Here is a 56,555-nt window from a genome sequence, read left to right as displayed (position 1 = left end):
TGCAGCACATCACGGGCCATTGCCAACTGCCCTTTGCCGCCGTCCACTAACAGGATATCGGGCAGCTTGCCCTCGCCGTCCTTGATCTTGCTGAAACGTCGGGTCAACGCCTGGTGCATGGCCGCGTAGTCGTCACCGCCCGTAACGCCTTCAATGTTGTAGCGCCGGTAATCAGACTTGAGTGGCCCTTCCGGGCCGAACACTACGCACGACGCCACGGTCGCTTCACCGCTGGAATGGCTGATATCGAAACACTCCATGCGCTGCGGAATTTCATCCATGTTTAGCGCTTGCGCCAACGCTTCGAACCGCGCGGCAATGTGCTGACGATCAGCCAATCGCGACGCCAACGCCAACTCGGCATTCGTTACCGCCAATTGCTGCCAACGAGCCCGCGTGCCGCGCACTTTATAGCTGATGGAAAGCTCTCGACCGCGCAGCGAATGAATTGCCTCGATAAGTACCGGGAAGTCTTCGTGGTCAGTATTGACGATCAACTCGCTCGGCAGATCCCGCTCATGGCTGCCAAGGTAGTACTGAGCCAGAAACGCCGCCAGCACATCGCCAACGCCCTCTTCAATCGCCACCTGCGGATAGAAGTTTTTGCTACCCAGCACGCGGCCAGCGCGCACGCTAATAAGGTGTACGCAGGCGCCGCCCGGGTTGACCATGGCAGCAATGACATCCACATCGCCGTTGCCGCCTTCCATGCTTTGCTGATCCTGGACGCGCCGCAACAACGCAATCTGGTCGCGCAAATCTGCCGCCTGCTCAAACTGCAAATTCATGGCTGCCTGTTCCATACCGGCAGACAGCTCATCGGTGAGCGCATTGCTGCGTCCTTCCAGAAACATCACCGAGTGACGTACGTCTTCGGCGTACTCCTCGGCGGTAACCAGGTCGGGAACGCAGGGACCTTTGCAGCGTTTGATCTGGTATTGAAGGCACGGCCGAGTGCGATTCTTGAAATAACTGTCCTCGCACTGACGCACCAGAAAAGTCTTCTGCAGCAGACTCAGGCTTTCTCGAATCGCACCGGCACTGGGGTACGGGCCGAAATACCGACCTTTAAGTTTCTTTGCCCCACGGTGAATACTCAGACGGGGAAAGTCACCGTCGGAAAGAAACACATAGGGATAGGATTTATCGTCGCGTAACAGGATGTTGTACGGCGGCCGCCACTGCTTGATGAGCGTCTGCTCGAGCAGCAACGCTTCGGTTTCGTTGGCGGTGATGGTGGTTTCGATCTGCGCGATCTTGGCCACGAGGGCGGCGGTTTTCGGCGCCAGGCCGGTCTTGCGGAAATAACTGGCCAGGCGTTTTTTCAGGTTTTTGGCTTTGCCCACATACAGCAGCTTGGCCTCGGCATCGAACATACGATAGACGCCGGGGCGACCACTGCTGGTGGCCAGAAACGCGCTGGAATCAAACGGCTCGCTCATTTCAACTGGTGGCATCAACCATCCCGTGGCGCACAGCCAACAGGGCCAGCTCCACGTCGCTGGTGATTTCCAGCTTTTCAAAAATGCGGTAGCGGTAGGTGTTTACCGTCTTGGGCGACAGGCACAGCTTGTCCGAGATGGTCTGCACTTTCTGGCAACCAGCAATCATCAAGGCAATCTGGATTTCCCGCTCCGACAGCAGATCGAACGGCGAACCACTGGTTTGCGGCTGGAACGACTTCAACGCCAACTGCTGGGCGATTTGCGGGCTGATATAACGCTGCCCGCCAAACACCATGCGAATGGCCTGCACCATTTCTTCCAGCGCCGCGCCCTTGGTCAGATAGCCAGCGGCACCGGCCTGCAGGAGGCGAGTCGGAAACGGATCGTCCTCACACACGGTGACGGCAATCACTTTAAGGTCGGGATGACTGCGAAGAAGTTTGCGCGTGGCTTCAAGGCCACCAATGCCGGGCATCTTGATATCCATCAGGACGACGTCTGGCTTCACTTCTCGGGCTTTCTTCAACGACTCCTCGCCGGAGTCGGCCTGACCGACGACCTGAAGGCCATCGATGTCGGCGAGCATGCGCGTAATACCGGTTCGAACCAGATCGTGGTCATCGACCACCAGCACCCTAATCAAGCGACACCTCGTTGTGCGTCAAAGCCGCTTAACAAAGCGGTCTTATGGGATGGCCAACACCTTAACAAAAAGTCTTGGTATGGCCTAGCTTGGCGCATAACCGTCAAATAGCCAACGTCAGGATATTGAATATCGAGCTGTACTAAAGATAGGAAGCAGAGGCAGGAAAGTAGAGGAAATGCGGGGAGAGAAAATGGCGGAGGCGGTGAGATTCGAACTCACGGACCTGTTACAGTCGGCAGTTTTCAAGACTGCTGCCTTAAACCGCTCGGCCACACCTCCGAAGTGCGGGCGAATCATACCGGAAGGAAACACACTGTCAAACTCTGTAGGTTGGCAGTACCAAGTGCTCTGTTATGATCCAAGCGACTACGGTCACGGAACCCAACAAACCGTTTATTAGGAGTGTCGCCATGCACGAACAAGATTACGCACTCGGCCATGCGCAGGTCGAGCAGCAAGAAGTCAGCCGCGTACTGCGCAACACCTACGGGCTGCTGGCCCTCACCCTCGCCTTCAGCGGCGTGGTTGCTTACGTTGCCCAGCAGATGCGCGTTCCGTATCCAAACATCTTTGTCGTACTGATCGGGTTTTACGGTCTGTTCTTTCTTACCGTAAAACTGCGTGATTCCGCCTGGGGCCTGGTTTCCACCTTCGCCCTGACCGGCTTCATGGGTTACACCCTCGGCCCGATCCTTAACCGCTACCTGGGCATGCCCAACGGTGGTGAGGTTATTTCCTCGGCCTTCGCCATGACCGCGCTGGTGTTCTGCGGCTTGTCTGCCTATGTGCTGACCACCCGCAAAGACATGAGCTTCCTGGCCGGCTTCATCACCGCCGGTTTCTTCGTTCTGCTCGGCGCCACGTTGGCTAGCTTCTTCTTCCAGATCAGCGGCCTGCAGTTGGCGATCAGCGCCGGTTTCGTGCTGTTCTCGTCGGTGTGCATTCTGTTCCAGACCAGCCAGATCATTCATGGCGGCGAACGCAACTACATCATGGCGACCGTCAGCCTCTATATCTCGATCTACAATCTGTTCATCAGCCTGCTGCAAATCTTCGGCATCATGAGCAGCGACGACTAATCTCCAGCTGTATAAAAGCCCGCTTCGGCGGGCTTTTTTATGCCTGCCACGCGCAAACGCCGTATTATTCCGCCAGTTTTTTCAGATCGGTCTGTTCCATGAAATTCGCCATCGCTCTCTTCTCACCGCCCCACGCGCCCTCCTCACGCCGCGCACTGCGTTTTGCCGAAGCCGTGCTGGCCGGCGGGCATGAGATTGTGCGGGTGTTCTTCTATCAGGATGGCGTGTACAGCGCGGCCAACACGCCCGTTACACCGCAGGATGAATTAGACACCGCCGCCGCCTGGAGCGCCTTCATCAGCGCCAAACAGCTTGACGGCGTGGTCTGCATTGCCGCCGCCCTGCGCCGTGGCGTGTTTAATGAAGAAGAAGCGCAGCGCTATGAACGCGCGGCCGCAAGTTTGGCCAAGCCATGGGAACTGTCGGGCCTCGGTCAATTGCACGAGGCCACGCAACTGGCCGACCGCCTTGTCTGCTTTGGAGGGCCGTGAGTTGGCCAAGTCGCTACTGATCATTTGCCGCCAAGCGCCCTGGTCCGGCCCCGGCGCTCGCGAGGCATTGGATATTGCCCTGGCCGGCGGCGCCTTTGATTTACCGATAGCCATGCTGTTTCTCGACGACGGCGTGTTCCAGCTGCAACCCGCACAACAGGCCGCGCCAGTGCAGCAAAAAGATCTCACCGCCAACCTGCAGGCATTACCGCTGTTTGGCGTGGACGCACTCTACAGCTCCGCCCGCAGCCTCGAGGAACGCGGCCTCACCAACCAGCCACTGAGCCCCGCCACCGAACCATTGGATGACGCCGCGCTCACCGTTTTGCTAGCCCAATACGACCAGGTGATCACGCTCTAATGGCCACCCTGCACATGCTTTCCCACTCGCCCTTTAGCGACTCCCGCCTGGTGAGCTGCTTACGCCTGCTCGGCCCCGGCGATGGCCTGCTGTTAACCGGCGATGCCACCTACGCGCTGCAACCGGGCACCGCACAACTGCAAGCCCTCGGCCTGATGCCAGACACCATCGCGTTGTACGCCCTCGGCGAAGACCTGCAAGCCCGCGCCATCGACGCGCCGGCGCGCGTGCAAGTGGTGGACTACCCCGCCTTCGTCGAACTCTGCACCGCCTTTGCCAAGGTCAATAGCTGGCTATGACCCATCTGACCGTCGCCGACCGCACCATCTCTCTAGATAAAGACGGCTACCTCGCCGACCTCAATGACTGGTCGCCGGCCGCCGCCGAAGCCTTGGCTGCACAAGAAGAACTGCTGCTGAGCCCCGAGCATTGGGAAGTGCTGCACCTGCTGCGCGCCTTCTACGCCGAATTCCAGCTATCCCCTGCGACACGCCCACTGATCAAATACGCGGCGCTGAAACTAGGCGCCGACAAAGGCAACAGCCTGCACCTCAATCGCCTGTTCAAAGGCACCCCTGCCAAATTGGCCGCCAAACTGGCAGGCCTGCCGAAGCCGACCAATTGCCTATGACCGCCCTGCCGCTAACCCTTACTACCCCCGCCGAACACCCTTTCGCCCAATACGTGCGCATTCTCGGCAAGGGCAAGCGCGGCGCGCGCAATATGACCCAGGATGAAGCCCGCGCGGCCATGGGAATGCTGCTCGACGGCAAGGTGGAAGACACCCAGCTGGGCGCGTTCCTGATGCTGATGCGCCATAAGGAAGAAAGCCCGGAGGAGCTCGCCGGTTTCACCCAGGCCGTACGGGCGCGTCTGAATGCGCCGAGCGTACAAGTCGACCTCGACTGGCCTTCCTACGCCGGCAAGAAGCGCCATCTACCCTGGTACCTGCTGGCCGCCAAGTGCCTGGCCAACAATGGTGTGCGCATTCTGATGCACGGCGGTGGCGCCCACACCGCCGGCCGCCTGTATAGCGAACAGCTGCTCGACCTCGTGGGCATTCCGCTGTGCCGTGACTGGGCAGCCACCGAGAACGCGCTGACGGAACACAACCTGGCGTTCTTCCCGCTTCAGGACTGGATGCCCCAGTTGCAACGCATGATCGACCTGCGCAACACCCTCGGCTTGCGCTCACCTATTCACTCGCTGGCCCGCGTACTGAATCCACTCAACGCCCGCTGCGGCCTGCAAAGCATTTTCCACCCGGGCTACCAGGCTGCACACCGCGAGGCCAGCCAACTGTTGGGCGATAAGTCGATTGTCATCAAGGGCGACGGCGGCGAAATCGAGATGAACCCGGACGCCACATCGCACCTTTACGGTACCGAGGCCGGGCAGAGCTGGGATGAAGAGTGGCCGTCCTTGTCGCCGCAGCGCCATGTAAAACCCGAGCGTCTGGAGCCGGGCCACCTGACGGCGTTCTGGCGCGGCGAAGTGGAAGACAGCTACGGCCGTTTGGCCGTTATAGCGACCATCGCCCTGGCGCTGCGCGGTCTGGATACACCGCGCGAAACAGCCTTCGCCCAAGCAGAAACGTACTGGCAAAACCGCAACAAATCGATTTAACCGATCATTTTCAGGCGGATTTTGCGCCATTCGTTCGAACTGATCGGCATAGACTCCTCTCCAACGCTAAAGAGCAGAGGATTTGAGTCATGGGTTTATTAGTCGACGGCCAGTGGCAAGACCAGTGGTACAACACCGCCGATGGTGGTCGGTTCAAACGTGAGAACGCGCAACGCCGCAACTGGGTGACCGCCACCGGTGAAGCCGGCCCGAGCGGCGAAGGCGGCTTCAAGGCCGAGGCCGGTCGCTATCACCTGTACGTCTCGCTGGCCTGTCCATGGGCGCATCGCACCCTGATTTTCCGCAAACTCAAAGGCCTGGAAAGCCTGATCGACGTCTCCGTCGTCAGCTGGCTCATGCGCGAAAACGGCTGGACCTTCGACACCGCTCACGGCTCGACCGGCGACCAACTGGACGACCTCAACCTGATGTATCAACGCTACACCGCCGACGACGCCCATTACACCGGCCGCGTAACCGTGCCCGTGCTGTGGGACAAGAAGCTCAAGCGCATCGTCAGCAATGAGTCGTCAGAGATCATCCGCATGTTCAACTCGGCCTTTAACGAGTTGACCGGCAACCATCTGGACTTCTACCCCGAAGCCCTGCAAGGCGAAATCGACGCGCTGAACGAGCGCATCTATCCGAACGTGAACAACGGCGTTTACCGTGCCGGCTTTGCTACCACTCAGGAAGCCTACGAAGAAGCATTCGACGGTCTGTTCAACACCCTCGAATCTCTGGAAACGCTGCTGGATAAAAATCGCTACTTGGCCGGCAAACAAATCACTGAAGCCGACTGGCGCCTGTTCACGACACTGATTCGCTTTGATGCGGTGTACCACGGCCACTTCAAGTGCAACCTCAAGCGCATCGAGGATTATCCGAATCTATCGAATTGGCTGCGCGAGCTGTACCAATGGCCGGGCGTGGCGGAGACCGTGGATTTCGAGCACATCAAACACCACTACTACGCGAGTCATCTGACCATTAACCCGACTGGGGTCGTGCCGAAAGGGCCGAAGCAAGACTTCAACCGCTCGCACGATCGCGATCGTTTGCCGGGACGCTTTAGTTAAAGCCACCCCGTCGTCCCCGCGCAGGCGGGGATCCAGAATGTTGGATGGAACGAAAATCTTCGCCAACCGCGAAATTCTGGATTCCGAATCGTCGGACCGCCGCCTTCGCGGGAATGACCGTGAATTGGGAAGTTAGAGACCTGCCTGAGCGCCTTCAAACCACGCCAGTTTTTCGCGCAAGGTCACCACTTCGCCCACAATCACCAACGTCGGCGCATGCACTTCATGCTCCGCCACCAATTTCGGCAGATTGCCGAGTGTGCCGGTGAACACGCGCTGGTTGTGGGTGGTGCCTTGTTGGATCAATGCAGCCGGCGTATCGCTGCTACGGCCGTGTAAAACCAACTGCTCGCAGATCGACGGCAAGCCAACCAAGCCCATGTAGAACACCAACGTCTGCCCCGGAGCGACCAAGTCGGGCCACGGCAGATCGGTGCTGCCGTCTTTCAAGTGACCGGTTACAAAACGCACGGACTGCGCATAGTCGCGATGGGTCAGCGGAATACCGGCATACGCGGCGCAACCGCTGGCAGCGGTGATGCCCGGCACGACCTGGAATGGAATGCCGTGAGCGGCCAGCTCTTCAATCTCTTCGCCACCGCGGCCGAAGATAAACGGATCACCGCCCTTCAGCCGCAGCACCCGCTTGCCCTGCTTGGCCAACGTCACCAACTGCTGGTTAAGCTGCTCTTGCGGCACGGCGTGATCGGCGCGCTGTTTACCGACATAAATACGCTCGGCGTCGCGACGGCATAGCTCGACAATCGCCGGCGCCACGAGCCGGTCGTACAAGACCACATCGGCCTGCTGCATCAAGCGCAAAGCACGGAAGGTAAGCAAATCAGGGTCGCCCGGACCTGCACCCACCAGATACACCTCGCCTTTTACCGCACCGCTTTCGCCATCCAGCCGCGCCTGCAGCAGGCGCTCGGCCTCACTGCCCTGCCCGGCCAACATGCGCTCGGCTACCGGCCCTTGGAATACGTCCTCCCAGAACACGCGGCGCTGCTGCAAATCGGGAAAACGCTCTTTCACCTGCGCACGAAAGCGCTTGGCCAAGCCGGCAAGCTGACCGTACGCGGCGGGAATCCAGGTCTCGAGTTTGGCGCGAATCAGACGGGCCAAAACGGGCGCATCGCCGCCACTGGAAACAGCGACCAGCAGCGGCGAACGGTCAACAATGGCAGGAAAGATCACGCTGCACAGCGCCGGCGAATCCACCACATTGACTGGCACGCCGCGCGCGCGGGCATCTTGCGACACCTGGGCATTCAACGGCTCGTCATCGGTCGCGGCAATGGCCAGCACGCAGCCATTCAAATCCGCTTCGCCATAGCCGCGCAGCAACTGCTCGCCGCCCGTCGAGGCCACCAGCTCAGCCAACTGGCTATCGATGTGCGGCGCGACAACCCGCAGCACAGCGCCGGTATCGGCGACTAGCCGCGATTTGCGCAAGGCGATTTCGCCGCCGCCAACCACCAACACGCATTGCCCGCGCAGGTTATGAAACAGCGGCAAAAATTCCATTTAACCGATGACCTCAATGCCACCCATATACGGCTTGAGCACGTCCGGCACACGGATGGAGCCGTCGGCCTGCTGGTAGTTTTCCAGCACGGCAACCAGCGTACGGCCTACAGCCAGGCCGGAACCGTTGAGGGTGTGTACCAACTCCGGCTTGCCGGTTTCCGGATTGCGCCAGCGCGCTTGCATACGGCGCGCCTGGAAATCGCCGCAGTTGGAGCAGGACGAAATCTCGCGGAATTTATCCTGGCTCGGCACCCACACTTCGAGGTCGTAGGTTTTCACTGCGCCAAACCCCATATCGCCGGTGCACAGCGCCAGAACGCGGTATGGCAGGCCGAGCAGCTGCAGAACCTTCTCGGCGTTGGCGGTCAGCCCTTCCAACGCTTCGTTGGAGGTGCTCGGCTCAACGATCTGCACCATCTCGACCTTGTCGAACTGGTGCTGACGGATCATGCCGCGGGTATCGCGACCGGACGCACCGGCTTCACTGCGGAAGCACGGGGTGTGGGCCACGAATTTGAGCGGCAGTTGCTTGGCGTCGAGAATCTCGCCGTTGACGATATTGGTCAGCGACACCTCGGCAGTCGGAATCAGGTACAGATCGGCTTCGCCCTCGCGGCTGATCTTGAACAGGTCTTCCTCGAACTTCGGCAGCTGGCCAGTGCCTTGCAGCGCCGGCGCCTGCACCAGATAAGGGGTGTAGGCCTCCTCGTAGCCGTGCTCGCCGGTGTGCAGGTTGATCATGAATTGCGCCAGGGCGCGGTGCAGACGGGCAATCGGGCCGCGCAAAATGGCGAAGCGCGCACCAGACAACTTGGCCGCGCGCTCAAAGTCGAGCCAGCCGTGCAGCTCGCCAAGGGCGACGTGGTCTTGAATCGGGAAGTCGAAGGTGGTCGGCGTGCCCCAGGCGCGCACTTCCACGTTGTCGTCTTCATCTTTACCAACCGGTACGGATTCGTGCGGCAGGTTGGGGATGCCCAGCAGAATGCTATCCAGCTCGGCCTGAATGCCTTCGAGCTGTACTTTGCCGTCGGCCAGTTCAGTGGCCATACGATCAACGTCGGCCATCAACGGCGCGATATCTTCGCCACGGGCCTTGGCCTGGCCGATGGATTTCGAACGGGCGTTACGCTCGGCCTGCAACTGCTCGGTGTTGCTCTGCACGGTTTTGCGCTGCGCTTCGAGCGACTCGATGCGCGCGACATCCAGCTGATAGCCACGGGTGGCCAGGCGCTCGGCGATGGCGTGCAGTTCGCTACGGATCAGTTTCGGATCAAGCATGTTCGTCTCTCATCATCAGAGTTTGGTCAGGGACAAGCCCGCCCAGGTGGCGAGCAGGCCGCCGAACACACTGAGCGCCGCATAGCCAAGGGCCAGTGGCAACTGCCCGCTTTCCAGCAGGCGCAGTGTGTCGAGGGAAAAGGAAGAAAACGTTGTGAGGCCGCCAAGGAAGCCCACGATCAGACCTGCGCGCAATTCTATCGGCAGTTCCGGGCGCATCAAAAAGAAACCATACAACAAGCCAATCAGCAGGCAACCGACAATGTTGACCAGAAAGGTGCCCAGGCTGAAATGCTGCGGCCAGTTGGCGGCAATCCAGTTCGCTGTGCCAAAGCGCACCAGGGTGCCGACGGCGCCACCGAAGGCTACCGCGAGGATCAGACGAATCATGGTTTTCTCCGCTGCCGAGGGCTGGCCTGGTCTTGCGCCGCCAGGTGGTTGAGCTTGTCGCGAATCTTCAACTCCAGACCGCGTGGCACCGGCTGGTAATACCGCCGGGGCTCCAGGGCATCGGGGAAGTAGTCTTCGCCTGCGGCGTAGGCATCGGGCTCATCGTGGGCATAGCGGTATTCGTCGCCGTAGCCCAGCTCTTTCATCAATTTAGTCGGCGCGTTGCGCAGGTGCAGCGGCACCTCTTGCGAGCCATGCTCGGCGGCATCGCGCATAGCGGCCTTGAAGGCGTTGTACACCGCGTTGCTCTTCGGCGCGCAGGCCAGGTAGACGATGGCCTGGGCCACGGCCAACTCGCCTTCTGGGCTACCAAGCCGCTCCTGTACATCCCACGCGTTCAGGCACAGTGTCAGAGCACGCGGGTCGGCGTTGCCGATGTCTTCGCTGGCCATGCGCACCACCCGGCGGGCGATATACAAAGGGTCGCAGCCACCGTCGAGCATTCGCGCAAACCAGTACAGCGCACCGTCGGGGCTGGAGCCGCGTACGGATTTATGCAGCGCGGAAATCTGGTCGTAAAACGCTTCGCCGCCTTTATCGAACCGCCGGCGGCTATCACCCAGCAGGTTTTGCAGCAGGTCGACACTCAACTCGCCATCGTCTTCGGCGAGGTCGGCGGCGTTTTCGAGGAAGTTCAGCAGGCGACGACCATCGCCGTCGGCGGCGGCCATCAGAATTTTGAAGCTTTCATCCGGCAGCGTCAGGCGCCGATCACCCAAGCCTTTCGGATCAGTCAGTGCGCGGTGCACCAACTTGCGCAGCGCTTCCTCGTCGAGGCTTTTCAGCACATACACACGGGCGCGCGACAGCAACGCATTGTTCAGTTCGAACGAGGGGTTTTCCGTGGTGGCGCCGATAAAGATCAGCGTGCCGTCTTCCACATAGGGCAAAAACGCATCCTGCTGCGACTTGTTGAAGCGATGCACTTCGTCGACAAACAGAATGGTCCGGCGGCCATATTGCGCCGCGTGCTGCTGGGCGATTTCCACCGCCTGGCGAATTTCCTTGACCCCGGAAAGCACCGCCGACAGCGTTTCGAAATGGGCGTCGGAAACCTGGGCCAGCAAGCGCGCCAGGGTGGTTTTACCCACGCCCGGCGGGCCCCAGAAGATCATCGAATGCAGCGCGCCCTGCTCCAACGCTTCACGCAGCGGCTTGCCACGGGCCAGCAAATGTTCCTGACCGACGTACTCGTCCAGGCTGGCCGCACGCAAGCGGGCAGCCAGAGGTTGAGCGACGGGGGTATTGCGGAACAGGTCCATGGCTGGCAGAAGCGTCTCTTAAAAAGCGGTTTATTCCTGGATAACGTCGGCGCCGGCCGGCACCTCGAAGGTGAACTGCTTGGCGTCTACCGCCGGGTTCATCTTCACGCTCATAAACAGGATATTGGTGCGCTGGCCCACGCTGTCGATCAACTGCATATCGTTGATCACGCCCTTTTTGAACGACAGGCGCAGGTTATCGAACAGGGTGTCTTTGGCTTTGGGCTTCAAGGTGAAATCCACCACGTCGCCAGCTTCCTTGAAGCTGATATCGAAGTTCTGACGAATCTCCGACACATCGCCCGACAGCAGCAGCGCCGGCGTGTGGGTCAGGCGCTGATCAAGCTTCTGGATAGTGACCTGCTGCAGATCCGGGTCATACAGCCAGATTTGCTGACCGTTGGATACCAGCAGTTGCTCCTGCGGCTCGTCGGTGTGCCAGCGGAACAAGCCCGGGCGCTTCAAGGCCAGCTCGCCGGCGGTTTCCTGCAGGGACGTTGAGCCGCTGCCATCGACGGTAATCTGGGAGAAACGCGCGGTGATGGTCTGGGCCTGGTTAAGCAACTGGGTCAGCTTTTGCACAGCGGCGTCATCGTCGGCCTGTGCCGGGATCGCGGTAATAGCCATGGCAGCCAGCAACAGCAAGCGGATCAGGCGCATGTAAATCCTCGTCATTGGGTCACACATAAAAGGGGAAACGGGCGCCGTCAGTCGCGGATCGGCGCCGGGGCAATAACATCACGCGAGCCGTTGGTGTTCATGGCAGTGACCACACCGGCCATTTCCATCGCTTCGACCATACGGGCGGCGCGGTTGTAGCCGATTTTCAGCTTGCGTTGCACAGCGGAGATCGAGGCGCGACGACTTTCGGTGACAAAGCGTACGGCTTCGTCGTACAGCGGGTCGTCTTCACTGCCCTCGCTGCCTTCGCCACCACCACCGCCACCTTCAAAGCCGCTGCCGGCTTCTTCCACACCGTTGAGGATGTCGTCGATGTAATCTGGGGCGCCGCGCAGTTTCCAGGCCTCCACCACGCGGTGAACTTCTTCGTCAGACACGAAGGCGCCATGCACGCGAATCGGTAAACCAGTGCCCGGGGGCAGATACAGCATGTCACCGTGACCGAGCAGCTGTTCGGCGCCACCCTGGTCGAGGATGGTCCGTGAGTCGATCTTGCTCGACACCTGGAACGCCATGCGGGTCGGAATGTTGGCCTTGATCAGACCGGTGATCACGTCCACCGATGGGCGCTGGGTGGCGAGAATCAGGTGGATACCGGCAGCTCGGGCTTTCTGGGCAATACGGGCGATCAGCTCTTCAACCTTCTTGCCGACGATCATCATCATGTCGGCGAACTCGTCGACGACGACCACGATGGTGGGCAGGGTTTTCAGCAGCGGTGCTTCGTCGTGAATGCTTTCGCGCTTGTACAGCGGGTCGGCAAGCGGCTCGCCCGCCTCTTCGGCGTCTTTCACCTTGCGGTTGAAACCGGCGAGGTTACGCACACCCATTTTGGACATGAGCTTGTAGCGGCGCTCCATCTCGGCAACGCTCCAACGCAGAGCGTTGGCCGCTTCCTTCATGTCGGTGACCACCGGGCACAACAGGTGCGGAATGCCTTCGTAGATCGACAGCTCGAGCATTTTCGGGTCGATCATGATCAAGCGCGCGTCTTCCGGACCGGACTTGAACAGGATCGACAGGATCATGGCGTTTACGCCCACCGACTTACCGGAACCGGTGGTACCGGCCACCAGCAGGTGGGGCATGCGCGCCAGGTCGGTAATCACCGGACGGCCGCCAATGTCGTGGCCCAACGCCAGGGTAACCGGCGACTTGGCGTCGTCGTACTCCGGCGAGGACAGCACTTCGGAGAAGCGCACGATCTGGCGGTCTTCGTTGGGAATTTCGATACCGACGGTGGTTTTGCCGGGAATCACTTCCACCACGCGAACACTCATGACCGCCAGCGAACGTGCCAGGTCGCGAGCCAGGCCGGAAATACGGCTGACCTTGATGCCGGCGGCTGGCTGGATTTCAAAACGGGTAATGACCGGGCCCGGGTGTACGGACTCGACGATCACTTCGACGCCAAATTCCTTGAGCTTGATTTCCAGCAGGCGCGACATGGCCTCCAGAGATTCCGGGGAGAACTTCTTCTGCTTCTTCTCGGCCGGGTCGAGGATGGAAATCGGCGGCAAGGTGCCTTCCACCGCGCTGTCGACAAACAGGGACACCTGCTTCTCTTTCTGCACGCGCTTGCTTGGCTCGGCGGCCTTGGGCGGGGCTGGCGGGGTAATGATCGGCGCCGGGCGGCTTTCGCGCTCGGTCATGTGTTTGCTGAGGGCGTCATCGCGTTCGATGATCCGCTCTTTGACCTTGGCCTGTTCGCGGCGGTCGTGCACTACCGGGGCGGCGACTTCGCTGACGCGGTCGTCGACTTCACGCAATTGAGCGACAAGCTGTTTGCGCTCAACACGCGAGCTCCACCAGTTGTTGATCAAACTGTTGATCAACTCGAACAGGTCGAGGGTGATCTTGCCGGTGATGTCCATGACCTTGAACCACGACAAGTCGCTGAACACGGTCAGGCCAAACAGGAACAAGGCGATAAACAGCAGCGTGCTGCCCTGCACGTTCAACGCGGCAACGGCCAACTGGCCGAGACTTTCGCCCAGCGCGCCGCCAGCAGAGGCCGGCATGGTGCCGCCCGAGTGGAAATGGATATACGCGAGCGAAGCGCCGGAAAGCACCAGGAAAACCAGGCCAATCAGCCGCCAGGAAAACAGCCAGCCGTTCCACTGCCACGGCTCGTGACGATTGCGGAATACCTGCACGGTTTTGATGACGAGCAGGCCAGGAAAGAGGTAAGCGAAATAGCCGAGGGCCATAACAGGATGTCGGCAAACCAGGCGCCGGCGCGGCCCGCGGCGTTCTGCACTTGCACCACGTTGCTGGTGTGGGTCCAGCCCGGATCATTCTGGTCGTAGGTCAGCAATGCCATCCAGAGATAGAGGCAAAGCGCACCGAGGGCGATCAATGCACCTTCCTTGAGTCGGTAGTGCAATTGCTGACGCCAGACTGGTGCTTGAGCGGTGGTGGTGGAATTCTTCAAAACGCGTCTTTTCCTGCGCTTGTGGCGCGCGATTGGCGGCGAAAACTCGGCCATTGTACGGATTTACCCGCTTGTTGCCACGCGCCCAGGTTTGCCTGCGGTGCGTTTTTGCCGGCCTCTGCTGCTTCGGTGTAGCATAGCCGCCAACATCTTTCGTGCGGCCCAATTTGAGCACGCATTCTCTTTTGTGACAAAGGCTTATGGGTCTTTTTATGAGTGAAGTCAAGCATTCGCGCCTGATCATCCTGGGCTCTGGCCCTGCCGGCTATAGCGCTGCAGTGTATGCCGCACGAGCCAACCTCAAACCTTTGGTTATTACTGGTATCCAACCCGGCGGCCAACTGACCACCACCGTAGAAGTGGACAACTGGCCAGGCGACGTCGAAGGCCTGACTGGCCCGGCACTTATGGAACGCATGCAAAAGCACGCCGAGCGCTTCGATACCGAGATTGTCTACGACCACATTCACACCGCCGAGTTGCAGAGCAAGCCGTTCACCCTGAAAGGCGACAGCGGCACCTACACCTGCGACGCGCTGATCATTGCCACCGGCGCCTCCGCGCAGTACCTCGGCCTGCCTTCGGAAGAAAAGTTCGCCGGCCAGGGCGTTTCGGCTTGCGCTACGTGCGACGGCTTCTTCTATCGCAACCAGGTTGTAGCGGTCATCGGCGGCGGCAACACCGCTGTGGAAGAAGCGCTGTACCTGTCCAACATCGCCAAGGAAGTTCACCTGGTGCACCGTCGCGACAAGCTGCGCGCCGAGAAAATCCTCCAGGACAAGCTCTTCGAGAAAGCCGCCAACGGCAATATGCGCCTGCACTGGAACCAGAACCTCGACGAAGTGCTGGGCGACAACAAAGGCGTAACTGGCGTGCGTCTGCGCGACAGCAATAGCGGCGAGACCTCGGAGCTGGAATTGGCTGGCGTATTTATCGCCATCGGCCACAAGCCCAACACCGACCTGTTCACCGGCCAGCTGGAAATGCGTGACGGCTACCTGCTGATCAAAGGGGGCAGCGAAGGCAATGTGACTGCCACCAACATCGAAGGCGTGTTCGCGGCCGGCGACGTTGCTGACCACGTCTACCGTCAAGCCATCACCTCAGCCGGCGCCGGCTGCATGGCGGCACTGGATGCCGAGAAGTATCTCGACCTGTAATCCGCGCTACCTTGTTTGGCGGGCCCTTGAGGCCCGCCCTCCTCTCTTCGGCCGGGCCTGACCATGCTCACTTGGCTGCAACGTAACAACCTCGAATTTCCGCCGCTAGAGAAAGCCTTGCGCGATCCCGACGGGCTGCTGGCGGCTGGCGGCGACCTAAGCGCGGAACGACTGGTAGCGGCTTATCGGCACGGCTGCTTTCCGTGGTTTGCCGAAGGGCAGCCGATTCTGTGGTGGTCGCCTGACCCGCGCACCGTGCTGTTCCCGGAAGAGATCCATATTTCCCGCAGCCTGGCCAAAGTCATGCGCCAGGGGCGTTACCAAGTGACGTTCGATCAGGACTTCGCTGCTGTAATCGCCGCCTGCGCCGGCCCGCGCAGCTATGCCGATGGCACCTGGATTACCGACGCGATGCAGGCCGCTTATCTGAAGCTGCATAAACAGGGCTTTGCTCATTCGGTAGAAGTGCGCGAGAACGGCAAGCTGGTCGGCGGGCTTTATGGGTTGGCGATGGGCCAGCTGTTCTTTGGCGAGTCGATGTTCAACCATGCCGACAACGCGTCCAAAGTAGGCTTCGCCACGCTAGTCGAGCACCTCAGGGCCTGGGGATTCGTTTTGATCGACTGCCAGATGCCAACCCAGCACTTGCATAGCTTCGGCGCACGGCCGATTCCACGCGCCGAATTCGCAAGTTTTCTGGCCCAGCACCTGGACGAACCGAGCAGAGCCGACTGGGTCGCCTAGTCGAGTTCCGAACCCTGGCATACACTTAAGCCCAGGCTCTCAAGAGTGTTGACCATGACCGAGCTGGCGCGCCTTAAGTTCTATGCCACTCAACCCCATCCCTGCAGCTACCTGCCCGACGAACAAGCCACCACGCTGTTCCTCGATCCCAGCCAGCCGATGGATGTGGAGGTGTATGCCGAACTTTCGGAAATGGGTTTTCGCCGCAGCGGCGACCACCTGTATCGCCCCCACTGCCAAGGCTGCACCGCTTGCGTGCCGGCACGGATTCCGGCGGCGCTGTTCCAGCCCGACCGCCAGCAACGGCGCATCCTCAAACGCAATGAAAGCCTGCAAGTGCGCGCCGTAAGGCCGAACTTCAACGAAGAGTATTACGCCCTCTACGCCCGCTATATCGAACAGCGCCATGCCGATGGCGATATGTACCCGCCCAACCGCGATCAGTTCACCACCTTTCTGGTGCGCGATCTGCCCTTCTCGCGCTTCTACGAGTTCCGCCTTGACGGTCGCCTGGTCGCCATTGCGGTCACTGACGTGCTGCCCAACGGCCTTTCGGCGGTGTACACCTTCTATGATCCTGACGAGGAACGCCGCAGCCTGGGGCGCTATGCCATTCTCTGGCAAATCGCCGAAACCCGCCGGGTAGGGCTGCATGCGGTGTACCTGGGGTATTGGATCAAGAGCTGCCGGAAGATGAATTACAAGACCCAATACCGGCCCATTGAGCTGTTCGTGAATCAACGCTGGATCACCCTCACCTGAATACCTTGGCGGCGCGACCTGTTTTCGGGCACAATGCACGCCGCTTTTGCCTGGCGCCAGTTGCACCGGGCCATTCATTGGTAACCGAGGGCTTTACTGCATGTCGAAAGAAGACAGCTTCGAAATGGAAGGCACTGTCGTCGACACCCTGCCTAACACCATGTTTCGCGTGGAGTTGGAAAATGGGCACGTCGTAACCGCGCACATCTCCGGAAAGATGCGCAAGAACTACATCCGCATTCTTACCGGCGACAAAGTACGTGTTGAGTTGACGCCGTACGATTTGAGCAAAGGCCGCATTACTTACCGCGCGCGCTAAGCCAGTACGAATAAAAATGCCCAGCAATTGCTGGGCATTTTTGTTGGTGCGGTTTTAAGCCGCTGAGGGCGGAAATGGCCAGGCCATTTTCGCCTTACGCCATTTCTGCAGTGGTTTCGAAGTCGAACGTCATTTCGCCATCCTGCACATCGATGTGTACCACACCGCCGTGCTCGGCCAGCTCGCCAAACAGAATCTCTTCTGCCAGCGGACGCTTGATCTTGTCCTGGATCAGACGCGCCATTGGGCGTGCGCCCATTTGCGTGTCGTAACCACCGGTGGCCAGCCAATTGCGCGCCGCGTCGCTGACTTCCAGCGTGACGTGCTTGTCCTCGAGTTGCGCTTGTAGCTCGGTGAGGAACTTGTCGACCACGCTTTTGATCACTTCGTGGCTCAGGCGACCGAACTGGATAATGGTATCCAGACGGTTTCTGAACTCCGGCGTGAAGCTCTTCTTGATCACTTCCATCGCGTCGGTGGAGTGGTCCTGATGGGTAAACCCGATCGAGGCCCGTGCTGCCGTTTCGGCACCGGCGTTGGTGGTCATGATCAGAATCACGTTGCGGAAGTCCGCCTTGCGGCCGTTGTTGTCGGTCAGGGTGCCGTGGTCCATCACCTGCAGCAGCAGGTTGAAGACTTCCGGGTGCGCCTTCTCGATTTCATCAAGCAGCAAGACGCAGTGCGGCATCTTGGTGATCGCTTCGGTGAGCAGACCGCCCTGGTCGAAGCCAACGTAGCCCGGAGGCGCCCCTATCAAGCGGGAAACGGTGTGGCGCTCCATGTACTCGGACATGTCGAAACGCACCAGTTCGATACCCATGGCCTTGGCCAATTGCCGAGCTGCCTCGGTTTTACCCACACCGGTTGGCCCGGCGAACAGGAACGAACCAACAGGTTTATCCGGCGATTTGAGCCCGGCACGCGAGAGCTTGATGGCGGTAGCCAGCGAGTCGATGGCCGCATCTTGACCAAACACGGTCAGCTTCAGGTCACGCTCAAGGTTACGCAGCAGTTCTTTGTCGGAACTGGAGACATGTTTCGGGGGAATCCGCGCAATTTTCGCGACGATATCCTCGACGTGCTCCACTTCGATTCGCAACACGCGCTTCTCGACCGGCTGCAGGCGCTGATAGGCCCCTGCTTCGTCGATAACGTCGATAGCCTTGTCGGGCATATGGCGGTCGTTGATATAGCGCGAGGCGAGCTCAGCGGCGGCACGCAGCGACTCGTCGCTGTATTCCAGACCGTGGTGCTGCTCGAAACGCCCTTTAAGGCCACGCAGAATGCCAATGGTGTCTTCTACCGACGGTTCGGTTACGTCGACTTTCTGGAAGCGACGGGCCAATGCACGGTCTTTCTCGAAGATGCCGCGGAATTCCTGGAAGGTGGTCGAACCAATGCAACGAATCTCACCCGACGACAGCATCGGCTTGAGCAGATTCGAGGCATCCATCACGCCGCCAGACGCCGCGCCCGCACCAATGATGGTGTGGATTTCGTCGATAAACAGGATGGCGTGCGGACGTTTGCGCAGTTCGTTGAGCAACGCTTTCAGGCGCTTCTCGAAATCACCGCGGTATTTGGTACCGGCCAACAACGCGCCGAGATCCAGGGAATAAACCACGCTATCAGCCAGCAAGTCCGGCACCTGGCCGTCGACGATGCGCTTGGCCAAGCCTTCGGCGATGGCGGTTTTACCTACACCTGCCTCACCTACCAGCAACGGGTTGTTTTTGCGGCGACGGGCGAGAATCTGCGCGACGCGCTCGACTTCGCTCTCACGGCCCACCAACGGATCGATACGACCCAGGCGCGCAGCCTCGTTGAGGTTGCTTGCATAGGCGTCCAACGGATTGCTCGACGAGGAGGCTTCACCGCCCTCTTCGTCCTGCATTTCCTGGTCGTTATCCGTGTGATCAGCGTGGCCCGGAACTTTGGAAATGCCGTGAGCGATGAAGTTGACTACATCGATACGCGCGACACTTTGTTGTTTGAGCAGGAAGACCGCCTGGCTTTCCTGCTCACTGAAAATTGCCACCAGCACGTTCGCACCGGTCACCTCGCGCTTGCCCGAACTCTGCACGTGGAATACCGCGCGCTGCAGCACTCGCTGGAAGCCCAGGGTTGGCTGGGTTTCGCGCTCTTCATCGTGCTGAGGGATCAGGGGCGTGGTGGAGTCGATAAACTCCTGCAGATCATTGCGCAGCTTGTCCAGATTCGCTCCGCAGGCACGCAGGACCGAGGCCGCAGCCTCGTTATCCAATAGAGCCAGCAAGAGGTGCTCAACCGTCATGAACTCATGACGCTTGGTGCGGGCCTCCTTGAAGGCCAGATTGAGGGTGACTTCGAGCTCTCGATTCAACATAGCTTCACCTCATAACCAAGCAGTCGCAATTAACCGTCTTTCTCTATCTCACAGAGTAGCGGGTGTTGGCTTTCTCTCGCGTATTGGTTGACCTGCATTGCCTTGGTCTCCGCAACATCACGGGTGAACACGCCGCACACTGCCCGTCCCTCTGTATGAACGGTCAGCATGATTTTGGTTGCAACTTCGCGATTCAAACTGAAAAACACCTCAAGAATTTCGACAACAAAATCCATCGGGGTGTAATCGTCGTTGAATAAAACCACCTTATACATCGGTGGCGCCTGCAATGCGGGCTTGGCTTCCTGCACAGCCAAGCCAGAGGCGTCATCCTCATGCGGCTCGGGATGGTCCTGATTGAATGTTAGTCGAATCTGGCTACTTACACGCATGTGGGATGAAAGGTTCGTAATTGTAGGAGTGGGACGACAGACAAGTTTTTGACCGACTTCGCAGACGGTCGTGCCGTCGCCTTGACTATCAGTAAATCGGTGTTACAAACAGAGAATACCCAATCGAGGGTATCAGGGTCCGCGCGCTTACCAAAGCGGATGCTTCCAGCGCGGAGTCGTAACGGATAATACCCCAGTGGTGGGTGTATTTGCAGAGGGATATCAGCATGCTTAGCGGTAAGGTCAAGTGGTTCAACAACGCCAAGGGCTACGGGTTTATCCTGGCTGACGGCCGAGATGAGGACCTGTTCGCCCACTACTCGGCTATCCAGATGGACGGTTACAAAACCCTCAAAGCAGGCCAGCCGGTCAGCTTCGATATTATTCAAGGCCCCAAGGGTCTGCACGCCGTAAACATCAGCTCTGTCACGCAGACAGCTGACGCGCCACCAGTGACCGCCACGCAGCCGCAGGCAGTTACCTCTGATGCGTGATTTTTAGCCCTCTGGGCTAGATTGAATGCGCATAAAAAGGCCGGTCATTAGACCGGCCTTTTTTTATCGCTGCGCGATGATCACATATGCTTGATCATGGCGTCGCCGAACGCGGACGACGACAGGAGGGTTGCACCTTCCATCAGACGCTCGAAGTCGTAGGTAACGGTTTTAGCCGAGATGGCACCGTTAACGCCGTCGATGATCAGATCGGCCGCTTCGGTCCAGCCCATGTGACGCAGCATCATTTCAGCGGAAAGGATCAGCGAACCTGGGTTCACCTGATCTTTACCAGCGTACTTAGGCGCGGTGCCGTGGGTGGCTTCGAACATGGCAATGTTGTCGGACAGGTTAGCGCCCGGAGCAATACCGATACCGCCTACTTCGGCCGCCAGGGCGTCGGAGAGGTAGTCACCGTTCAGGTTCAGGGTAGCGATTACATCGTACTCGGCCGGGCGCAGCAGAATCTGCTGAAGCATGGCGTCGGCGATGGCGTCTTTAACTACAACCTTCTTGCCGGTGTTCGGGTTGGTGAATTGCATCCAAGGGCCGCCGTCCAGCAGCTCGGCACCGAATTCGTTTTTGGCGATTTCGTAGCCCCAATCTTTGAAGGCACCTTCGGTGAACTTCATGATGTTGCCTTTGTGCACAATGGTCAGCGAGTCGCGGTTGTTGTCGACCACGTACTGCAGTGCTTTACGCACCAGACGCTGAGTGCCTTGCTTGGACACCGGCTTGACGCCGATACCGCAGTCCTGGTCGAAACGGATTTTGGTAACACCCATTTCTTCTTTCAGGAACTTGATGACTTTTTCAGCTTCCGGCGAACCGGCTTTCCACTCGATACCGGCATAAATGTCTTCCGAGTTTTCACGGAAGATAGTCATGTCGACGTCTTGTGGCTTTTTAACCGGGCTAGGCACGCCGGTGAACCAACGCACTGGGCGCAGGCAAACGTACAGATCGAGCTCCTGACGCAGGGCCACGTTCAGGGAACGAATGCCGCCGCCTACTGGAGTGGTCAGAGGACCTTTGATCGATACAACGTAATCACGTACGGCTTCCAGGGTTTCTTTTGGCAGCCAGGTGTCCTGGTCGTAAACCTGAGTAGCTTTCTCGCCAGCGTAAACTTCCATCCAGGAGATCTTGCGCTCGCCGCCGTAGGCTTTGTTTACGGCAGCATCAACGACTTTGATCATCACTGGGCTGATATCTACCCCAATACCATCACCCTCGATGAAAGGGATGATTGGGTTGTTCGGTACATTCAGGGACATATCGGCATTGACGGTGATTTTGTCACCGGTTGCTGGCACCTGGATCTTTTGGTATCCCATGCTGGACTCCGTTGCTTTCGTGGTCTGACATCCCGTCGCGCGGTTGGCGCGGCGATATGGAACTTGAATTGGTCTCGGAAAGGCGGGCCATTCTTGTAGTATTTCTACAGAAAGTCACGCACTTTTCTCGATTTTGTAGGACTAAACACCCGCTGCAGGCCGCATGAATACGGCACCAAGCCTATCTCTGTAGTCAAACTACACACGCACTACATTTTGCGACGTATAGAGGCGCTTTTCAGCCTAGCAGCTTGACCCGATATTGCCTTTTTTGGCGCCGGCCTGAATACCTCACCGCGCGCTGATCGCACAGGAGTTACCCATGCGCTTCACCCCTCACGTGACCGTGGCCACCATCGTCGAAGACCAGGGCCGCTTCCTGCTCGTGGAAGAGACCGCCGGCGGGCGCGCTGTATTTAATCAGCCTGCCGGCCACTTGGAAGCCGACGAAAGTCTTATGCAGGCCGCCATTCGCGAGACGCTGGAGGAAACCGGCTGGGACGTGGAGCTGACTGCCGTCACCGGCATCTACCTTTATACGGCACCTAGCAACGGGGTTACTTACCAGCGCGTGTGCTTTGCCGCCAAGGCGCTACAGCAACGCGACAACTATCAATTGGACGACGGCATCATCGGCCCACAATGGCTGACCCGCGATGAACTAGCCACGCAGCCTGATCGCTGGCGCAGCGAGCTGGTATTGCGCTGCATCGACGACTACCTCGGCGGCGAACGCTTCCCCCTGGCCCTGCTGCGAAACTAACCGGCGTGACTAGTGCCGATCACCGTTTAGCCGGTACGCCTGATAGAATCGCGTTTTTCCGAAAAGCCCTGCATCCGAATCCCTATGCGTGACAACTCCTCTACCCGCGTGATCGTCGGCATGTCCGGCGGCGTCGACTCCTCCGTTTCTGCCGTTCTGCTCCTGGAGCAGGGTTACCAGGTGGAAGGCTTGTTCATGAAGAACTGGGAGGAAGACGACGGCACCGAATATTGCACCGCCATGGACGACATGGCCGATGCGCAGGCGGTTTGCGACAAGATTGGCATCAAGCTGCACACCGCCAACTTCGCCGCCGAATACTGGGACAACGTGTTCGAGCACTTCCTGGCTGAATATAAAGCCGGCCGCACGCCGAACCCGGACATCCTCTGCAACCGCGAAATCAAGTTCAAAGCCTTCCTTGATTACGCGCTGATGCTCGGCGCCGACCTTATCGCCACCGGTCACTATGTGCGCCGCCGCGATATCGATGGCCGTACCGAGCTGCTTAAAGGCCTGGACCCGAACAAGGACCAGAGCTATTTCCTGCACGCCGTCGGCGGCGAACAGCTGGCCAAAACGTTGTTCCCGGTCGGCGAACTGGAAAAGCCGGAAGTCCGCGCCATTGCCGAAAAGCACGAATTGGCCACGGCGAAGAAAAAAGACTCCACCGGCATCTGCTTTATTGGTGAACGCCGTTTCAGCGATTTCCTCAAGCAGTACCTACCTGCCCAGCCGGGCAATATCGAAACTACCGAAGGCGAAGTCATCGGCCGCCACCACGGCTTGATGTACCACACCATCGGCCAGCGCCAGGGCCTGGGCATCGGCGGCTTGAAAGATGCCGGCGAAGAGCCGTGGTACGTGCTGATCAAAGACCTCGAGCGCAATGTGCTAGTAGTCGGCCAGGGCAACGAACACCCCTGGCTGTTTTCCAGCGCCCTGCTCTGCTCGGAAATCTACTGGGTCAACCCGATCGATCTCAGCACCCCGCGCCAACTGACCGCCAAGGTGCGTTACCGCCAGGGCGACCAGGCCTGCACCCTGGAAAAAACCGCCACCGGCTACCGCGCCAGTTTTGCCATGCCGCAGCGCGCAGTCACGCCAGGCCAGTCAGTCGTGTTCTACGACGGCGAAATCTGCCTGGGCGGCGGTGTAATAGAAGTAGCGGAGCCCTGGAGCAGTAAGGAAAAGCGCGCATGACGCCCACCCAGGAACAACTGATTGCCCTCGGCGGCGTGTTTGAGGCGGCGTTTCTGGTGGACCAGGTCGCCCGTACCGGGCAAATCAGCGAAGGCGCCCTGGGCTGCATGCTCGGTAGCCTGATGGTGCGCGATCCGAAGACCACGCTGGACGTGTACGGCGGGGACGATATCAATCTACGTAACGGCTACCGGGCCCTGCTGAGCGCCCTGGAGCGCGACCCCACCACCCTGCAACGCGAGCCGCTGCGCTACGCCCTTGCCCTGCTGGGTCTGGAGCGCAAACTGGCCAAGCGCGACGACATGCTGGAAACCATCGGCAAACGTCTCGACCAGATCCAGCAACAGGTGCAGCACTTCGGCCTGGTGCACGAGAACGTGATCGCCGCCAGCGGCGGGCTGTACCAAGACACCCTCAGCACCTTCCGCCAACGCATTCAGGTGCACGGCGATATGCGCAACCTGCAGCAGCCGAGCAACGCGGCGAAAATTCGTGCGCTGTTGCTGGCCGGCATCCGCTCAGCGCGCCTCTGGCGTCAGCTGGGTGGTCATCGCTGGCAACTGGTGCTGAATCGTCGCAAGTTGCTTAAAGACCTGTACCCCCTGGTTCGCAACTAACCTCCTTGCGAAGATCAAAAAATCGAGGCTAAAGCCTCTCCCACAATGAACCGCAAACTACTGCGGGAGAGGCTTCCGCCTAGATTCTTGGAAACACAAACACGCCTGTGTGACCACAACGGTTCCGACACCACGCACTACGACATGGGAAAAACCCGACAGAGCCATCGCTCAGCGAGGGCCAGGCGAGTCTTTTCTATGTATAATTCGCGCCCCTTTTCGTCGCCCGACTGTCCGAGAACGCCCCATGCAGCTCTCCTCGCTCACCGCGGTATCCCCCGTTGATGGCCGTTACGCCAGCAAAACCAGCGCTCTGCGCCCAATCTTCAGCGAATACGGCCTGGTCCGTTTCCGCGTCATGGTCGAGGTTCGCTGGTTGCAGCGCCTGGCCGCCCACACCGGCATCCCGGAAGTTGCACCCTTCTCGGCAGAGGCCAACGCCCTGCTCAACACCCTGGCCGAAGACTTCCAGGTTGAACACGCCGAACGCGTGAAAGAAATCGAGCGCACCACCAACCACGACGTAAAAGCCGTGGAATACCTGCTCAAAGAACAAGCCGCCAAGCTGCCTGAACTGGCCGCCGTCAGCGAGTTCATCCACTTCGCCTGCACCAGTGAGGACATCAACAACCTGTCCCACGCCCTGATGCTGCGCGAAGGCCGCGACACCGTGCTGTTGCCGCTAATGCAGCAACTGGCCGACGCCATTCGCGAGCTGGCCCACCGTTTTGCCGACGTACCCATGCTGTCGCGCACCCACGGCCAACCGGCGTCGCCGACCACCTTGGGTAAAGAGCTGGCCAACGTCGTGTACCGCCTGGAGCGCCAGATCGCTCAAGTAGCCGCAGTGCCGCTGCTGGGCAAAATCAACGGCGCCGTGGGCAACTACAACGCCCACCTGTCGGCCTACCCGGATGTTGATTGGGAAGCCAACGCCAAGGAATTCATCGAGACCGAATTAGGTCTGAGCTTCAACCCCTACACCACCCAGATCGAGCCGCACGACTACATCGCCGAGCTGTTCGACGCCGTGGCGCGCTTCAACACCATCCTGATCGACTTCGATCGCGATATCTGGGGCTATATCTCGCTCGGCTACTTCAAGCAGCGCACCATCGCCGGCGAAATCGGTTCGTCGACCATGCCGCACAAGGTCAACCCGATTGACTTCGAAAACTCCGAAGGCAACCTGGGCATCGCCAACGCGCTGCTGCAACACCTGGCCAGCAAGTTGCCGATTTCGCGCTGGCAGCGCGACCTGACCGACTCCACCGTGCTGCGCAACCTCGGTGTCGGCTTCGCCCATAGCGTCATCGCCTACGAAGCTTCCCTGAAAGGCATCAGCAAGCTGGAACTCAACGAACAGCGTATCGCCGCCGACCTCGACGCGTGCTGGGAAGTGCTGGCCGAGCCAGTGCAAACCGTGATGCGCCGCTACGGCGTGGAGAATGCCTACGAGAAGCTCAAGGAGCTAACTCGCGGCAAAGGCATCAGCAGTGAAGCGCTGCAAACCTTTATCGAGGGTCTGGATATCCCGGCCGACGCCAAGGTTCAGCTGCGCGCCCTGACCCCTGCTGGCTACGCGGGCAACGCCGCCGCCCAGGCCAAGCGCATCTGACCGCTACCGCCCAGCACACGCCCGGCAGTGCCGGGCGTTTTTATTTATGGGCTTAGAACAATTTCAAGGGCTTAGCTATGAATCCTGATATTCCGCTTCAGATGCTCGGTGGTATTACCGCTCGCGAATTCCTGCGCGACTACTGGCAGAAGAAACCCTTGCTGGTGCGCCAAGCCATCAGCGACTTTGAAAGCCCTATCTCCCCCGACGAACTCGCCGGCCTGGCGCTGGAAGAAGAAGTTGAATCGCGCCTGGTGCTCGAGCACGGCGAGCGACCTTGGGAACTGCGCCGCGGTCCGTTCGAGGAAGACGCTTTCGCCGACCTGCCCGAGCGCGACTGGACCCTGCTGGTACAAGCCGTCGACCAATTCGTACCGGAAGTGGCCGAGCTGCTGCAGAACTTCCTCTTTTTACCAAGCTGGCGCATCGACGATGTGATGATCAGCTTCGCCACTCCGGGCGGCGGCGTTGGCCCGCACTTCGATAACTACGACGTTTTTCTTCTCCAGGGCCAGGGACGCCGGCGCTGGAAAATCGGCCAGATGTGCGACTCAGACAGCCCCATGCTTGAGCATGCGGATCTGCGCATTCTGGCCAACTTTGAACAGACCGACGAATGGGTGTTGGAGCCCGGCGACATGCTCTATCTGCCGCCACGTTTGGCTCACTATGGCACCGCCGAGGATGATTGCATGACTTATTCAGTGGGTTTCCGCGCCCCTAGCGCCGCAGAAGTTCTGACCCATTTCACCGACTTCCTGGGCCAATTCCTGCCGGACGAAGAACGCTACAGCGACGCCGACGCCGCCCCGGCGACCGACCCGCATCAAATCCAGCGCGACTCGTTGGATCGCCTCAAAGCCCTGCTCAACGAGCACATGGGTGATGAGCGCTTGCTGATGACCTGGTTCGGCCAATTCATGACCGAGCCGAAGTACCCGGAACTGGTTGCCGGCACCGAGCTGACCGAAGACGAGCTGCTCGACCAGATCGAAAACGGCGCCATGCTGGTTCGCAACCCCAGCGCCCGCCTGGCCTGGTCCGAAGTCGGCGAAGACCTGGTGTTGTTTGCCAGCGGCCAAAGCCGCTTGCTGTCAGCTGGCCTGCGCGAACTGCTGAAGCTGATCTGCTCCGCCGACGTATTGCATATGGAAAACCTCGGCCAATGGCTGGCCGATGACGAAGGGCGTAACCTCGTCCTCGAGCTGGTTAAACAGGGAAGTCTGGAGTTTGCAGATGAGTAGCAACGTGCAAGTGCGGGTCGCCAGCTGGCAGAAAGACAACGCCGACCTGCGCCGTATCCGCGAGACCGTATTTATTGCCGAGCAGGCGGTACCGGCCGAGTTGGAATGGGATGCCGAAGATGTGGAAGCGGTGCACTTTCTGGCCGTCGATGGCGATTACGCTATCGGCACTGCCCGCCTGCTGCCCGACGGCCATATTGGTCGGGTGTCGGTTCTCAAGGATTGGCGCGGGCTGAAAGTAGGCGAAGCATTGATGACCGCCGTTATCAATGAAGCCGAGCGTCGCGGTTTGAAAGAGCAGATGCTCAGCGCCCAGGTTCACGCCACGGCCTTCTATGAGCGTCTAGGCTTTACCGTTGTAAGTGGCGAGTTTCTCGACGCCGGAATCCCCCACGTAGAGATGAAACGCACCAGTAAGTGAGGTCAGGATGATCGACAACGACGAACCGCAATCAGCCACCACGGACGGTGCCGCGGACACTTCATCAATAGAACTGCCCGCTATCGAGTTCGTCTCACCGGGCAGTTTTACCGTGCACAATCCGCCGCCGTTACAGGCGCAGCCAGAGCGCCGCGAACCCGCCCCCTTCAGCCTCGGCGGTGCGCGCGAACTGCAACACTTCACCCAGCCCGAACAAGCCCAGGCCCACGCCCTGGCATTGCTGCAACAGGCGCAACGTAGCCTGTGCATCTATACCCCCGACCTCGAACGCTGGCTGTACAACCACAGCAGCGTGCAAGAAGCCTGCACACAATTTCTACTGGCCAACCCAAAGAACCGCCTGCGCATTCTGCTTAACGACTCCACCAGCGCGGTAAAAGATGGTCATCGCTTGCTGCAATTGTCGCGACGACTGTCGAGCGGCATCCAGATCCGCAAGCTCAACCCCAGCTATTCCTTTGATGAAACCGCCTACCTGCTAGCCGACACCAACGGCTTGCTGCTGCGGCCCAAGCTGGAACAGATCGTCGGCTACGCGCTGTATAACGACCCGGGCCAAGTACGGGTTCTGCAAACCAAATTCGATCAGGCGTGGGACATCAGCGTCACCGACCTGGATTTACGGAGCCTTCTGGTATGACCTTGCGCGCCCTGCTTGTCGCCCTCTGCTTAAGCATCAGCTTGCCGTCGCTGGCAGCGACCGAAGTGATGCCCTTGAACTACCGCACCGCCGACGACGTATTGCCCGTCGTGCAATCGGTACTCGGAAACGAAGGCCGGGCCAGCAACTATGGCAACCAGCTTATCGTCAACGCGCCGCCGGCCAAGCTGCAGGAAGTTCGAGACCTGCTCAAGCAGATCGACAAGCAGCCCAAGCGCCTGCTGATCAGCGTCGACACCACCGACAGCAACCATATGAACGACCAGGGTTACTCGGTAAATGGCACGATCAGCGCCGGCAATGCCGAGGTGCAAGCCGGGCGCGGCGAGGTCAACGGGCGCGACCAGGTGCGCATCATCAACCGCAGCACCCAAAGCCGCAGCGGCGGTACCCAGCAGGTGCAAACCACCGAGGGCTATCCGGCGCTGATTCAGGTCGGTCAAAGCGTGCCGCTGACCAACACCAGCGTCGACAGTTACGGGCGGCCGTATAACAACACCGAATACCGCAACGTCACCCGCGGTTTTTACGTCACCGCCAGCCTCACGGGCGACCTGGTGCACGTCAGCATCAGCAATAACAACGATCGCCTGAGCCAGACTCAGCAAGGCGCCATCGACATTCAAAACACGGATACCAAAGTGACCGGCCGCCTCGGCGAATGGATCACCATCGGTGGCGTGAATGAGAACTCTCAGTCCGACCAAAGCGGCTTCGTGCAGCGCCGCTCCACCCAGGGTCGTGACGACATGACGCTGCGCCTGAAGGTCGACGCTCTGTACTGACCCAGCAGCAAATTAATGACTCCCCGGTCGCACGTCGAACAATATGTAGTAGTAAGAAAAAAGCACTACAAAACGTTTGACGAAGTGCCTTCTCAGAGGCATGATGGCCCCGCTCCCGCTAATCAGAGGCCCCGAACAGAGGTCTCCGGATCGCAACCCGCTTACCGTGGATTGCATTCGTGTTTTACCGCTCAAAAGGCAGTTCGACGAGATTGCGACTGGAACGAAGTTGTCCTGAGGGACGGGGAAGCGTTTAACGTAACAGCAAGATTGGCAGCCACAGCACACGGCGACACCCATCGGTTTCCACGAACCAGCAAGTGCCAACGCAGCTGACGCCATCGACCTGTACGCCCCCTCTGCCCCCTCCTCAGCTTCAACCCCGTCTCAGTCGATATCTCGTTGCTCTGCAGTACACCTCCGCTGCAAGACCGCTTTGCTTGTCCGGTTTTGAAAAGGGAAGTGTCGTGCTCAACCAATCATCAACTTTGAAGGATTGACCATGTCTGCTTATCAAAATGACATCAAAGCCGTAGCCGCTTTGAAAGAAACCGCCGGCAACAGCTGGAGTGCGATCAACCCTGAGTCCGTCGCTCGTATGCGCGCTCAGAACCGCTTCAAAACCGGTCTGGAAATCGCCAAATACACCGCCGCTATCATGCGCAAAGACATGGCTGACTACGACGCTAACTCGTCCGTCTACACCCAGTCCCTGGGCTGCTGGCACGGCTTCATCGGTCAGCAGAAGCTGATTTCGATCAAAAAGCACCTGAAGACTACCGACAAGCGCTACCTCTACCTGTCCGGCTGGATGGTTGCTGCTCTGCGTTCGGACTTCGGCCCGCTGCCAGACCAATCCATGCACGAGAAGACCGCCGTTTCCGGTCTGATCGAAGAGCTGTACACCTTCCTGCGCCAGGCTGACGCCCGTGAGCTGGACCTGCTGTTCACCGCTCTGGACGCTGCCCGCGCCGCTGGTGATACCGCCAAGGCTGCCGAGATCCAGGCTCAGGTCGACAACTACGAAACTCACGTAGTACCGATCATTGCCGACATCGACGCTGGTTTCGGTAACCCGGAAGCCACCTACCTGCTGGCCAAGAAAATGATCGAAGCGGGTGCTTGCTGCATCCAGATCGAAAACCAGGTTTCCGACGAGAAGCAGTGCGGCCACCAAGACGGTAAAGTGACCGTTCCGCACGAAGACTTCCTGGCCAAGATCAACGCAGTTCGCTACGCATTCCTGGAACTGGGCGTGGACGACGGCGTGATCGTTGCCCGTACCGACTCCCTGGGTGCCGGCCTGACCAAGCAAATCGCTGTAACCAAGGCTGCGGGCGACCTGGGCGACCAGTACAACTCCTTCCTGGACTGCGAAGAAGTTTCCCCAAGCGAACTGAACAACGGCGACGTGGTTCTGAACCGTGGCGGCAAACTGCTGCGTCCTAAGCGTCTGCCTTCCAACCTGTTCCAGTTCCGCGCTGGCACCGGCGAAGCTCGCTGCATCCTGGACTGCATCACCTCGCTGCAGAACGGCGCTGACCTGCTGTGGATCGAAACCGAGAAGCCACACGTTGGGCAGATCGCTGCCATGGTTAACGAGATCCGCAAGGTAATCCCGAACGCCAAGCTGGTTTACAACAACAGCCCGTCCTTCAACTGGACCCTGAACTTCCGTCAGCAAGTGTTCGATGCATTCGTAGCAGAAGGCAAAGACGTTTCCGCTTATGACCGCGCCAAGCTGATGAGCGTTGATTACGACGCCACCGAACTGGCTCAGATCGCAGACGAGAAAATCCGCACCTTCCAACGTGATGGTTCGCAACAGGCTGGTATCTTCCACCACCTGATCACCCTGCCGACCTACCACACCGCTGCGCTGTCCACCGACAACCTGGCTAAAGGCTACTTCGCCGACCAAGGCATGCTGGCTTACGTGAAAGGCGTTCAACGCGAAGAGCTGCGTCAAGGCATCGCTTGCGTTAAGCACCAGAACATGGCCGGTTCCGACCTGGGCGACAACCATAAAGAGTACTTCGCTGGCGAAGCAGCTCTGAAGGCAAGCGGTAAAGACAACACCATGAACCAATTCCATTGATTCACGGAATTGACTCCTGAGCCTCGGCTCAAGGTGTGAAGAAAAAGGCGAACTTCGGTTCGCCTTTTTTTATGCCTGCAGAAACGCCTCCCTTCGTAGGTTGGGTTGAGCCACAGGCGAAGCCCAACATAGGCTCCACCATCATCAGGAGCCCAACATGCCCACCAACCGCCTCAGCCGCGCTGTCACCCTGATCAACAAGCTACCTCCCGCACTGCGCACAACCGCCCTCTCCCTGCTATTCGGCTCTCAAGTGAAATTCGCCGGCACCGCCAAGGTTCGCGTACACCACCTGACTGCCCAACGTGCCGTGCTAAGCCTCGCCAACCACCGCAAGGTGCAAAACCACATCCACGGCGTACACGCCGCCGCCATGGCCTTGCTGGCAGAGTCGGCAACAGGCTTTCTGGTGGGCATGAATGTTCCGGACGACAAACTGCCGCTGATCAAAACCCTGAAAGTGGATTACTTGAAGCGTGCCACCGGCGCCTTGCAAGCGACTGCGGTGCTCACACCGGAACAGATCGAAGCCATACGCAGCCAGGACAAAGGCGAGGTAGCCGTGACTGTAACGGTGACTGACGAAGCGGGAATGGAGCCCATTCGTTGCGAAATGATCTGGGCCTGGGTCAGCAAGAAGCGCTGAATAGCGCGCTTCGAAGTGTAACCGTAACAACCACGCTTACTTCCCCACGCGTTGCGCTCGCATCTATGCAAACAGCAACTATCCTGTTTGAGCAGTTGAGCGCGAGTGCAAAGCCTCTAAATAACAATGAATATCATCTAGAGCAAACTTTGCAGTCATAAACAACAAAATCACGGATATACGACCAAGGACTTAGAAAGCGTCATATCCCCGCCGCACGGGGCTTTGCGCGATTTGCGTCGCTAACATGTTGGCCCGTAAGTTAATTTTTTATAAGGAAAAATTTACTTACGAAGCCAGACACGCATAAAATTACGAAAATTAGATTGCTGGCTAAGCATTGAGAACCAGCAACTTCCACTTTCCATGATTTCGCCGATGCTTGTCTAAGGAGTACCGGCATGCCTGTTGAAGCCGTCGCGACCATGTCCCACAACTGGGGTTTTGCCATTTTCCTGCTGGGTGTCGTTGGCCTGTGTGCCTTCATGCTCGGTGTATCCAGCCTGCTCGGCAGCAAGGCTTGGGGTCGCAGTAAAAACGAACCTTTCGAATCCGGCATGCTGCCCACCGGCAACGCGCGTCTGCGCTTGTCCGCAAAATTCTATCTGGTCGCGATGCTCTTCGTGATCTTCGACGTTGAAGCCCTCTTTCTCTTCGCCTGGTCGGTGTCTGTTCGCGAAAGCGGATGGGCCGGCTTTATTGAAGCTACAGTTTTTATAGCAATTCTGTTGGCAGGTCTTGTCTACCTATGGCGCGTCGGTGCTCTTGATTGGGCTCCCGAAGGTCGTCGCAAGCGGCAGGCGAAGCTAAAACAATGAGGCTTTGGCGATGCAATACAAACTCACAAGGATCGACCCGGATGCGCCTAATGAGCAGTATCCGATCGGCGAACGGGAGACCGTTTCCGATCCTCTAGAGGATCAAGTCCACAAAAACATCTACATGGGCAAATTGCAGGACGTACTGACCGGTGCAGTCAACTGGGGGCGTAAGAACTCCTTGTGGCCGTACAACTTCGGTCTGTCCTGCTGCTACGTGGAGATGACGACTGCCTTCACCGCTCCCCATGACATCGCCCGTTTTGGTGCCGAAGTAATTCGTGCGTCACCACGTCAGGCCGACTTCATGGTGGTCGCAGGTACCTGTTTCGTAAAAATGGCTCCGGTCATTCAGCGCTTGTACGAGCAAATGCTCGAGCCCAAATGGGTTATCTCCATGGGCGCCTGCGCGAATTCCGGTGGTATGTACGATATTTACTCTGTCGTTCAGGGGGTGGACAAGTTCCTGCCCGTGGACGTTTACGTGCCCGGCTGCCCTCCGCGCCCAGAAGCATTTCTGCAGGCTTTGATGCTGTTGCAGGAATCGATTGGCCAGGAGCGTCGCCCCTTTCCTGGGTCGTCGGTGATCAAGGCGTATACCGCGCCGATATGCCGTCGCAAAAGGAACAGCGCCGTGAACAGCGTATTCAGGTAACCAACCTGCGCAGCCCCGACGAAGTGTGATCTAGCTTTTTCTTACCCAGAAAGCCCGCCGGATTCACCCTTTACGTTGACTGATAGCGACCGAGACCATGACTGCAGACACCGCTCTGTACATCCCGCCTTACAAGGCAGACGACCAAGACGTCGTCAACGAACTGAACACGCGCTTTGGCGCAGATGCGTTTACCGCGCAGGAAACCCGCACCGGCATGCCCGTGCTGTGGGTGGCCCGTGAACGCCTGATCGAGGTACTGACCTTCCTGCGTCAGCTGCCCAAACCCTACGTCATGCTCTACGACCTGCACGGCGTTGACGAGCGCCTGCGCACCCAGCGCCGCGGGCTGCCGGGCGCCGACTTCACGGTGTTCTACCACCTGATGTCGATCGAGCGAAATAGTGACGTGATGATCAAAGTCGCCTTGTCCGAGCGCGACCTGAACCTGCCCACCTGCACCAATATCTGGCCGAACGCCAACTGGTACGAGCGCGAAGTCTGGGACATGTACGGCATCACCTTTGCCGGCCACCCGCACCTCACCCGCATCATGATGCCCCCGACCTGGCAGGGTCACCCGCTGCGCAAGGACTACCCGGCGCGCGCCACCGAGTTCGATCCGTTCAGCCTGTCGGTCGCCAAGCAGGCGCTGGAAGAAGAAGCCGCGCGCTTCAACCCCGAAGACTGGGGCATGAAACGTGGCAACGCGAACGAGGACTACATGTTCCTCAACCTCGGTCCCAACCACCCTTCGGCCCACGGTGCCTTCCGTATCGTGCTGCAGCTGGACGGTGAAGAGATCGTCGATTGCGTGCCGGAAGTCGGCTACCACCACCGTGGTGCCGAGAAGATGGCCGAGCGTCAGTCCTGGCACAGCTTCATTCCGTACACCGACCGTATCGACTACCTCGGCGGCGTGATGAACAACCTGCCGTACGTGCTCTCGGTCGAGAAGCTGGCCGGCATCAAGGTGCCGGAAAAGGTCGACGTCATCCGCATCATGATGGCCGAGTTCTTCCGTATCACTAGCCACCTGCTGTTCCTCGGTACGTACATTCAAGACGTCGGCGCCATGACGCCGGTGTTCTTCACCTTTACCGACCGCCAGCGCGCTTACACCGTGATCGAAGCCATCACCGGTTTCCGTCTGCACCCGGCCTGGTACCGCATCGGTGGCGTCGCCCACGACTTGCCGCGCGGCTGGGAAAAACTGGTGAAAGACTTCGTTGAATGGCTGCCAAAACGCCTCGACGAATACGAAAAAGCCGCCCTAAAAAACAGCATTCTGCGTGGCCGCACCATCGGCGTTGCCCAGTACAACACCAAGGAAGCCCTGGAATGGGGTGTTACCGGTGCTGGCCTGCGCTCCACGGGTCTGGACTTCGACCTGCGTAAAGCGCGCCCGTATTCGGGCTACGAGAACTTCGAATTCGAAGTGCCGCTGGCCGTCAACGGCGACGCCTACGACCGCTGCATCGTGCGTGTGGAAGAGATGCGCCAGAGCATCAAAATCATCGATCAGTGCATGCGTAACATGCCGGAAGGCCCGTACAAGGCGGACCACCCGCTCACCACGCCGCCGCCGAAAGAACGCACCCTGCAGCACATCGAGACCTTGATCACCCACTTCCTGCAAGTTTCCTGGGGCCCGGTAATGCCGGCCAACGAAAGCTTCCAGATGATCGAAGCGACCAAGGGCATCAACAGTTATTACCTGACGAGCGATGGCGGCACCATGAGCTACCGCACCCGTATCCGTACGCCGAGCTTCCCGCACCTGCAGCAGATCCCTTCAGTGATCCGCGGCAGCATGGTTGCGGACCTTATCGCGTACCTGGGCAGTATCGACTTCGTTATGGCCGACGTGGACCGCTAATTATGACTACCACGCTGATTCAAACCGACCGTTTCACCCTCACCGATGCCGAGCGTTCGGCGATCGAGCATGAGTTGCACCACTACGAGGATTCGCGCGCGGCCTCTATCGAAGCGCTGAAGATCGTACAAAAAGCCCGTGGCTGGGTGCCAGACGGCGCCATTGCCGCCATCGGCGACATCATCGGCATCCCTGCCAGCGACGTTGAAGGTGTGGCGACTTTCTATAGCCAAATCTTCCGTCAGCCAGTCGGCCGCCACATCATTCGCGTGTGCGACAGCATGGTCTGCTACATCGGCGGCCATGAGTCCGTGGTCAGCAGCATTCAGCAGCAGTTGGGCATCGGCCTTGGTCAAACCACTGCAGACGGACGCTTCACCCTGCTGCCGGTTTGCTGCCTGGGTAACTGCGACAAGGCCCCAGCGCTGATGATCGACGACCACACTTTTGGCGACGTACAAGCCGATGGCGTGGCGAAACTGCTGGAGGCTTACGTATGACGTCCGCTTCGACCAACCGCCTGACTTCGTTCGGTCCGGCCAACAGCATTGCCCGCACCCCGGAAACCCACCCGCTCACCTGGCGCCTGCGTGAAGACGCGCAGCCCGTGTGGCTCGAGGAATACCAGGCCAAAGACGGCTACGCCGCTGCGCGCAAAGCCTTCGCCGATCTGTCGCAAGACGAGATCGTGCAAACCGTCAAAGACTCCGGCCTCAAGGGCCGTGGTGGTGCCGGCTTCCCCACTGGCGTGAAGTGGGGGCTGATGCCCAAAGACGAATCCATGAACATCCGCTACCTGCTGTGCAACGCGGATGAAATGGAGCCCAACACCTGGAAAGACCGCATGCTCATGGAGCAGCTGCCGCACCTGCTGATCGAAGGCATGCTGATCAGTGCGCGGGCGCTCAAGGCTTATCGCGGCTACATCTTCCTGCGTGGCGAATACGTCGATGCCGCCGCCAACCTCAACCGTGCGGTTGAAGAAGCCAAAGCAGCCGGCCTGCTGGGCAAAAACATCCTCGGCAGCGGCTTTGACTTCGAGCTGTTCGTGCACACCGGCGCCGGGCGTTATATCTGCGGTGAAGAAACCGCACTGATCAACTCCCTCGAAGGCCGCCGCGCCAACCCACGTTCGAAGCCGCCCTTCCCGGCCGCTGTCGGCGTGTGGGGCAAACCGACCTGCGTCAACAACGTCGAAACCCTGTGCAACGTGCCGGCCATCGTTGGCAACGGCATCGAGTGGTACAAGGGCCTGGCTCGTCCGGGCAGCGAAGATATGGGCACCAAGCTCATGGGCTTCTCCGGCAAGGTGAAGAACCCTGGCCTGTGGGAACTGCCCTTCGGCATCACCGGCCGCGAGCTTTTCGAAGACTACGCCGGCGGCATGCGTGACGGCTTCACCCTGAAAGCCTGGCAGCCTGGCGGTGCCGGTACCGGCTTCCTGTTGCCCGAACACCTCGACGCGCAGATGTACGCCGGCGGTATCGCCAAGGTCGGCACCCGTATGGGAACCGGCCTGGCCATGGCGGTGGACAACACCGTCAACATGGTCGGCCTGCTGCGCAACATGGAAGAGTTCTTCTCCCGTGAATCCTGCGGTTTCTGTACGCCGTGCCGTGACGGCCTGCCATGGAGCGTGAAAGTGCTGCGCGCCATCGAGACCGGCAAGGGCCAACCCGGCGATATCGAAACCCTCGAAGGCTTGGTCAACTTCCTCGGCCCTGGCAAAACCTTCTGTGCGCATGCACCGGGTGCCGTGGAGCCACTGGGCAGCGCGATCAAATATTTCCGACCGGAGTTCGAAGCGGGGATTTCCCGAACGAGCGTACCGGTGGCGCCGACTCAGTTCGTTAGCGCCTAACGTTTTAGCGACGGCGGCCAGTGAACTCTTAGCTATGAGCTCTGGCCCCATCGAACCGTGATTCTATTAGCCAAGCCCGCCAGTTGAGCGTGGCGAAAACCGCAAAAAAGCGGCTTTCCCAACCTGAACAAAACGGGCCAACGAAGAAACTTGAATATGGCCACTATCCACGTAGACGGCAAAGCGCTCGAAGTCGATGGAGCTGACAACCTGTTACAGGCTTGTCTGTCTCTGGGCCTCGACATTCCGTACTTCTGCTGGCACCCGGCGCTTGGTAGCGTCGGCGCCTGCCGCCAGTGCGCGGTGAAGCAGTACACCGACGAAAACGACACCCGCGGTCGTATCGTCATGTCCTGCATGACCCCCGCCACCGACAACACCTGGATCTCCATCGACGACGCCGAATCCAAGGCGTTTCGCGCCAGCGTCGTTGAATGGCTGATGACCAACCACCCGCACGACTGCCCGGTGTGCGAGGAAGGCGGCCACTGCCACCTGCAAGACATGACGGTGATGACCGGCCACAACGAGCGCCGTTATCGCTTCACCAAACGCACCCACCAGAACCAGGATCTCGGCCCTTTCGTTGCCCACGAAATGAACCGCTGCATCGCCTGTTACCGCTGCGTGCGCTTCTATAAAGACTACGCCGGCGGCACCGACCTGGGCGTATTCGGCGCCCACGACAACGTGTACTTCGGTCGCGTTGAAGACGGCGTGCTTGAAAGCGAATTCTCCGGCAACCTCACCGAAGTCTGCCCGACCGGTGTGTTCACCGACAAAACCCACTCCGAGCGCTACAACCGCAAGTGGGACATGCAGTTTTCGCCGAGCATCTGCCACGGCTGCTCGAGCGGCTGCAACATCAGCCCCGGCGAGCGCTACGGCGAAATCCGCCGCATCGAAAACCGCTACAACGGTTCGGTCAACCAGTACTTCCTGTGCGACCGCGGCCGTTTTGGCTATGGCTACGTCAACCGTACAGATCGTCCACGTCAGCCGCTGCTGACCACTGGCAGCCAGAAACTGAGCGTCGACGGCGCCCTGGATACTGCTGCTGATCTGCTGCGCGGCCGCACCATTGTTGGCATCGGCTCGCCGCGTGCCAGCCTCGAAAGCAACTACGCCCTGCGCGAGCTGGTGGGTGCCGAGCACTTCTACTCGGGCATCGCTGCTAGCGAGCTGGAAAATCTGCGCCTGGTATTGGACGTGCTGCAAAACAGCCCGCTGCCAATCCCCAACATGCGCGAAATCGAAGAACACGATGCCGTGTTCGTCCTCGGTGAAGACCTGACTCAGACAGCTGCCCGCATCGCTCTGGCCCTGCGCCAGACCGTCAAAGGCAAGGCTGAAGACATGGCTGAAGCCATGAAGATCCAGCCGTGGCTCAACGCCGCCGTGCAGAACATCGGCCAGCACGCGCTGAACCCGCTGTACATCGCCAGCCTCGACGCCACCAAGCTCGACGACGTCGCCGAAGAATGCGTACACGCCGCCCCGGATGACCTGGCGCGTATCGGTTTCGCCGTGGCCCACGCCATCGACGCCAGCGCCCCGGCCGTTGCCGGCCTGGATAGCGACGCCCTCGAACTGGCCCAGCGCATCGCCAACAGCCTGCTGGCTGCCAAGCGTCCGCTGATCATTGCCGGCACCTCGCTGGGCAACAAAGCCCTGATCGAAGCCGCCGCCAACATTGCCAAGGCCCTCAAGCTGCGCGAGAAGAATGGCTCCCTCAGCCTGGTCGTCGGCGAAGCCAACAGCCTTGGCCTGGCCATGCTCGGTGGCGACTCTGCTGATGCCGCGCTGCAAGCCGTGGTCGACGGCAAAGCCGACGCCATCGTGGTGCTGGAAAACGATCTGTACACCCGCGCCGACAAGGCCCTGGTTGACGCCGCCCTGAGCGCCGCCAAAGTTGTGATCGTGGCTGACCATCAGCAAACCGACACCACCGCCCGCGCCCACCTGGTGCTGCCGGCGGCCAGCTTCGCGGAAGGCGACGGCACCCTGGTCAGCCAGGAAGGCCGCGCGCAGCGCTTCTTCCAGGTGTTCGATCCGACCTACTACGACGCCAATATCCTCGTTCACGAAGGCTGGCGCTGGTTGCACGCCCTGCGCAGCACCTTGCTCGGCCAAGACGTGGATTGGACCCAGCTCGACCACGTCACCGCCGCCACCGCAGCCAGCAACCCGCTGCTGGCCGGTATCGTTGAAGCCGCACCGAGCGCCGCGTTCCGCATCAAGGGCCTGAAAATGGCTCGCGAGCCGCTGCGTTACAGCGGTCGCACGTCGATGCGCGCCAATATCAGCGTGCACGAACCGCGTACCCCGCAAGACCAAGACACCGCGTTCGCCTTCTCCATGGAAGGTTACTCGGGCTCCGCCGAACCGCGTCAGCAAGTGCCATTCGCCTGGTCGCCGGGCTGGAACTCGCCGCAAGCCTGGAACAAGTTCCAGGACGAAGTCGGCGGCCACCTGCGTGCCGGTGACCCGGGTACGCGTTTGATCGAAAGCAAAGGCGATGGCCTGAGCTGGTTCGCCACTGCACCGGGCGCGTTCAATCCGGCGCAAGGCACCTGGCAGGTTGTGCCGGTGCACCACCTGTTCGGCAGCGAAGAAAACTCCTCGCGCGCCGCTCCGGTACAGCAACGCATTCCTGAAGCCTACGTGGCCGTGGCCGCCTCTGAAGCCGCCCGCCTGGGCGTCAACGAGGGTGCACTGGTCAGCCTGAACGTGGCTGGGCATACCCTGCGCCTGCCGCTGCGTGTCAGCGAAGAGCTGAGCGCCGGTCTTGTTGCACTGCCGGTTGGTCTGGCAGGCATCCCCGCTGCGATTGCTGGCAAAACCGCTGATTCGCTGCAGGAGGCCGCGCAATGAGTTGGTTCACTCCTGAGGTGATCGACGTGATCATCGCCGTGCTCAAAGCCATCGTGATTCTGCTCGCCGTTGTGGTGTGCGGCGCGCTGCTGAGCTGGGTAGAGCGTCGACTGCTGGCCCTCTGGCAAGACCGTTATGGTCCAAACCGCGTCGGCCCGTTCGGTGCGTTTCAGATCGCCGCCGACATGATCAAGATGTTCTTCAAGGAAGACTGGACGCCGCCGTTCGCCGACAAGGTGATTTTCACCCTGGCGCCGGTCGTGGCCATGAGTGCCTTGCTGATCGCCTTCGCCATCATCCCGATCACCCCGACCTGGGGCGTGGCAGACCTGAACATCGGCCTGCTGTTCTTCTTCGCCATGGCCGGTCTGTCGGTGTACGCGGTGTTGTTCGCCGGTTGGTCGAGCAACAACAAGTTCGCCCTGCTCGGCAGCTTGAGGGCTTCGGCGCAAACCGTGTCGTACGAAGTGTTCATGGGCCTGTCGCTGATGGGTATCGTGATTCAGGTGGGCTCGTTCAACATGCGCGACATCGTTGAATACCAGGCGCAAAACCTGTGGTTCATCATTCCGCAGTTCTTCGGCTTCTGTACTTTCTTTATCGCTGGCGTGGCCGTGACGCACCGTCACCCATTCGACCAACCGGAAGCCGAGCAAGAGCTGGCCGACGGTTACCACATCGAATATGCCGGCATGAAGTGGGGCATGTTCTTCGTAGGTGAATACATCGGCATCGTGCTGATCTCGGCGCTGCTGGTTACCCTTTTCTTCGGCGGCTGGCATGGTCCGTTCAACATCCTGCCGTCGTTGTCATTCGTCTGGTTCGCGCTCAAGACCGGCTTCTTCATCATGTTGTTCATTCTGCTGCGCGCCTCTATCCCGCGCCCGCGCTATGACCAGGTGATGGATTTCAGCTGGAAGTTCTGCCTGCCGCTGACCCTGATCAATTTGCTGGTGACCGCTGCCGTGGTGTTGCTCAACACCCCGGCCGGCGTGGCGCAGTAAAGGAGAATGACCGTGCTCAAGTATCTGTTCGACATCGTGCATGGCACCTACACCCAGCTTCGCAGCCTGGTGATGGTGTTCTCCCATGCCTTCCGCCCTCGCGACACCCTGCAATACCCAGAAGAGCCGGTGTACCTGCCGCCGCGCTACCGTGGCCGCATCGTGCTCACCCGCGACCCTGATGGTGAAGAGCGCTGCGTAGCATGCAACCTGTGCGCCGTGGCCTGCCCGGTCGGTTGCATCGCTCTGCAGAAAGCCGAAACCGACGACGGTCGTTGGTACCCGGAGTTCTTCCGCATCAACTTCTCGCGCTGCATTTTCTGTGGCCTGTGCGAAGAAGCCTGCCCGACCACCGCTATCCAGCTCACACCGGATTTCGAAATGGCCGAGCTCAAGCGTCAGGACCTGGTGTACGAGAAAGAAGACCTGCTGATTTCCGGCCCCGGCAAAAACCCGGATTACAACTTCTACCGCGTCGCCGGTATGGCGATCGCAGGCAAACCAAAGGGCGCGGCACAGAACGAAGCCGAGCCGATCAACGTCAAGGGGCTGCTGCCGTAATGCGCATTCAATTGATCCTGACCGGCCGCTGGCTGCCTGTATCCGTCGTGGGAAACTGACTATGGAATTCGCTTTCTACTTCGCGTCCGGCGTGGCGGTGGTGTCCACTTTACGAGTGGTCACCAACACCAACCCCGTGCACGCCCTGCTCTACCTGATCATTTCGTTGTTGGCCGTGTCGATGACCTTCTTCAGCCTTGGCGCTCCTTTTGCCGGTGCCCTGGAAATCATCGTCTACGCCGGCGCCATCATGGTGCTGTTCGTCTTCGTGGTGATGATGCTCAACCTCGGACCCATCGCTGCCGACCAGGAACGCGCCTGGCTCAAGCCCGGCATCTGGTTTGGTCCGGCACTGCTCTCGCTATTGCTGCTGGGTGAACTGCTCTACGTGCTGTTTGGCACCGCCAGCGTGGGCGCCATCGGCCTGACTACGGTCGACGCCAAAGCCGTCGGCATCAGCCTGTTTGGCCCGTACCTGCTGGTTGTTGAGCTGGCCTCCATGCTGCTGTTGGCAGCGGTGGTCGCCGCGTTCCACCTCGGCCGTCAAGAGGCGAAGGAAGTCCAATGATGAATTCGATCCCCCTGGAACACGGCCTGGCCGTTGCGGGTGTGCTGTTCTGCCTCGGCCTCGTTGGCCTGATGGTGCGCCGCACATCCTCTTCGTGCTGATGAGCCTGGAAATCATGATGAACGCTGCCGGTCTGGCCTTCATCGTCGCCGGAAGTCGTTGGGCTCAGCCTGACGGGCAAGTCATGTTCATTCTGGTACTGAGCTTGGCTGCCGCCGAAGCCAGTATCGGCCTGGCCGTGTTGCTGCAGCTGTATCGCCGCTTCCACACCCTCGATATCGACGCTGCCAGCGAGATGCGCGATGAACCTTCTATTTCTGACGTTTACGTTCCCCCTGATCGGCTGGTTGCTGCTGTCTTTTCCCGCGGCAAATGGTCGGAAAACCTCTCGGCGCTGATCGGCGTGGGCTCGGTTGGCCTGTCCGCCCTGACCACCGCGTTTCTCATCTACCAATTCAACGTCAACCCGCCAGAAGGCGGCGTTTACAGCCAGGTGCTGTGGCAATGGATGTCGGTAGACGGCTTCGCCCCAAGCTTCACCCTGTACCTGGACGGCCTGTCGCTGACCATGCTCGGCGTGGTGACTGGCGTGGGCTTCCTGATTCACCTGTTCGCCTCCTGGTACATGCGTGGTGAAGACGGTTACTCGCGCTTCTTCTCGTACACCAACCTGTTTATCACCAGCATGCTGTTCCTGGTGCTCGGCGATAACCTGCTGTTCCTGTACTTCGGTTGGAAGGTGTGGGCCTGTGCAGCTACCTGCTGATCGGCTTCTACTACAGCAACCGCAACAACGGTAACGCCGCACTGAAGGCCTTTATCGTCCCCCGTATCGCGACGTATTCATGGCCATCGGCTGTTCATTCTGTTCCAACACCTGGGCACCCTGAATATTCAGGAGCTGATGGTGCTGGCCCCGCAGAAACTCGTGGCCGGTGATACCTGGCTGTGGTGGGCGACTCTGATGCTGCTGGGTGGCGCTGTCGGTAAATCGGCCAGCTGCCGCTGCAAACCTGGCTCGCCGATGCAATGGCCGGCCCTACCCCGGTTTCCGCGCTGATTCACGCGGCCACCATGGTGACCGCCGGTGTGTACCTGATTGCCCGGACCCACGGCCGTTCCTGCTGACCCCGGAAATTCTCGAGCTGGTCGGTATCGTCGGCGCCGTAACATTGGTACTCGCCGGTTTCGCCGCCCTGGTACAGACCGACATCAAGCGCATCCTCGCCTACTCGACCATGAGCCAGATCGGCTACATGTTCCTGGCCCTGGGCGTTGGCGCCTGGGACGCGGCGATTTCCACCTGATGACCCCACGCCTTCTTCAAGGCGCTGCTGTTCCTTGCTTCCGGGGCGGTGATCGTGGCCTGCCACCACGAGCAGAACATCTTCAAGATGGGCGGCCTGTGGAAGAAACTGCCGTTGGCCTACGCCAGCTTTATCGTCGGTGGCGCCGCGCTGTCTGCCCTGCCCTTCGTGACCGCCGGCTTCTATTCCAAGGATGAAATCCTCTGGGAAGCCTTCGCCAGCGGCCACACCGGTTTGCTGTATGCCGGCCTGGTCGGTGCGTTCATGACCTCGCTGTACACCTTCCGCCTGATCTTTATCGCCTTCCACGGCGAGGCAAAAACCGAGGCTCACGCCGGCCACGGCATCAGCCACTGGCTGCCGCTCGGTGTGCTGATCGTGCTGTCGACCTTTATCGGCGCCCTCATCAGCCCGCCGCTGGCTGGCGTACTGCCGGAAAGCTTCGGCCACGCCGGTGGCGAAGCCAAGCACCACCTCGAGCTGTCGTCCGGCCTGATCGCCATCGCCGGTATCGCCCTGGCTGCCGTGCTGTTCCTCGGCAAACGGCGCTTTGCTACCGCCGTCGCCAACAGCGGCCCGGGCAAGCTGCTGTCGGCCTGGTGGTTCGCCGCGTGGGGTTTCGACTGGCTCTACGACAAGATTTTTGTGCAGCCATACCTGCTGATTACCCGACTGCTGGGCAACGACCCATCAACAGCACCATCGGCGTGATCCCGCGTCTGGTGCGCGTCGGCAACAGCCTGATGAGCCGCACCGAAACCGGCAACCTGCGCTGGTACTCGGTCTCGGTGGCCGGCGGTGCCGTGCTGCTGCTCGCCCTTCTTCTGATTTGAATTAAGGAAAACAGCCCGTCATGATTCTGCCTTGGCTAATCCTGATTCCCTTTATCGGCGGCCTGCTGTGCTGGCAGGCCGAACGGTTCGGCAATACTCTGCCGCGCTGGATCGCCCTGCTCAGCATGGTGCTGCTGTTCGGCCTGAGCCTCTGGCTGTGGACCACCGGTGACTTCAGCCGGGCCCCGCGCCAGGCGCGGACCCGATCTGGGCCCATGAGTTTAAAGTGCTGTGGATCGCGCGCTTCGGCATCACCATTCACTTGGCCATGGATGGTTTGTCGGTCTTGATGATCGTGCTCACCGGCTTGCTCGGTGTGCTGTCCGTGCTCTGCTCCTGGAATGAAATCCAGAACCGCGTCGGCTTCTTCCACCTCAACCTGCTGTGGATTCTCGGCGGCGTGGTGGGCGTGTTCCTGGCCATCGACCTGTTCCTGTTCTTCTTCTTCTGGGAAATGATGCTGGTGCCGATGTACTTCCTCATCGCGCTCTGGGGTCACAGCGGCAGCAAGGGCAACACCCGCATCAACGCGGCAACCAAGTTCTTCATCTACACCCAAGCCAGCGGCCTGATCATGTTGATCGCCATTCTGGGCCTGGTGTTCGTCAACTACAGCAGCACCGGCGTGATCACCTTCAACTACGCCGACCTGCTGAAAACCAAGATGTCGGAAGGCACCGAGTACATCCTGATGCTGGGCTTCTTTATCGCCTTCGCGGTGAAGTTTCCGGTCGTGCCGTTCCACTCCTGGTTGCCGGACGCTCACGCTCAGGCGCCAACCGCTGGTTCCGTCGACCTGGCCGGTATCCTGCTGAAAACCGCCGCTTACGGCTTGCTGCGTTTCGCGTTGCCGCTGTTCCCGCATGCTTCGGCTGAGTTCGCGCATTTCGCCATGTACCTGGGCGTGTTCGCGATCATCTACGGTGCCCTGCTGTCGTTCGCGCAGACCGACATCAAGCGCCTGATCGCTTACTCCAGCGTCTCGCACATGGGCTTCGTACTCATCGCGATTTACTCCGGCAGCCAGATCGCCCTGCAAGGCGCAGTGGTGCAGATGGTTGCCCACGGTCTGTCGGCCTCGGCGCTGTTTATCCTCAGCGGCCAGCTCTACGAGCGCCTGCACACCCGTGACATGCGCGAGATGGGCGGTATCTGGGGTCGCTTGCCGTACCTGCCGGCCATCAGCCTGTTCTTCGCCGCTGCGGCGCTGGGCTTGCCGGGTACCGGTAACTTTGTCGGCGAGTTCCTGATTCTGATCGGCGCCTTCAAAACCTTCCCGTGGTTCACGATTGTCGCGGCAACCGGCCTGGTGTTTGGTTCGGTGTACTCGCTGATCATGATTCACCGTGCCTACTTCGGCCCGACTAAATCCGACGATGCGCTGCGAGGCATGAATGCCCGTGAGATGTTCATGGTGCTGGGCCTGGCGGTGTTGCTGATTTTGCTCGGGGTGTACCCGCAGCCGATCCTCGACACCTCCTACGCCACCATGCATGGCGTTCAACAGTGGCTCGGTGCCGCTCTCCCTCAACTCGCATCGGGCAGTCTGTAATATGGAATTCACGACCCAACACCTGCTCGCCCTGCTGCCACTGCTGGTGGTGTGCGCCACCATCGTGGTGGTGATGCTGGCAATCGCCTGGCGCCGCAACCACAGCCAGACCTTCGTGCTCTCGGGCCTTGGTCTGAACCTGGCCCTGCTGGCGATCATCCCGGCCGTCAAAGCCACGCCGCTGGCCGTTACCAGCCTGCTGCTGGTGGACAACTTCGCCAACTTCTATATCGGCCTGATTCTGGTCGCGACCCTGGCCTGCGTAACTCTCGTGCATGCCTATATGGGTGACGACAAGGTCGGCTTCCCGGGCAACCGCGACGAGCTATACCTGCTGATTCTGCTGGCTGCGGCCGGTGGCATCGTGCTGGTCTGCGCGCAGCACCTGGCCGGTTTGTTCATCGGTCTGGAGCTGCTGTCGGTGCCGGTATACGGCATGGTGGCGTACGCCTTCTTCAACAAGCGCTCGCTGGAAGCCGGCATCAAATACATGGTGCTGTCGGCTGCCGGTTCTGCCTTCCTGCTGTTCGGTATGGCCCTGCTCTACGCCGACGCCGGCACCCTGAGCTTTGCCGGTATCGGCGCCAAGCTGGCGGCCACTGGCGTGCAGAGCGCCATGGCGCAACTGGGCCTGGGCATGATGCTGGTGGGCCTGGCGTTCAAACTGTCGCTGGTGCCGTTCCACCTGTGGACGCCGGACGTGTACGAAGGTGCTCCGGCACCGGTGGCCGCCTTCCTGGCCACCGCCAGTAAAGTGGCCGTGTTCGTGGTGATGGTGCGCCTGTTCCTGCTCTCCCCGGCCGCCAACGAAGGGCTGCTGACCACCGTGCTGTCGGTGATCGCCGTTGCCTCGATTCTGGTGGGTAACCTGCTGGCCCTGCTGCAGAACAACCTCAAGCGTCTGCTCGGTTACTCCTCCATAGCCCACTTCGGTTACCTGCTGATCGCCGTCATCGCCGGCCATGGCCTGGCCGTGGAAGCGGTCGGCGTGTATCTCGCCACCTACGTGCTGACCAGCCTGGGCGCCTTCGGTGTGATCACCCTGATGTCGACGCCATATAGCGGTCGCGATGCTGACGCGCTGTACGAATACCGCGGCCTGTTCTGGCGCCGTCCATACCTGACTGCCGTGCTCACCGTGATGATGCTGTCGTTGGCCGGTATTCCGCTGACCTCCGGCTTTATCGGCAAGTTCTACGTGATCATGGTCGGCGTGCAGTCGCAACAATGGTGGCTGCTGGGCGCGATGGTGCTGGGCAGCGCGATTGGCGTGTTCTACTACCTGCGCGTGATGGTCACCCTGTTCCTGGTGGAGCCGAACCTGCATCGCCACGATGCACCGTTCAACTGGGGCCAACGCACCGGCGGCCTGATGTTGGTGGCGGTGGCGCTGCTGGCGTTCTTCCTCGGTGTGTACCCGCAGCCGCTGCTGGAACTGGTGCAACACTCGACGATGGCCTTGCTGCACTAAGGTCCGTCGCACAAAAAAGCCCGGCTAATTGCCGGGCTTTTTTGTGCGCGATGAAAGTTCAGCGTGGCTCGACGCTGGGCCGCACGAGCTTACTCAAGAGGTACTGGCAAAGCGTGTGGAGTGGACGCAGGTACAGCGCCTGCCGGTAAAAGTTGGCAGCACCCGAGAAGTCGCCTTGTTGCCAGGCATCGCGGTACAGCGATAGATAACGCTGCGCCTCATACCGTGAGCGATACCGCTGGCACTCACTCGGCAAGGCGGCGAACACATGGGCCACCATCTGTTGGGCGCAGGCTTCGTCGAACGGCCGATGACGTAGGCTGTCGGCGTGCTTGTAGATCTGCGTGACGGCGGTGGTGGTCGTTACCACCTGCGAAGTCGCCATCACATACGCAAACACTGCCACATCTTCACCACTGCGCAGCTGCTCGGGAAACGGCCGCTCCAGCAACAAATCACGGCGCAGCAACGTACGGCTGCAGGACACGGCGATCTTCTTTTCCAGCAGATAGCGGCGAATGCGCTTGGCCGGGTTGCCCAGCACCCCTGTGGCAGGTCGAAAGCGCCGTATACCGTCGGTGCTTACCGACCAATACGCCCCTAAAACCATGCCGGCTTCAGGAGCGGCCAACAGCGCATCACGGAAGGTCTGCAAGGCGTTGGGCATCAACTCGTCATCGGCATCCAGCAACAGCACGTAGCGGCCACACGCCGCGCGAATCCCGTGATTGCGGGCAGCGGCTGCGCCGCGATTCGGTTGGGTGATCAACTGCGCGACAACTCCGCAATCGTGCTGGAAGGCTGACACGACGGCCGACGTGTTATCGGTAGAGCCGTCGTCAATCACCAGTAACTCCACGTCGTCGTCCAGTTGCCGCTGCACCGAACGTAGCGCCCTGAGTAGGAAGTGACCGTAGTTGTGGGTAGGAATGACGACGCTAATAAGCGGGGACGATGACGGGGCAAGCGGTGTGAGGGACATGGGACTGGAGCCTGGAAAGAAAGCTCCAGATTTTCCGAGGCTGAGTAGTCAGCCTCTGCCAGTTCCTGCCCCCATCTACATAGGAGAAACCCTATAACCCCGATGAATCTACGAAGGCAGCCGCACCCTCTGCCGGCTGCTGGTAAAAATGCCCCAGCAAGACAGAAACAACGCGGCAATCAACGGCCCGATCACAAAGCCGTTCAAACCGAAAATCGTCAGACCGCCGAGGGTGGACAGCAAAATCATATAGTCCGGCATCTGCGTATCGCGCCCCACGAGAATTGGGCGTAGCACGTTGTCGACCATGCCGATCACCAGCACGCCAAACACGCTCAACGCCACGCCTTGCCAAATAGCGCCAGTGGCGAGGAAGTACACCGCCACCGCACCCATACAATACCGCCGCCCACAGCCGGCAACAGCGACAGAAACGCCATCAACACCGCCCACAGCAGCGGGCTGGTAATGCCGAGAAACCAGAATGCCAAGCCGCCCAACGCGCCCTGGGTTACCGCGACCAATACGTTGCCTTTTACGGTGGCACGCACCACGCGGGTAAAGCGCAATTGCAGACGGCGCTTCTGGCCCTCGTTTAACGGAATAGCCGTACGAATGCGCCGCACCAGTTCCTGGCCGTCGCGCAGAAAGAAGAACAGCAGATACAGCATGATGCCGAAGCTGATCAGAAACTCGAACGTGTTCTGCCCGAGCGTAAAGGCCTGGCTGGCCACGGCCTGACTACCCTGCATGGCGCCGGTGATGGCTTTGTCTTTGATGCCGGTGAAACTGCCCAGGCCGAAACGGTCCATTTGCGTCTGCACAAACGTCGGCAGGTGGCGTTTCATTTCGAACATATAGGCGCCGATATCCACTTCGCCGCTTTCGATGCGTTTATACAGTTCGCCAGCCTCCTGAATCAGCAGCGCCGTGGTGAATACCACCGGCAAGATGGCGATGCACAGGCAGATCAGCAGCGTGGTCAGGGCGGTCAGGTTGCGTGAGCTTTTGTGCCGCTGTGCCAACCAGCGCTGTAATGGGCTGAACAGCACCGCGAGCACGATCGCCCAGAACACCGCGCCGTAATACGGCAGCAGAATCCAGCCGAATGCCAGGGTGACCAGCACCAGAAGGGCCAGGAAGAGTTTGTTTTCGAAATCGGGGTTGACCATGGACGCTCGCGGTAAACAAAGGCTGATGAGCGTTTAGTCCGCGAGCGCAACGGCAAGTGCAGGTTTATCGGTGCGGTAAGCGGTGTAACAACGGGAGCAGAAAAAAACCGTCGTTCCCGCGCAGGCGGGAACCCAGATTCTGCAGCCGTGCCGAGTAGTGCGACCCATCCGGAATTCTGGGTCCCCGCCTGCGCGAGGACGACGGTGTGATGGCAGGCACCGACGCTAGGCCTGCATCGCCCACCCATCCACATTCATCGCCGCCTGGCGCAACGCTTCCGAGCGAGTCGGATGCGGATGACAGGTGAGCGCGATGTCTTCGGCCGACGCGGCAAACTCCATCGCCACGCAGTACTCACCGATCAACTCACTGACGCTGGGCCCGATCAGGTGCACGCCCAAAATTTCGTCGGTGCGCTCATCGGCCAGCACTTTCACAAAGCCTTCGCTCTCGTGGTTGATCTTCGCCCGGCTGTTGCCGGCAAACGGAAACTTGCCGACTTTGTACGCGCGCCCCTCAGCCTTCAATTGCTCCTCGGTTTTGCCCACCGTGGCCACTTCCGGTTTGGTGTAGATCACGCTGGGAATCAGGGCGTAATTCACCTCGCCGGCCTTGCCGACAATCTGCTCGATACAGGCAATGGCCTCGTCTTCGGCCTTGTGCGCGAGCATCGGCCCGGAAGTGACGTCGCCGATAATCCAGATGCCCGGCACGCCCGAGCGGTGTTTCTGGTTTTCCAGCATGCCGCGTTTATCCGGCGTGATGCCTACGGTTTCCAGGCCCAACCCCTGGGTGAACGGACGGCGGCCGATGGCGACCAGCACGTAATCCGCCTTGAGGGTTTCTTTCTCGCCGCCGGCCGCCGGCTCGATCTCCAGCGTTACGCCTTTGGCCGTGGCTTTGGCGCTGCTGACTTTGCTGCCGAGTTTGAAATTGAAGCCTTGTTTGGCCAGCGAACGCTGGAAGGTTTTACCGGTTTCCAGGTCCAGTCCCGGGCAGATGCGGTCGAGGTATTCAACCACCGTCACTTCGCTGCCCAGCCGGCGCCAGACCGAGCCCAGCTCCAAGCCGATAACGCCGGCACCCACCACAACCAGATGCTTGGGCACTTCGGGCAACGCCAGCGCGCCGGTGGAGTCGAGGATGCGTTTGTTATCGATGGTCACGCCCGGTAACGGCGTCGGCTCGGAGCCGGTGGCAATCACGATGTCCTTGGCGGTTAGCACCTGCTCGCTGCCATCGGCGGCTTTCACCACCACCCTGCCCGGCCCGTCGATCCGGCCCCAGCCCTTGATCCATTCGGCCTTGTTTTTGCGAAAGAGAAACTCGATGCCCTTGGTCAGGGTGGTCACGCTTTCGTCTTTCTGTTTCATCATTTGCGCGAGGTTGAGGGTCGGCTTGACCTCGATGCCCAGCTTGGCGAACTCCGGGCCTACCGCCGCATCGTAGAGCTCAGATGCATGTAGCAGCGCTTTGGACGGCATGCAGCCGACATTCAGGCAGGTGCCGCCCAGTGTCTCGCGGCCCTCCACACAGGCCACTTTCAGGCCCAGCTGGCCGGCCCGGATGGCAGCGTTATAGCCGCCAGGGCCGCCGCCGATCACCACTACGTCGTAATTGCTCATGGGGTTCACTCCTTGGTCTCAAAGGCGCGTTCAAAGCCGGACGCGAAAAGTCTTAGCAGTAAAGACGGAAATTCTCTGGGTGCCCACTGGCAGCAATCCAGCCAGCGATTTGGCGTTTATACCCCTAAGCTTGGCGCTTATATTACACCCTTCATATTGTTTGTATGTCGAGTGTAATTTAGGCTGTAAGCGTGATGCCAGTGCGGCTTAATTCATTTCGTTGAATACCGGTTGAGAGGTCCTTATGAGCATGTCCCGCGAAGACAAAATCCAGGCCTGGCTGGCCGTTGCCCAGGATATGCAGACGCACCTGGCCGAGCCCGGCACCCTGACATTGAAGGAAGTGGCCGGCATGAGCCCGCAGGAATTCTTCGATGGCATTGGCAGCGGCCAGTTGCCCTCGCCGCCCATCAACGGGCCGATGGCAATGGTGCCGGTGGAATGGTCGAGCGGCCATTTCATCTTTCAGGGCTCTCCATCGGCCATGCACTACAACCCGCTGGGCAGCGTGCACGGCGGCTATATCGCCACCATGCTCGACTCGGCAATGGGCTGCGCCATTCACACCATGCTCAGCAAAGGCCAGGGCTACACCACCACCGACCTGCGCATCAGCTACGTGCGTGCCGTCACCACCGCCGTCGGCCCGTTGCGCGCTGAAGGCCGGATCATCCACGTCGGCCGCTCCACGGCGCTGGCTGAAGGCCGCCTGTACGACGTGGACGACAAGCTCTACGCCACCGGTTCCACCACGTGTTTGATCATGAACATGCACGGCTAAGCCCGCGCCAGGAGACCCACCATGCAAAACATCGTTATCGCAGGCTACGCCCGCTCGCCGTTCCACTTCGCCCGCAAAGGCGGCCTGATCAACGTGCGCCCCGACGACCTCGCCGCCCAGGTGGTGAAAGAATTGGTCGGCCGCCTGGACATCGACCCACGGGAAATCGAAGACCTGATCATGGGCTGCGCCTACCCCGAAGCCGAGCAAGGCATGAATATCGCGCGCATCACCAGTTTCCTCGCCGGCCTGCCCGATACGTTGGGCGGCGCCACGGTCAATCGCTTTTGCGGCTCTTCCATGACCGGCGTGCACTTTGCCGCCGGGCAGATTCTGCTCGGCGCCGGCGAGGCGTTTATCTGTGCCGGCGTCGAGTCCATGACCCGCGTACCCATGGGCGGCTTCAATATTTCGCCCAACCCGAAGCTGCTGGAAACCTACCCGCAGGCGTATATGTCGATGGGGCAAACCGCCGAAAACGTCGCCAACCTGTACGGCATCAGCCGAGAAGAACAGGAACTGATGGCCGTGGACTCCCACGCCAAAGCCGCCAAGGCGCGCGAACTTGGTTACTTCAAAGATGAAATCGTCTCCATCGTCACGCCAGAGGGCTTGATCAGCGAAGACGGCTGCATTCGCCCCGGCACCAACGCCGAAGCGCTGTCGACGCTGAAACCAGCGTTTGGCGGCAGCGTGACGGCCGGCACCGCCTCACCGCTCACAGATGGTGCCGCTGCCGTATTCGTGTGCACCGAAGCCTTTGCCAAGCGCTGGAACCTGGACGTGCTGGCCCGCGTGCGCGCCGTCTCGGTAGCCGGTTGCCCCGCCGAAATCATGGGCATGGGCCCGCTGCACGCCACCAACAAACTCCTTAAGCGCGAAGGCCTGAGCATCAACGACATCGACCTGGTGGAAATCAACGAAGCCTTCTCCAGCCAGTCCATCGCCTGCGTGCGTGAGCTGGGCCTGGACATGGCCAAGGTGAATATCGACGGCGGCGCACTGGCCATGGGGCACCCACTGGGCGCGACCGGCGCGCGCATTACCGGCAAGGCAGCGTCCTTGCTCAAACGCACCGGCGGCCGCTTTGCCATTGCTACCCAATGCATCGCGGGTGGTCAGGGCGTGGCGACGTTGCTCGAAGCGGTTTGATCCATCTGCAACCGGGCTGACCCACGGCCCGGTTTTGCTGGCTGCATCCTGAGCCTTACGGGTTTAGAATGACGGCCAGCATTTCACGTCATCGGAGGTTGTTGCCGTGCGTTATTCAGAAGATCACAAGGCGCAAACCCATCAACGCATCATCGACGAAGCATCCGAGCGGTTTCGCCGCGACGGCGTCGGCGTCACCGGCCTGCAGCCGCTGATGAAGGCCCTGGGGCTTACCCATGGCGGCTTCTATGCCCATTTCAAATCCAAGGATGACCTGGTCGAGCAAGCCCTGAGCGCTGCCGTGGAAAAACTCGCGGTGTCGGTCGACGAGACCTTTGCTGGCGATAATCCGCTGCAAACCTTTATCCGCTACTACCTCAGCGCTAGTCACCGCGACAATCCGGGCAAAGGCTGCCCGATGCCCACCCTGTGTTCGGAACTCGGCCAGCGCGGCCAACCCAGCGCCACCACCGACCGCATGGTAGAAAATCGGGTGAACAAAATAGCCGAGAATCTGGAAGGGGCTAACGTGGATGAGCAAAGCATTGCGATGCTCTCGACCATGGTTGGCGCGCTGATGCTGTCGCGCAGCGTCAGCGACCCGGAACTGTCCGACCGCATATTGAAAGGTGCGCGGCGGCAACTGCTCCAGCAGCTCGAAAGCGACTAGTCCGCCCCATGAAAAAGCCCGCCAATTGGCGGGCTTTTATTGCCTGAGAATCAGGCCTTGTAACGGGCTGCCGCGGAACTGTGCGACAGGTTCGGCCCCAGTTTTTGCCGCGCAGCGACAAAACCATCCCAATCGGCTGCATCGGGCAACGAAGGAATGGTCACCAACTCGCCCTGATCAAACCCGGCCAGCGCCGCGTCCACCATTTCTCCCGCGTCCATCACCATCGCGGCGGGAATGCGGTTGGCATCGATACCAGAGCGCTCCCAGATTTCGGTGCGGGTCACGCCCGGCAACACGGCTTGCACCTGCACGCCCAGCTTGCCCAGCTCACTGTTCAGCGATTGGCTCAAGCTCAACACATACGCCTTGGTGGCACTGTAGGTGGCGTTGAACATTTCCGGTGCCAGCGCAACGACTGAGGCCAGGTTGATGATGGCGCCACCACCGGCAGCGGCAAAATTGGCGCCGGCTGCGGCGGCCAGGTGCGTTACGGCCGTAATGTTCAGTTCGATCATGCGATCCACCGCATCGCCATCGGCTTCGATCAGCGGCCCGTCCAGGGCTACACCGGCGTTGTTCACCAACACACTGATTTTGCTGTCACCGCGCAGACGCTGAGCCACCGCCTTGATATCGGCTTTCTGAGTCAGATCAGCCTTCACCACTTCCACCTGCACCCCGTAATCGGCGCTGAGGCTGGCGGCCAGTTTCTCCAGACGCGCTAGATCGCGTGCCACCAGTAGCAGGTCATACCCACGGCGGGCCAGACGCTCGGCATACACCGAACCAATCCCCGACGATGCGCCAGTTACCAGCGCGGTGCCCTTTTCGTTGTGTTGAGTCATCGCAGTTTCTCCATAGCGTGTGCAGATCAGATGGCAGCTTTTCTGCCGGTTGGCGTTACGTGCAGCCAAAGCTAGACGGAGTTAGATTACGGGCATAATTTTAAAAGTCTATATGACAGACAACATTTAACTATCGAGGCGAAAAAAGGGCTTTAACTGCATAAACCATGCACTTAACCAGCATTATTATTCGTTTGTTATAAGCAGATGCCCTCGCCACACTGCCGCCGTCAAAACTGCCGAGCTTGTGCCGCCTGATGTTTCTCACCTGGTTATCCGCCTTTCGCCCTGCCGCCACCAATACCCGTCCCACCGAATGGCTGCGTGCCGCATACGGCGCCGCGCTGGCGGTATTTGCCTGCACTTGGGCGTGCGGACAGCTATTCAGCCTAGACCTTGCCGCACATTTGCTCGGCCCGTTGGGCGCCTCGGCGGTGTTGTTATTTGCCGTATCGTCCGGGGCGCTGGCGCAACCCTGGTCGATCGTCGGCAGCTACGCCGTCGCCACCGTGGTAGCGGTTACCACCCTGTATTTCTGCCCGCCCGGTATCGCCGCCGCAGCCATCGCGGTGGCCGGCACCCTCGTGCTGATGTGCTTGCTGCGCTGCCTGCACCCGCCCGGCGCGGCGCTGACCATCTGCCTGGTACTCGGCGGCCCCAGCCTTACCAACCTCGGCTGGCATCTATTACTGCCTACCCTCTTCAACGCCTTGGCCCTACTCACCTGCGCCCTGCTCTACAACAACCTGACCGGCGTGCGGTATCCAAAAATGCCAGCGCCGGCCGCCAGCCTGCACGCCACCCAGGATCGTTCGCCGGAGCAGCGGGTGGGCATCACCAGCGCCGACCTCGATGAAGCCCTTAACGAACTGGGCGGCTTCGTCGATATCCAGCGCGAAGACCTCAAGCAGATCATTCGCGCCACAGAAAAAAACGCTCTGCGCCGCAGCATGGGCGATATCTGCGCCGAGCAGATCATGTCCCGCGACGTGCAGACCGCCACCCCGCAAACCACCGTCAAACAAGCGCTGGATTTGCTCAAACACCACCACCTGAAAACCCTGCCAGTGCTCGACGAGCAGCGTCAGCTGGTCGGCATCGTCAGCCTTATCGACCTGCTCGGCCATCGCCGCCATAAACGCCCGCGCACCCTGCTCGGCCGCCGTCGCGATGTGCCCCTGGAAGACGTGATGAGCCACCCGGTAACCGCCGTGCAACGCAGCACCCATGTGGTGGAGATGATTCCGCTGCTATCGGAACACGGCCTGCATTGTCTGCCCGTGCTGGATAAAGGCGAGCTGCTGGGCATCGTTACCCAGACTGACCTTATCGCGGCCTTGCACCGCGATCTGTTAACCCACCTGGGTTAAGGGTTCGGGCTAGGCCGGGTCCCAGCGCTGCGACCAGTCGACGCCGCTGCGCACTACCTCACGCAGAAGTATAAAAGCCTGCTGCAACGCCTCGCTGTCGCGCTCGCGGGCGTACACCAGGTAAGTTGGATAATTGAACTCCGGCGCCTTTTCCACCCGTTCCAGCGCGCCGCTATCCAGATAACTCTGCACCACCCGCGTACGGAAATAACCACTGCCGCCGGACGCCAGAATGTACTGCAGCGCCAGCGGCCCATGATTGAAACCCAGTGCCGCTTTGGCTTTGTCCGGCAACGCTGCATCATGCTGACGCCGAAAGCCCTCGCCCCAATCGATATACACGTAAGGTTCCGGCTGCTCGGGCTTGCGCACCAGAATCAGCTTTTCCTCCAGCACCTGCTCCACCTGCAAACCCGGCCAATACGACGGCTGATACACCAACGCCGCATCCAGCACGCCAAGCTCCAACTGTTTAAGCAACGCCTGCCCATCACCAATCTCGGCCCGCACGGCAAACCCCGGCATCTGCGCGCGCAGTTGCTGCACCCAGCTGAGCATC

The 56,555-nt window shown here is 60.0% G+C and carries 52 protein-coding genes, 1 tRNA gene and 6 pseudogenes (2 of these 59 cut by a window edge); 42 read left to right on the top strand and 17 right to left on the bottom strand.

Annotation, left to right across the window (positions count from 1 at the left end; all coding sequences use genetic code 11):
- The 3 genes from uvrC to AC0V2S_RS21010 all read right to left on the bottom strand — a co-directional run.
- Nucleotides 1-1,442, bottom strand: partial view of an excinuclease ABC subunit UvrC gene (gene uvrC / locus AC0V2S_RS21020; protein WP_475511411.1) — the 5' portion only. It extends 385 nt beyond the left edge of the window; the window shows 1,442 of its 1,827 coding nt (coding positions 1-1,442); it begins with the start codon at nt 1,440-1,442; its stop codon lies off the left edge, out of view.
- 1 nt (nt 1,443) lies between these two features.
- The gene (gene gacA, locus AC0V2S_RS21015; RefSeq protein WP_108094550.1) at nt 1,444-2,088 is read right to left on the bottom strand and encodes a response regulator transcription factor GacA; all 645 of its coding nucleotides are present in this window, start codon (nt 2,086-2,088) and stop codon (nt 1,444-1,446) included.
- Between the two features lie 194 nt (nt 2,089-2,282).
- A tRNA-Ser gene (locus AC0V2S_RS21010) sits at nt 2,283-2,370 on the bottom strand.
- 131 nt (nt 2,371-2,501) lie between these two features.
- Here AC0V2S_RS21010 and AC0V2S_RS21005 point away from each other — a divergent pair.
- The 7 genes from AC0V2S_RS21005 (at nt 2,502) to AC0V2S_RS20975 (ending at nt 6,727) form a co-directional block, all read left to right on the top strand.
- On the top strand, nt 2,502-3,170 hold the full coding sequence (locus AC0V2S_RS21005; RefSeq protein WP_475511410.1) for a Bax inhibitor-1/YccA family protein: 669 nt from the start codon (nt 2,502-2,504) through the stop codon (nt 3,168-3,170).
- Nucleotides 3,171-3,268: 98 nt separating this feature from the next.
- Nucleotides 3,269-3,661: a sulfurtransferase complex subunit TusD gene (gene tusD, locus AC0V2S_RS21000; protein WP_475511409.1), complete on the top strand. Its 393-nt coding sequence runs from the start codon at nt 3,269-3,271 to the stop codon at nt 3,659-3,661.
- Nucleotide 3,662: 1 nt separating this feature from the next.
- A complete protein-coding gene (gene tusC / locus AC0V2S_RS20995) occupies nt 3,663-4,022 on the top strand; it encodes a sulfurtransferase complex subunit TusC (RefSeq protein WP_475511408.1) in 360 nt (119 codons plus the stop codon).
- Nucleotides 4,022-4,321 carry a sulfurtransferase complex subunit TusB gene (gene tusB, locus AC0V2S_RS20990; RefSeq protein ID WP_475511407.1) on the top strand — a complete coding sequence of 100 codons (300 nt, stop codon included), beginning with the start codon at nt 4,022-4,024 and terminating at the stop codon, nt 4,319-4,321. The genes tusC and tusB overlap by 1 nt, the downstream gene beginning before the upstream one ends.
- Nucleotides 4,318-4,653: a TusE/DsrC/DsvC family sulfur relay protein gene (locus tag AC0V2S_RS20985; protein ID WP_475511406.1), complete on the top strand. Its 336-nt coding sequence runs from the start codon at nt 4,318-4,320 to the stop codon at nt 4,651-4,653. Before tusB ends, AC0V2S_RS20985 begins: the two co-directional genes overlap by 4 nt.
- Nucleotides 4,650-5,648, top strand: a complete 999-nt coding sequence (locus AC0V2S_RS20980) for a glycosyl transferase family protein (RefSeq protein WP_475511405.1) — start codon at nt 4,650-4,652, stop codon at nt 5,646-5,648. Before AC0V2S_RS20985 ends, AC0V2S_RS20980 begins: the two co-directional genes overlap by 4 nt.
- Nucleotides 5,649-5,737: 89 nt before the next feature.
- Entirely contained in the window at nt 5,738-6,727 is a 990-nt protein-coding gene (locus tag AC0V2S_RS20975) for a glutathione S-transferase family protein (protein ID WP_475511404.1), read from the top strand.
- A gap of 132 nt (nt 6,728-6,859) precedes the next feature.
- Here the strand turns inward: AC0V2S_RS20975 and cysG are convergent, their stop codons facing one another.
- The 6 genes and pseudogenes from cysG to ftsK form a co-directional block, all read right to left on the bottom strand.
- On the bottom strand, nt 6,860-8,254 hold the full coding sequence (gene cysG / locus AC0V2S_RS20970; RefSeq protein WP_475511403.1) for a siroheme synthase CysG: 1,395 nt from the start codon (nt 8,252-8,254) through the stop codon (nt 6,860-6,862).
- Nucleotides 8,255-9,535 carry a serine--tRNA ligase gene (gene serS / locus AC0V2S_RS20965; protein ID WP_475511402.1) on the bottom strand — a complete coding sequence of 427 codons (1,281 nt, stop codon included), beginning with the start codon at nt 9,533-9,535 and terminating at the stop codon, nt 8,255-8,257.
- Nucleotides 9,536-9,550: 15 nt separating this feature from the next.
- The gene (crcB, locus tag AC0V2S_RS20960; RefSeq protein WP_475511401.1) at nt 9,551-9,925 is read right to left on the bottom strand and encodes a fluoride efflux transporter CrcB; all 375 of its coding nucleotides are present in this window, start codon (nt 9,923-9,925) and stop codon (nt 9,551-9,553) included.
- Entirely contained in the window at nt 9,922-11,247 is a 1,326-nt protein-coding gene (locus AC0V2S_RS20955; protein ID WP_475511400.1) for a replication-associated recombination protein A, read from the bottom strand. The genes crcB and AC0V2S_RS20955 overlap by 4 nt, the downstream gene beginning before the upstream one ends.
- Nucleotides 11,248-11,277: 30 nt before the next feature.
- Nucleotides 11,278-11,907, bottom strand: a complete 630-nt coding sequence (gene lolA, locus AC0V2S_RS20950; protein ID WP_475511399.1) for an outer membrane lipoprotein periplasmic chaperone LolA — start codon at nt 11,905-11,907, stop codon at nt 11,278-11,280.
- Nucleotides 11,908-11,954: 47 nt separating this feature from the next.
- Nucleotides 11,955-14,416, bottom strand: a pseudogene (gene ftsK / locus AC0V2S_RS20945) (DNA translocase FtsK).
- Between the two features lie 158 nt (nt 14,417-14,574).
- Between ftsK and trxB the strand changes: the two are divergent.
- The 4 genes from trxB to infA all read left to right on the top strand — a co-directional run bounded on the left by trxB (nt 14,575) and on the right by infA (nt 17,347).
- On the top strand, nt 14,575-15,522 hold the full coding sequence (trxB, locus tag AC0V2S_RS20940; protein ID WP_475511398.1) for a thioredoxin-disulfide reductase: 948 nt from the start codon (nt 14,575-14,577) through the stop codon (nt 15,520-15,522).
- Nucleotides 15,523-15,585: 63 nt separating this feature from the next.
- Nucleotides 15,586-16,266, top strand: coding sequence for a leucyl/phenylalanyl-tRNA--protein transferase (aat, locus tag AC0V2S_RS20935; protein WP_475511397.1), 681 nt, complete (start codon nt 15,586-15,588; stop codon nt 16,264-16,266).
- Between the two features lie 54 nt (nt 16,267-16,320).
- Entirely contained in the window at nt 16,321-17,028 is a 708-nt protein-coding gene (locus AC0V2S_RS20930) for an arginyltransferase (protein ID WP_475511396.1), read from the top strand.
- Between the two features lie 100 nt (nt 17,029-17,128).
- Nucleotides 17,129-17,347: a translation initiation factor IF-1 gene (gene infA, locus AC0V2S_RS20925; RefSeq protein WP_002553999.1), complete on the top strand. Its 219-nt coding sequence runs from the start codon at nt 17,129-17,131 to the stop codon at nt 17,345-17,347.
- 94 nt (nt 17,348-17,441) lie between these two features.
- Here infA and clpA read toward each other — a convergent pair whose 3' ends face one another.
- On the bottom strand, nt 17,442-19,712 hold the full coding sequence (clpA, locus tag AC0V2S_RS20920; RefSeq protein WP_475511395.1) for an ATP-dependent Clp protease ATP-binding subunit ClpA: 2,271 nt from the start codon (nt 19,710-19,712) through the stop codon (nt 17,442-17,444).
- A gap of 29 nt (nt 19,713-19,741) precedes the next feature.
- Nucleotides 19,742-20,104, bottom strand: a complete 363-nt coding sequence (gene clpS, locus AC0V2S_RS20915) for an ATP-dependent Clp protease adapter ClpS (RefSeq protein ID WP_108094532.1) — start codon at nt 20,102-20,104, stop codon at nt 19,742-19,744.
- 227 nt (nt 20,105-20,331) lie between these two features.
- On the opposite strand from clpS, the gene cspD reads away from it, so the two are divergent.
- Complete coding sequence (cspD, locus tag AC0V2S_RS20910; protein ID WP_475511394.1) at nt 20,332-20,598, top strand: cold shock domain-containing protein CspD; 267 nt, start codon at nt 20,332-20,334, stop codon at nt 20,596-20,598.
- Nucleotides 20,599-20,678: 80 nt separating this feature from the next.
- On the opposite strand, the gene icd is transcribed toward cspD, so the two are convergent.
- Nucleotides 20,679-21,935 (bottom strand): NADP-dependent isocitrate dehydrogenase, encoded by a 1,257-nt coding sequence (gene icd / locus AC0V2S_RS20905; RefSeq protein WP_475511393.1) that lies wholly within the window; start codon nt 21,933-21,935, stop codon nt 20,679-20,681.
- Between the two features lie 322 nt (nt 21,936-22,257).
- Between icd and AC0V2S_RS20900 the strand changes: the two genes are divergently transcribed.
- The 26 genes and pseudogenes from AC0V2S_RS20900 (at nt 22,258) to nuoN (ending at nt 47,395) form a co-directional block, all read left to right on the top strand.
- Nucleotides 22,258-22,698 carry an NUDIX hydrolase gene (locus AC0V2S_RS20900; protein WP_475511392.1) on the top strand — a complete coding sequence of 147 codons (441 nt, stop codon included), beginning with the start codon at nt 22,258-22,260 and terminating at the stop codon, nt 22,696-22,698.
- A gap of 84 nt (nt 22,699-22,782) precedes the next feature.
- Nucleotides 22,783-23,901: a tRNA 2-thiouridine(34) synthase MnmA gene (gene mnmA / locus AC0V2S_RS20895; RefSeq protein WP_475511391.1), complete on the top strand. Its 1,119-nt coding sequence runs from the start codon at nt 22,783-22,785 to the stop codon at nt 23,899-23,901.
- Nucleotides 23,898-24,518: a high frequency lysogenization protein HflD gene (gene hflD, locus AC0V2S_RS20890; RefSeq protein WP_475511390.1), complete on the top strand. Its 621-nt coding sequence runs from the start codon at nt 23,898-23,900 to the stop codon at nt 24,516-24,518. Before mnmA ends, hflD begins: the two co-directional genes overlap by 4 nt.
- Before the next feature lie 247 nt (nt 24,519-24,765).
- Complete coding sequence (purB, locus tag AC0V2S_RS20885) at nt 24,766-26,136, top strand: adenylosuccinate lyase (protein WP_475511389.1); 1,371 nt, start codon at nt 24,766-24,768, stop codon at nt 26,134-26,136.
- A gap of 77 nt (nt 26,137-26,213) precedes the next feature.
- Complete coding sequence (locus AC0V2S_RS20880) at nt 26,214-27,380, top strand: ribosomal protein uL16 3-hydroxylase (protein WP_475511388.1); 1,167 nt, start codon at nt 26,214-26,216, stop codon at nt 27,378-27,380.
- Complete coding sequence (locus AC0V2S_RS20875) at nt 27,373-27,801, top strand: GNAT family N-acetyltransferase (RefSeq protein WP_475511387.1); 429 nt, start codon at nt 27,373-27,375, stop codon at nt 27,799-27,801. The genes AC0V2S_RS20880 and AC0V2S_RS20875 overlap by 8 nt, the downstream gene beginning before the upstream one ends.
- A 7-nt stretch (nt 27,802-27,808) precedes the next feature.
- Entirely contained in the window at nt 27,809-28,462 is a 654-nt protein-coding gene (locus AC0V2S_RS20870) for a DUF7931 domain-containing protein (protein ID WP_475511386.1), read from the top strand.
- Nucleotides 28,459-29,268, top strand: coding sequence for a secretin N-terminal domain-containing protein (locus tag AC0V2S_RS20865; RefSeq protein WP_475511385.1), 810 nt, complete (start codon nt 28,459-28,461; stop codon nt 29,266-29,268). Before AC0V2S_RS20870 ends, AC0V2S_RS20865 begins: the two co-directional genes overlap by 4 nt.
- Before the next feature lie 502 nt (nt 29,269-29,770).
- The gene (locus tag AC0V2S_RS20860; RefSeq protein WP_475511384.1) at nt 29,771-31,366 is read left to right on the top strand and encodes an isocitrate lyase; all 1,596 of its coding nucleotides are present in this window, start codon (nt 29,771-29,773) and stop codon (nt 31,364-31,366) included.
- A gap of 157 nt (nt 31,367-31,523) precedes the next feature.
- A complete protein-coding gene (locus AC0V2S_RS20855) occupies nt 31,524-32,012 on the top strand; it encodes a DUF4442 domain-containing protein (RefSeq protein WP_475511383.1) in 489 nt (162 codons plus the stop codon).
- 401 nt (nt 32,013-32,413) lie between these two features.
- Nucleotides 32,414-32,830, top strand: coding sequence for an NADH-quinone oxidoreductase subunit A (locus AC0V2S_RS20850; protein WP_475511382.1), 417 nt, complete (start codon nt 32,414-32,416; stop codon nt 32,828-32,830).
- A gap of 10 nt (nt 32,831-32,840) precedes the next feature.
- A pseudogene (locus AC0V2S_RS20845) lies at nt 32,841-33,514 on the top strand (NuoB/complex I 20 kDa subunit family protein).
- 68 nt (nt 33,515-33,582) lie between these two features.
- Nucleotides 33,583-35,364 carry an NADH-quinone oxidoreductase subunit C/D gene (gene nuoC / locus AC0V2S_RS20840; protein ID WP_475511381.1) on the top strand — a complete coding sequence of 594 codons (1,782 nt, stop codon included), beginning with the start codon at nt 33,583-33,585 and terminating at the stop codon, nt 35,362-35,364.
- Nucleotides 35,365-35,366: 2 nt separating this feature from the next.
- Entirely contained in the window at nt 35,367-35,864 is a 498-nt protein-coding gene (nuoE, locus tag AC0V2S_RS20835) for an NADH-quinone oxidoreductase subunit NuoE (RefSeq protein WP_475511380.1), read from the top strand.
- Entirely contained in the window at nt 35,861-37,225 is a 1,365-nt protein-coding gene (gene nuoF, locus AC0V2S_RS20830; RefSeq protein WP_475511379.1) for an NADH-quinone oxidoreductase subunit NuoF, read from the top strand. The genes nuoE and nuoF overlap by 4 nt, the downstream gene beginning before the upstream one ends.
- A gap of 156 nt (nt 37,226-37,381) precedes the next feature.
- The gene (gene nuoG, locus AC0V2S_RS20825; RefSeq protein WP_475511378.1) at nt 37,382-40,099 is read left to right on the top strand and encodes an NADH-quinone oxidoreductase subunit NuoG; all 2,718 of its coding nucleotides are present in this window, start codon (nt 37,382-37,384) and stop codon (nt 40,097-40,099) included.
- Nucleotides 40,096-41,103: an NADH-quinone oxidoreductase subunit NuoH gene (nuoH, locus tag AC0V2S_RS20820; RefSeq protein ID WP_457436431.1), complete on the top strand. Its 1,008-nt coding sequence runs from the start codon at nt 40,096-40,098 to the stop codon at nt 41,101-41,103. The genes nuoG and nuoH overlap by 4 nt, the downstream gene beginning before the upstream one ends.
- 6 nt (nt 41,104-41,109) lie before the next feature.
- Nucleotides 41,110-41,664 (top strand): NADH-quinone oxidoreductase subunit NuoI, encoded by a 555-nt coding sequence (gene nuoI, locus AC0V2S_RS20815; protein ID WP_475511377.1) that lies wholly within the window; start codon nt 41,110-41,112, stop codon nt 41,662-41,664.
- A 61-nt stretch (nt 41,665-41,725) separates the two neighbouring features.
- Entirely contained in the window at nt 41,726-42,232 is a 507-nt protein-coding gene (gene nuoJ / locus AC0V2S_RS20810) for an NADH-quinone oxidoreductase subunit J (RefSeq protein ID WP_475511376.1), read from the top strand.
- Nucleotides 42,232-42,533 (top strand): annotated as a pseudogene (gene nuoK / locus AC0V2S_RS20805) (NADH-quinone oxidoreductase subunit NuoK); the annotation flags it as partial. The gene nuoJ and the pseudogene nuoK, both read left to right, overlap by 1 nt.
- Nucleotides 42,528-42,998 carry a hypothetical protein gene (locus tag AC0V2S_RS20800; RefSeq protein ID WP_475511428.1) on the top strand — a complete coding sequence of 157 codons (471 nt, stop codon included), beginning with the start codon at nt 42,528-42,530 and terminating at the stop codon, nt 42,996-42,998. The pseudogene nuoK and the gene AC0V2S_RS20800, both read left to right, overlap by 6 nt.
- A complete protein-coding gene (locus tag AC0V2S_RS20795; RefSeq protein ID WP_475511375.1) occupies nt 42,974-43,171 on the top strand; it encodes a hypothetical protein in 198 nt (65 codons plus the stop codon). The genes AC0V2S_RS20800 and AC0V2S_RS20795 overlap by 25 nt, the downstream gene beginning before the upstream one ends.
- Nucleotides 43,172-43,206: 35 nt before the next feature.
- A pseudogene (locus AC0V2S_RS20790) lies at nt 43,207-44,250 on the top strand (proton-conducting transporter transmembrane domain-containing protein).
- Nucleotides 44,247-44,372 carry a hypothetical protein gene (locus AC0V2S_RS20785; RefSeq protein ID WP_475511374.1) on the top strand — a complete coding sequence of 42 codons (126 nt, stop codon included), beginning with the start codon at nt 44,247-44,249 and terminating at the stop codon, nt 44,370-44,372. The pseudogene AC0V2S_RS20790 and the gene AC0V2S_RS20785 overlap by 4 nt, the downstream one beginning before the upstream one ends.
- 20 nt (nt 44,373-44,392) lie before the next feature.
- Nucleotides 44,393-45,924 (top strand): annotated as a pseudogene (gene nuoM, locus AC0V2S_RS20780) (NADH-quinone oxidoreductase subunit M).
- 1 nt (nt 45,925) lies between these two features.
- The gene (nuoN, locus tag AC0V2S_RS20775) at nt 45,926-47,395 is read left to right on the top strand and encodes an NADH-quinone oxidoreductase subunit NuoN (protein WP_475511373.1); all 1,470 of its coding nucleotides are present in this window, start codon (nt 45,926-45,928) and stop codon (nt 47,393-47,395) included.
- Nucleotides 47,396-47,453: 58 nt separating this feature from the next.
- On the opposite strand, the gene AC0V2S_RS20770 is transcribed toward nuoN, so the two are convergent.
- The 3 genes and pseudogenes from AC0V2S_RS20770 to lpdA all read right to left on the bottom strand — a co-directional run bounded on the left by AC0V2S_RS20770 (nt 47,454) and on the right by lpdA (nt 51,175).
- Nucleotides 47,454-48,377 carry a glycosyltransferase family 2 protein gene (locus AC0V2S_RS20770; protein WP_475511372.1) on the bottom strand — a complete coding sequence of 308 codons (924 nt, stop codon included), beginning with the start codon at nt 48,375-48,377 and terminating at the stop codon, nt 47,454-47,456.
- A gap of 108 nt (nt 48,378-48,485) precedes the next feature.
- A pseudogene (locus tag AC0V2S_RS20765) lies at nt 48,486-49,549 on the bottom strand (AI-2E family transporter).
- A 225-nt stretch (nt 49,550-49,774) separates the two neighbouring features.
- Nucleotides 49,775-51,175, bottom strand: coding sequence for a dihydrolipoyl dehydrogenase (gene lpdA, locus AC0V2S_RS20760; protein WP_475511371.1), 1,401 nt, complete (start codon nt 51,173-51,175; stop codon nt 49,775-49,777).
- A 250-nt stretch (nt 51,176-51,425) separates the two neighbouring features.
- Here lpdA and AC0V2S_RS20755 point away from each other — a divergent pair, with 250 nt between their 5' ends.
- From AC0V2S_RS20755 to AC0V2S_RS20745, 3 genes are all read left to right on the top strand, one after another.
- Nucleotides 51,426-51,956, top strand: a complete 531-nt coding sequence (locus tag AC0V2S_RS20755) for a PaaI family thioesterase (protein WP_475511427.1) — start codon at nt 51,426-51,428, stop codon at nt 51,954-51,956.
- A gap of 21 nt (nt 51,957-51,977) precedes the next feature.
- Complete coding sequence (locus tag AC0V2S_RS20750) at nt 51,978-53,108, top strand: thiolase family protein (protein ID WP_475511370.1); 1,131 nt, start codon at nt 51,978-51,980, stop codon at nt 53,106-53,108.
- 106 nt (nt 53,109-53,214) lie between these two features.
- Entirely contained in the window at nt 53,215-53,778 is a 564-nt protein-coding gene (locus AC0V2S_RS20745; protein WP_475511369.1) for a TetR/AcrR family transcriptional regulator, read from the top strand.
- 50 nt (nt 53,779-53,828) lie between these two features.
- Here AC0V2S_RS20745 and AC0V2S_RS20740 read toward each other — a convergent pair whose 3' ends face one another.
- Nucleotides 53,829-54,626, bottom strand: a complete 798-nt coding sequence (locus tag AC0V2S_RS20740; RefSeq protein ID WP_475511368.1) for an SDR family NAD(P)-dependent oxidoreductase — start codon at nt 54,624-54,626, stop codon at nt 53,829-53,831.
- Between the two features lie 257 nt (nt 54,627-54,883).
- On the opposite strand from AC0V2S_RS20740, the gene AC0V2S_RS20735 reads away from it, so the two are divergent.
- Nucleotides 54,884-55,996: an HPP family protein gene (locus AC0V2S_RS20735; RefSeq protein ID WP_475511367.1), complete on the top strand. Its 1,113-nt coding sequence runs from the start codon at nt 54,884-54,886 to the stop codon at nt 55,994-55,996.
- 9 nt (nt 55,997-56,005) lie between these two features.
- On the opposite strand, the gene AC0V2S_RS20730 is transcribed toward AC0V2S_RS20735, so the two are convergent.
- Nucleotides 56,006-56,555, bottom strand: the 3' portion of a protein-coding gene (locus tag AC0V2S_RS20730) for a LysR family transcriptional regulator (protein WP_475511366.1). Its footprint extends 311 nt past the window's final position; the window shows 550 of its 861 coding nt (coding positions 312-861); the start codon falls outside the window, past its right edge; it ends in the stop codon at nt 56,006-56,008.

Source organism: Pseudomonas sp. CC11G, assembly GCF_056174845.1.
Note: the sequence above shows the minus strand (reverse complement) of the source record. Positions and strands in the feature narration are given on the sequence as shown.

Bases quoted from the DNA above. Each gene is read 5' to 3' on its own strand.
- clpS (WP_108094532.1), bottom strand. From the start codon at position 20,104: ATGCGTGTAAGTAGCCAGATTCGACTAACATTCAATCAGGACCATCCC.
- AC0V2S_RS20750 (WP_475511370.1), top strand. From the start codon at position 51,978: ATGCAAAACATCGTTATCGCAGGCTACGCCCGCTCGCCGTTCCACTTC.
- AC0V2S_RS20800 (WP_475511428.1), top strand. From the start codon at position 42,528: ATGCGCGATGAACCTTCTATTTCTGACGTTTACGTTCCCCCTGATCGG.
- trxB (WP_475511398.1), top strand. From the start codon at position 14,575: ATGAGTGAAGTCAAGCATTCGCGCCTGATCATCCTGGGCTCTGGCCCT.
- aat (WP_475511397.1), top strand. From the start codon at position 15,586: ATGCTCACTTGGCTGCAACGTAACAACCTCGAATTTCCGCCGCTAGAG.
- AC0V2S_RS20980 (WP_475511405.1), top strand. From the start codon at position 4,650: ATGACCGCCCTGCCGCTAACCCTTACTACCCCCGCCGAACACCCTTTC.
- clpA (WP_475511395.1), bottom strand. From the start codon at position 19,712: ATGTTGAATCGAGAGCTCGAAGTCACCCTCAATCTGGCCTTCAAGGAG.
- AC0V2S_RS20855 (WP_475511383.1), top strand. From the start codon at position 31,524: ATGCCCACCAACCGCCTCAGCCGCGCTGTCACCCTGATCAACAAGCTA.
- AC0V2S_RS20870 (WP_475511386.1), top strand. From the start codon at position 27,809: ATGATCGACAACGACGAACCGCAATCAGCCACCACGGACGGTGCCGCG.
- cspD (WP_475511394.1), top strand. From the start codon at position 20,332: ATGCTTAGCGGTAAGGTCAAGTGGTTCAACAACGCCAAGGGCTACGGG.
- infA (WP_002553999.1), top strand. From the start codon at position 17,129: ATGTCGAAAGAAGACAGCTTCGAAATGGAAGGCACTGTCGTCGACACC.
- lolA (WP_475511399.1), bottom strand. From the start codon at position 11,907: ATGCGCCTGATCCGCTTGCTGTTGCTGGCTGCCATGGCTATTACCGCG.
- AC0V2S_RS20740 (WP_475511368.1), bottom strand. From the start codon at position 54,626: ATGACTCAACACAACGAAAAGGGCACCGCGCTGGTAACTGGCGCATCG.
- AC0V2S_RS20900 (WP_475511392.1), top strand. From the start codon at position 22,258: ATGCGCTTCACCCCTCACGTGACCGTGGCCACCATCGTCGAAGACCAG.
- AC0V2S_RS20735 (WP_475511367.1), top strand. From the start codon at position 54,884: ATGTTTCTCACCTGGTTATCCGCCTTTCGCCCTGCCGCCACCAATACC.
- nuoF (WP_475511379.1), top strand. From the start codon at position 35,861: ATGACGTCCGCTTCGACCAACCGCCTGACTTCGTTCGGTCCGGCCAAC.
- tusB (WP_475511407.1), top strand. From the start codon at position 4,022: ATGGCCACCCTGCACATGCTTTCCCACTCGCCCTTTAGCGACTCCCGC.
- tusD (WP_475511409.1), top strand. From the start codon at position 3,269: ATGAAATTCGCCATCGCTCTCTTCTCACCGCCCCACGCGCCCTCCTCA.
- AC0V2S_RS21005 (WP_475511410.1), top strand. From the start codon at position 2,502: ATGCACGAACAAGATTACGCACTCGGCCATGCGCAGGTCGAGCAGCAA.
- nuoC (WP_475511381.1), top strand. From the start codon at position 33,583: ATGACTGCAGACACCGCTCTGTACATCCCGCCTTACAAGGCAGACGAC.
- nuoG (WP_475511378.1), top strand. From the start codon at position 37,382: ATGGCCACTATCCACGTAGACGGCAAAGCGCTCGAAGTCGATGGAGCT.
- cysG (WP_475511403.1), bottom strand. From the start codon at position 8,254: ATGGAATTTTTGCCGCTGTTTCATAACCTGCGCGGGCAATGCGTGTTG.
- AC0V2S_RS20865 (WP_475511385.1), top strand. From the start codon at position 28,459: ATGACCTTGCGCGCCCTGCTTGTCGCCCTCTGCTTAAGCATCAGCTTG.
- nuoH (WP_457436431.1), top strand. From the start codon at position 40,096: ATGAGTTGGTTCACTCCTGAGGTGATCGACGTGATCATCGCCGTGCTC.
- mnmA (WP_475511391.1), top strand. From the start codon at position 22,783: ATGCGTGACAACTCCTCTACCCGCGTGATCGTCGGCATGTCCGGCGGC.
- crcB (WP_475511401.1), bottom strand. From the start codon at position 9,925: ATGATTCGTCTGATCCTCGCGGTAGCCTTCGGTGGCGCCGTCGGCACC.
- AC0V2S_RS20860 (WP_475511384.1), top strand. From the start codon at position 29,771: ATGTCTGCTTATCAAAATGACATCAAAGCCGTAGCCGCTTTGAAAGAA.
- AC0V2S_RS20930 (WP_475511396.1), top strand. From the start codon at position 16,321: ATGACCGAGCTGGCGCGCCTTAAGTTCTATGCCACTCAACCCCATCCC.
- hflD (WP_475511390.1), top strand. From the start codon at position 23,898: ATGACGCCCACCCAGGAACAACTGATTGCCCTCGGCGGCGTGTTTGAG.
- nuoN (WP_475511373.1), top strand. From the start codon at position 45,926: ATGGAATTCACGACCCAACACCTGCTCGCCCTGCTGCCACTGCTGGTG.
- purB (WP_475511389.1), top strand. From the start codon at position 24,766: ATGCAGCTCTCCTCGCTCACCGCGGTATCCCCCGTTGATGGCCGTTAC.
- AC0V2S_RS20880 (WP_475511388.1), top strand. From the start codon at position 26,214: ATGAATCCTGATATTCCGCTTCAGATGCTCGGTGGTATTACCGCTCGC.
- nuoE (WP_475511380.1), top strand. From the start codon at position 35,367: ATGACTACCACGCTGATTCAAACCGACCGTTTCACCCTCACCGATGCC.
- AC0V2S_RS20985 (WP_475511406.1), top strand. From the start codon at position 4,318: ATGACCCATCTGACCGTCGCCGACCGCACCATCTCTCTAGATAAAGAC.
- nuoI (WP_475511377.1), top strand. From the start codon at position 41,110: ATGACCGTGCTCAAGTATCTGTTCGACATCGTGCATGGCACCTACACC.
- nuoJ (WP_475511376.1), top strand. From the start codon at position 41,726: ATGGAATTCGCTTTCTACTTCGCGTCCGGCGTGGCGGTGGTGTCCACT.
- AC0V2S_RS20850 (WP_475511382.1), top strand. From the start codon at position 32,414: ATGCCTGTTGAAGCCGTCGCGACCATGTCCCACAACTGGGGTTTTGCC.
- AC0V2S_RS20770 (WP_475511372.1), bottom strand. From the start codon at position 48,377: ATGTCCCTCACACCGCTTGCCCCGTCATCGTCCCCGCTTATTAGCGTC.
- icd (WP_475511393.1), bottom strand. From the start codon at position 21,935: ATGGGATACCAAAAGATCCAGGTGCCAGCAACCGGTGACAAAATCACC.
- AC0V2S_RS20955 (WP_475511400.1), bottom strand. From the start codon at position 11,247: ATGGACCTGTTCCGCAATACCCCCGTCGCTCAACCTCTGGCTGCCCGC.
- AC0V2S_RS20975 (WP_475511404.1), top strand. From the start codon at position 5,738: ATGGGTTTATTAGTCGACGGCCAGTGGCAAGACCAGTGGTACAACACC.
- serS (WP_475511402.1), bottom strand. From the start codon at position 9,535: ATGCTTGATCCGAAACTGATCCGTAGCGAACTGCACGCCATCGCCGAG.
- AC0V2S_RS20755 (WP_475511427.1), top strand. From the start codon at position 51,426: ATGTCCCGCGAAGACAAAATCCAGGCCTGGCTGGCCGTTGCCCAGGAT.
- AC0V2S_RS20875 (WP_475511387.1), top strand. From the start codon at position 27,373: ATGAGTAGCAACGTGCAAGTGCGGGTCGCCAGCTGGCAGAAAGACAAC.
- lpdA (WP_475511371.1), bottom strand. From the start codon at position 51,175: ATGAGCAATTACGACGTAGTGGTGATCGGCGGCGGCCCTGGCGGCTAT.